Raw genomic sequence first — 57,671 nt, 5'->3', positions numbered from 1 at the left:
GATTGAGTGATTTCTTGGTAAGGGCTGCCAAAAACAAAATAAAGATAAATCTCAAAGATCTTGAAACTTAAAATTAATTTTTCTTGTTCTCGATTATATTAATTACGACGAAATTTCTCTTTAAGCAAATACTATCGTTTTTTAGAATTAGCATAGATAATATTTGAAAAAGTTACTTAAATTAGGAGATTAAGTTCTCTTAGTTTGTGAAAAATAGAATAAATAGGTAACTCGGTCATCTTTTTTAAAAATTCTATGTATTAAATAAATTGCTTCAAAATAGAAAGAACAAATAGTTCGTTTTTCTGATTTGCCTAATACGTGGAAAAATATGTTGTATAATGACAATAAAATTCGATATTTGAAAGAGAGATGAAAAAAGTTGGGCTTTATCAACAATTTGTCTTGGAAGATCAAGCTGACAAGCGGATTTTTAATACTTGCTTGTCTAGTGGGGTTGGTTGGTTTTATTGGAGTGAAAAACTTAACAACAATTAATTCCAATGGAAGCAAGATCTATTCTCATGAGCTTAAAGCCATGGAGAAACTTAATACCCTGCGAGCTAAATTTTTGGAAAATCGTTCGCTGGCCATACTTTTTTATTACACTGCTGACGATAAACCTAAGCAACAGACGATTAAACAATCCATCACCGAAAATTCTTCAGTCAATACACAGACTGAACAAGACTATGAGAAAATGTATGGCGCTAATCTCTCAAATGCCGAAACTCAATATTTTAATGATTTCAAACAGAATCAGGTAGATTATCGGGATAAACGAGTTAAAATGATGCAGCTGGTTGAGGAAGGAAAACTTCAGGATGCCAGTATATTAATGGATCAATTTTTTCAAGCCAATGATAAAAGTGTAGAAATTTTAGATAAGTTAATTACTTCTCATGAACACGATGCAGACCAGAGACAGACAGCCAATCAAATCAATTATGAACGGACTCTTGTTATTATGTTTATTCTTATTGGAATCAGCGTTGTCTTTGCTCTAGCCTTAGGGTTATTTTTATCAAGAAATCTCACTAAAAGGCTTGGAAATATTGTTCGTATTGCTGTGGCCCTGGGAAATGATGACTTAACTCAGCAGCTTACTATTTACGGTCACGATGAAATTGGTCAATTAGGTCTCGCCATCAATAAGGCGACAAGGAGTATGGAAGAACTGGTTAGATCAATCGGCGACAGCTGTCAAACTATGAATGCCCAGTCGCAGGAATTATCCGCGACAACTGAAGAATTGTACGCAACCATGCAAACGATTCAGCATTCTACCCAACAAATTGCTCAAGGTTCTGAAGAACTGAGCGCTAGTACGGAGGAAGTTGGAGCTTCGTCAGTGGAGATCGAAGAGTTCGGCAAACAACTTGCCCAAAAAGCCGATGAAGGGCAGCATAATGCCCTAGAGATCAGCGATCGTGCAAGTGATGTCAAGAATAAAGGGGTTAAGGCGGTAGAAGAAGCGGATTCTTTGTACAGTGATAAGGCTGTAAATGTCAAGAAGGCTTTGGAAGAAGCAAAAGTTGTGGAAGAAATTAAAGTAATGGCTGAAACCATCGGCAGTATCTCCGAACAAACTAACCTGTTATCACTTAATGCCAGCATTGAAGCAGCACGAGCAGGGGATGCGGGCAGAGGGTTCTCAGTGGTTGCTGATGAAGTCCGTAAATTAGCGGAACAATCACAGTCGGCTGTCGGAAATATATATAATGTAATTAGTGTCGTACAAAGGGCTTTCGATAATCTCATTACAAATACTCAGGAATTGCTCGGATTTATCGAAAATAGAGTTAAACCAGATTACGAAGCTTATGCCCAGACGGGAATACAGTATGAAGAAGATGCTCGTTTTATTAGTCAAATGTCCCAAGAAATAGCGTCAAGGACTCAATCTATTAGTTCAGTCACAGCTCAAATCAGCCAGGCCATCCAAAACGTTACGGCAACAGCTGAAGAGTCGGCTACAAGTTCTGAAGAGATTTCCAAGAGTATCCTCCAGACAACTTTGGCGATTGAACAAATCAGCCAATCGGCTCAGGCTCAGGTTGTTCTGTCTGGGACGTTAAGTGAATTGATCGGAAGGTTTAAGGTATAATGTTCATGTATTTAAAGTGCTAATTTAATAGTTCATAGATCCCGATCAGTATCAGCATTGCTCCCGAAAGGAATTGGGAGTAACCTTCGAGACGGTCTGAGGCCGTTTTCCATCCGGCCCAATAGCCTGAACTAATTGTCAGCAGACTGAACAGGCAGACTGAAATCGCTAACGGCAGAGGAGAAAGCCCGGTTAAGCCGGCCCCAATTCCGGTTGCTATACAATTAAAGGATAGGGTTAATCCAAGGGCTATGGCTTCCCTGGATGAGATAAACCCATTAGCATCAATGTCTGCCATGGAAGGGTTTTTTGTAATTTTGACAATGGTGCTGAGTGGTTTAATGGAAATAGAATAGGTCTTCATGGCAGGGACAGCGGCCGGTAAGGCTTGTTCTGCAGTTGGCTTATGGACTGTAACCCAAATTCCGATAAGGATGATTAAGATAGCCCCCAGCATATTTGCGACGGCAATAAAGTGACTCAAAAAGTGGCCGGTAAAGACGGCAATAAAAGTTATGAACCCTGATAATAGGGCAATAAAAAAGTTGGAGAGGAATGGAATTCGGATTTTTTGAACTCCGTAGCTTACACCTACTCCAAAATTATCAAGGTTTGCCGCGAGACCCACTAATAAGGCAGATAATATGTGCATCGGACTTTCCCCCTTCTCCTGAATCCATGGATAGAATATTCAAGGGGAAAAGCTGTGGTGTTATATAGCTTTGAATCACAAGAGGGAATGATTTGCCAATGGGGTTGTCTCAAATTATTAATAAGCCGAGATTTCTTATTTGAGGAAAATCTCGGCTTATTCGTTATAGTTTGATTTTGTTTTTGCTAATATCACATTATGGATATTATGATAGTTTGGAAATAACTATTTCCCTGGGTTCATTTCCAATTCATGACTTGTTAAGGACGACAGGGAAGCCTTTTCAGTTGCGGATTTTCTGTAGACAAGCCAATAAATCCCGGCTACAAATACACAGCCTCCGACAATGTTGCCCAGAGTCACCGGTACTAAGTTATTAATAACGAAGGTTCCCCAGTTTAATCCTGCGAGGGCCTGCGGGCTTAGATGAGAGGCCGCCGCCCAGCTGGGGTTTGACTTTGCTAAGATCCCGGCAGGGATGTAGTACATATTGGCCACACTATGCTCAAAGCCGGAAGTTACAAACAGCCATATTGGAAAGAAGATGGCAAATATTTTTCCCAGCATATCTTTAGCTCCATAAGCCATCCAGACTGCTAAACAAACCAGCCAGTTGCACATTAGTCCCAAATAAAAGGCAGACGAAAAGGAGAGGCCGACTTTATAAGAAGCTATTTTGATCGTAATTCCTCCCAGGAGACCGGCGCTGCTGCTAAATAGTCCGGATTGAACCATAAGGTAAGCAATAAATATGGAACCAATGAAATTGCCGAAATAGACAAAAAACCAGTTTTTAAGCATTTCAGCAATTTTAATTTTGCCGTCAAAAACACCAGCTGAGATTAAGGTATTACCAGTGAATAGTTCTCCTCCGGCTAGGATAACGAGCATAAGTCCAGTTCCGAAGAGAGCGCCGGCTAAAGCTTTGCCGAGGCCATAGGTCTCTGGTTTGGCAAATAGATTAAACGCTGCCATGTTTGAGCCTTCTGCAGCAAAGGCTATAAATACTCCTGCTAAAATGCCTAAGAGGATCTGCTTCGGTATAGGCAGTGCAACTTTTTTCATTCCTGTCTGGATTGTGGATTCGGTGATTTCCGCCGGTGTTAAAAATCCCTTTGTCTCCATAATTAGCCACTCCTTTACTTAATCTCGAATTAACTTCTCAGCGACTTAGGGGGAGTAAAGCGCTGATCTGTTATTTTTAGTTTAGAGCTAATTATCTGAATTGTCTTGTTTGTGAAAATTTAAAAAGTATTTTTTGTAATATTGAAAGTAAGGAAAATATTCTATTTTAATTATGTAAATAAAGAAAAAAGCCCAATCGGGCTTTATAGTGGGATAAATAGTTTAACTGGACGACCGACTCGGCCATATTTCTGTTCGGATTTTACGACGCCTTGTTGTTCAAGATATTCAAGATAACGTCGGACGGTAACTCTTGTCAACTTGACCTTTTCTGCCACTTCTTCGGCAGAAAGAGGCCGGTGAGTAGTTTGAATGAACTGTACAATATGCTCAAGGGTCGTCTGATTTAATCCTTTGGGTAACTCTTCTTCGCTGAGAGAATCAGACGCCGGCGGGGAGTTTGCCGTTGAGGACGGATCATAGAATTCATCATCTGTTTCCAAGGGAATTTCGGGGGGATTACTCTTAGATACAAAATTATTTTCGAAGGTATCTGTCGTCCGATTCAATTCGTCCGTTAATGATTGGATTTTCTCAACCATTTGATTAAAGGCGTCTTCTAATTCTTCGATTTCCTTTGCTCCGGAGACCTTAATTTTTTCGGTTAAATGTCCTGTTGCCACATCCCTAGTTCCCAGTGTAATATCGTGCAAAGGATTAATAACAAATTTTTGCAGGAAGAACCAGGCTATAAGGGATACCAAGAAAGTTAATGCCAATCCTAAGACCGCGAGAGTGATCAGCGATCCGGTAATGGTTTTTTGATCGTAGGCGTGGGAAATTCCTACGTAGAACATTCCTATAATACTACCGTTTTCAGCTCGCAGGGGCATGTATCCGGTTTCGTACCATTGTCCTATGACGTTGGCCTTGCCAATAAATGTTTGGCCATCCTGCAACACGGTTTGGGCTACGCTGGCCGAGACTTTGGTTCCGATGGCTCGCTCGTCGTTTGAACCACGCACTGTCGTAGCTACTCTCGTGTCACCCAAAAAAATAGTAACAGTATCTCCAGTGAGGGAAGATAAATGATCAACTAATTGATTATTTAGGTTAATTTTAACAGGCCCTTTATAAAGCTCGCCATTTTGAACAGCCCAAGTACCGGGGGAGGATTTATCAATTATTTCTTCACAAGTTGCTAAATCTGTTTGGGCCTTTATAAAAGCAGCCGCTTCAGCCTTATCTTTCATATACCAGCCGAGTACAACGATAAAGCATGCTGCTAATAAAACGAGGGAACCCAGCAGCAAGATTAGAATTTGTTGTTTTAGCGAACGCAAACAATCACCTCTTTGCTGATAACTAATAATTAAGAATAAATTCGCGATTAATATCGAAATACCTTTTTAGCCGGATCAAGAATATGAACATGATCATTCATAGTATTTCGGCAGAAAAAGTATGACTTAAAAAAATGAACTATCGTGATGTCACGATAGTTTCGAGGAGAGCCTGGGACAGGGCATCTTTAAACCTCAGCTTTAAACTTCAGCAATAATTTGACCCATCAGAGACAAATCATATCCTCCAATCCCCGAAACTTCGTTTTGAAACGCCGGTGATTTTAGGATGCTCATTAATGCTTGAAAATGAGGACGTTCCAGATCTTCCTGACGGATTACAAGATCATAGCGTTCTTTCTTTAAGGGGATAAAATCGAGCCCATTAACTTGCATGGCAACTTTCTCAATTCCTAAACCAACATCTGCTTCAGATCGGGCGATTTTACTGGCAATGGCCAGGTGAGTCATTTCCTCATCACCATACCCAAGAATATCTTGACGTCGAATTTTCAGAAGTCTTAACTGCTCATCCAATAATACTCTTGCTCCTGATCCTACTTCACGATTGACAAAACGAACTCCGGGTTTTGTCAGGTCACTCCAGGTTAGGATGTTTTTGGGATTCTCTTTAGCAACATAAAAGCCTTCAACCCGAAAAAGTAAGTTAATAATGTAAGTTGGATGGCCTGGCAGAATCCTGCGCACATAAGGAAGATTATAATCATCGCTGTCGCTGTCCCATAAATGGACGGCTACAGCATTGGCTAACCCGCGGTAAAGGGACATTAAACCATCAATACTTCCCACATAACGGCGAAGAAAGCGCACGTGGGGGAATTGCTTTTCTAAATAACGGGTTAAAATATCTAAGACGATATCTTGACCACAGATAACCAAGGCTTCTGCTGAAGATTGCTGTTGATTCACTTCGGTAAGCTGAGCAGGGGAATTAGAGGGCATTGTATTCGCAGAAGGGCTGGACATCCCTTTCAGTTTTTGTTTATAACTTTCAATGTCTGCACCTTCTACTCGGACTTTACGTCCAATATGGTAAGCCTTTAGCTCACCCCGTTTTATTATTTCATAAACGGTAAATTTAGAAATCTTAAGGATTTTAGCAACTTCTTCGGGAGTATAAGAAATATCATTTGGCATTATACACTGCACCTATCTCTCCTCAAAATGTTCTCTGTTAAGGATTGTAAATTTATTATAGCATATCGTAAATTCAAAAAAATCACCCTATCGAGCGCATAGGATGATAAAAGGTTAGGTTTAGAACATGTCTTAATCTAGATTACTCTGGGAATTTTGTTTTGGTGCCAAGCTTTAAGGGTTTATAGATATTTGCTGCTCAGTTGCCATAATTATTATGAGCCCAAGTTTCAAGCTATAAAGATTGATGGGGAAGATTGATTACAAAAGTGGTCCCTTTCCCGGGGGCGCTGGTTACCTTGATTCGGCCATGGTGGCATTTTATGATCCAGTCGGCAATGGCCAGTCCTAATCCGGTACCTTCTCTTTGCTGAGAGCGGGCAGGATCTACGCGATAAAAACGTTCAAAAATTTGCGTCAAATGTTCCTGTGCAATTCCTTCTCCATTATCGGATACTGTAATTTCTGCATGGGTACCCCAATTCTGCAGACTAAGAGTAATCTGTCCTCCGGGGCCAGTGTATTTAAGGGCATTATCCAAAAGAATAACAATCAGTTGCTTAATTCTGTTTTCATCGCCATAATAGTCTGCGGCAGTATTCAGCGAAGCTTCTAAAGAAATGCCGTTCGTTTCAGCCAGCGGTTTAAAGGATTGGAACACTTCATTCAGGGCTGTACTGAGGGAGAATAATTGCAGGTTTAAGGTTTGCTGCTGCGAATCTGCTCGTGCAAGGAAGAGCAGATCGTCAACGAGTTTGGACATGCGCCGTATTTCAATCAAGCTGTAGTTTAGCCATTTTGCCTGGCTGGCCACGGTTTCCTCGGGATTTCCCTTGACAATATCTAAGTTAACCTGAACGACGCTTAGAGGGGTTCTCAGCTCGTGAGAGGCATCTGCAACAAATTCCTGCTGACGCTGCCAGGAACTTTTTATGGGAGCCATCGCCCGGTCAGCCATAAATCGGCTGCCGTAGTATGCCAGCCCCAAACAAATAAGTCCGCCTATAGAAAGAGTCAGCAGCAGTTCTTGAAGAATATCTTTATCCCGCTCCAGATCAACAAAGGTAATTACATAGCCTGGACCTTGTTTGAGGGGCATTTTCAGATAGGTGTATGTTTCATCATTGACCTCTGCTTCGCCTTGGGAATTAGGCTTGTGAAACGCCCTGTCAACTAAGGGGGCTAATTGTTCTAGGGTCATGGGCAGGCCAGAAGAACTAGCTGTGATCTTACCGGAATTATCGGTTTTTATATAAAAGTATTTAGCGAGGTGCTTGTCGTGCTCCCGAGGATTGACGATGGTGCCTGAACCGGCTTCGCCGGCAATAATCTGCATTAATTGTTGGGATTGGTTAAAGACTTGAACCCGCATGACAAAAAACGTGCCAATGATAAAGATAAGCAAAAGAAAAGCCATGACGCCAACATTGATAAGTGTTAATTTAAGCCTCAATTCACGAAACATCAGGTCCCTCCTTCAAACAGTAGCCGATTCCTCGTACTGTATCGATTTTTAAGTCTGGTGAATTTAACTTCTTGCGCAGGTAATGGACGTAAATTTCCACGTTATTGGCTTCAACATCCGAATCAAGCCCCCACACGCGGTCAAGTATCTGCTCTTTTGTAATGACTTGTCCGAGGTTACGCATAAAAAGCTCTAAAAGCAAGGATTCTTTCAACGTTAGCTTGATTGTCTGGTTATCTTTCATTAATTCACAATGAAGCGGACGAAAGGTAAAACCGCCCAAAACCAGTGCCTCACCTTGAATTTGACCTGGTCTTCTCCCTAAGGCTCTTATTCGCGCCAAAAGTTCGTCTGTTGAAAAAGGTTTGATAAGGTAATCATCAGCTCCTGCGTCCAGCCCCTCAATTCTAGCTTGAATAGAATCTTTAGCCGTCAATAACAGAACAGGAGTATTGATGCCTTGGTGACGCAGACATTTTAAGACGGCAACCCCTTCTTTGCGGGGCAGCATTCTGTCAAGGATAATTAAATCGTAAACTCCCGTTTCAGCCATAGTTTGCCCGGTTTCCCCGTCATAGGCGGTGTCTACTCCATACTTGTTCTTTTTAAGAATGTAGGTCAAGGCCTCTGAGAGCCTTGGCTCGTCTTCAACTAATAGTAATCTCAATATTTACACCACCTTGTTTTAGTATAAAGGAATTACCTTTAAATTTCCTTAGTTTTTCTGGGTTAGCTCGTATATTATACAACTCGTTTTGGACAAAGTATAAGATAGGTTAGAATTCAACACCGTATAGTTAAGGAGGAAACCATGCAACTAAAGAAATGGCTGATTACTGCTGCGATTGTGACCGTAATGCTCTCTCTAACGGGCTGCGGCAAGAATCAGAAACTCTCAACCTCAACCCCTCTGCCGACAAGCGCACAACCTACGGAAGTCCATCCGGTGGAAGCCTCTGATACAGCCGGCGATATAGGAAGTCAACAAGCTGTAGAATCTAAAATCAATGTTTGGTTGACTAAAAACTACCCTGGCGATTGGAAGGTTGTCGGAACTACTTTAAGTAAGGGGAATTACATTGAAAACGGTCACTATAAAATAGTGGACGGTATAGAAACTCTATTTCCAGGAACCATGGGCGTCTCAATTTTTGTTGGGGAAGTGAGAATTTCCTCCAGCGTTAAAAAAGGTACGGAACGGGTCTTGAAAGGTTTTCCGACACCTGAAGAAATTGGGGAGGTTCTTAAAAGCGGTAAGGCAACAAGTTCCTTAAGCAGTGATTATCTCAAAGTCTATATTCCTTTCCAAACCGGAGGTAAAACGTTAGCCGTGTTGACGGTATCTGTCCCACATCAATAGGGGTTTTGTATAAATTGTATACATTTTTAAAACCTCTCTGCTCTTTTTGCAGCGGAGAGGTTTTAATGGTTAAGGATCTTAACGCAGGAATGTTAAAAGTTTTTGAGAGAATGTTGCCATATCATCGAAATAACAAGTATGGCCGAGATGATCAAAGGTTAATGATTGACTGTTAGGTATCTTGTCTTTTAGAAGTAAGGCGAAGTCATATGGCGCAATTTGATCTTCTTTTCCCCAAACAATGAGGGTCTTGGCCGCTATTTCGTTTAATTGTTTTTCATATTGGTCCACGTTAATACTGTCAACTAAAGTTAATGATAAAAGCAGCTCTGGGTACTTAATAGCAACTTTTAAAGCAATTTCACCGCTGAAGGAGGGCCCAATCAGGTGAAAGGCCGGCAGGGTAAGCTGCTTTGAAAACGCAAAAATAAAATCCTCAAAGCTCATTTCCGTCGGAAGCCTTTCTGACATTCCATAACCCGGAAGATCCAAGGCGAGGACCTTACAATTTTCTTTTTCAAGCTGAGCAAGAAGACCAGATTCCTTCCAGTCCTTGGCGGAAAAACGCTTGCCATGGAGCAAGATAACCCAACCGCTGGGATTTTCAGCACCGCAAATTAGATAATGAATCATGCTACCTTGGAAATTGACAAACTTGTCGACAGGAATAGTCATGAGAATAACCTCTTTTCTAATTATAATGATCAAATTTGGGATTAAAAACATTTCTCCAATTTAACAAATTCTCCTTTAAGGAAATAAAAAGAGTCTTATAGTAATACTCTTAATATTTATTTTTTAGATGCTAATCATACTTCAAACCGCCGGTTAGGCGGGTATTTTTTTACCCTAGATTAAGATATAGTTTAGGTCTTCGCAAAATTGCAATAAGAATCATAGAATACAGTATAAATTCAGCTCCTTATAAGTCAGGATTTCTTTATTAGGTGAAAAAAATAAAACCTGAAAAGAGGGGTCCCAATGATCTGGGAATTGACTTTTATGTTAATAGCTGCTGCCATTGTATTATTTATTGATTATATGATAAGAAACGATTAATAGATTTAAGCGTACCTTTTGGCTCAAAATTAGATAAGACAGACTAAGTTCAGGCTATTAGCCAAAACTTCTTGCGCGCGAGTTTAAAAATTACGTTTGTTTAGAATGTTTAGACTTAGAATACATGTCTATTTGGTATGGAAGTGTTTTAGTATCAATTATATACAAGTTCTAAACTTCTCTATGCTCACATGCCGGTCTAGAGAGGTTTTTGATTTATATAGTCATGCTTACATTTGAGCAGTATGTCATGATGCGATAATTGCTATTTTAGCTAAATAGGTCAGAAAGGAATAGTTTACTTTTGAAACTTAAATTGAGTATTTAAGCCGTATTTAGTTTTATTTGCATACATATTGTAGGAGATTACTTAACCTAATGGCTCATAACCAAAAATCAATGACTAAGAAACAATTATATCAGGGCAGCACTTTGCTGAATTTAGTAGATTATTAGGTCAAGAAAGGTTCTTTTAACGTTTAATTGTAAACTGGCATGGTTTTTGTAATGGAAATGACTGAACAGATTTTTTGCTAGTAAAGAGGGGGGGACAACTGACCGAGCTTAATCTAAAACAATTTAGGAGGTAGTGGAATTGACGTTCGAAACACTTCTTGTGGAAATCGAAGAAGGAATTGCAACCATCACCTTAAATCGTCCGGACGTGCTGAATGCTTTAAACAGTCAGGTTTTCAATGAGTTGGCCGAGGCAGCAGAAAATTTGTCTGTTGATGATTCAGTTCGAGCAGTCATCATTACCGGCGGTGATAAAATATTTGCTGCCGGGGCCGATATTAAGGAGATGGTCTTGTTAGGCGCTGTTGATGTTGCAACAGGTCTCAGACCATCAAAGATAGCCTTTGAGCGGCTGGAGAACATGCCTAAGCCAGTCATCGCAGCTATTAATGGTTATGCCCTTGGCGGTGGATGTGAATTGACCTTGGCAGCTGATGTTCGTATTGCCGCCGATAATGCTCAATTTGGTCTGCCTGAGATTAAATTGGGGATTTTACCTGGCGGAGGAGGGACTCAGCGTCTCCCGCGCTTAATTGGAGCCGGCAAGGCGAAGGAATTAATCTTCAGCGGAGATCTAATTAATGCTGAGGAGGCTTTAAGGGTTGGCCTTGTGAATAAAGTGGTTCCTCCAGATCAAGTATTGGCAGAGGCCCGAAAAATGGCTGAAAAGTTTGTTTCCAGAGGAGCCGTGGCCTTAAGTCTGGCGAAAACATGCATTAATGAAGGACAGCGTATGGACTTGGAGATAGGCTTAGAGTATGAACATAAATGTTTTAGTTTATTGTTTGCTACTGAAGACCAAAAAGAAGGTATGAAAGCCTTTGTGGAAAAACGAAAACCAAATTTCCAAGGTAAGTAACTAGTTTATCCCATCGTAAGACTCCCATTTCTACAAGTGGGAGAGGTTCCTATACCTTACTTCGAGGGTTCACATCATTCTAGACGATGATTCATTCGTATCAAATTGTAACTGACGCATTTCATAATGAAGGTTATGGCAGCTGTTCATATTATTGATAGGGAGATGATCCGATTGAAATTAGAAGACATTAAAACAATCTGTGTCGTCGGAGCCGGCAACATGGGGCATCAGATTGCCTTGTGCTGCGCTTTAGCCGGTTATAACGTTGCCTGCACGGATATAAGTCAAGATATGTTGGACAAAGCGGAGGCCTTCGCCAAATCTTATTTGCCGGAACGGGTGAGTAAAGGGAAATTAACGCAGGAGCAGGCAGATAGTGCTTTAGCGAAGCTGAGATTTACTGCGAGTTTAGAAGAAGCTGCCGGAAATGCTGACTTTGTTATTGAGGCAGCTGTGGAAAAAATGGATATCAAGCGGAAACTCTTTGCTGATTTGGATCGAATTGCTCCGCAGCAGGCGATTCTTGCCACTAATAGTTCCTATATTGTCAGTTCGAAGATTGCCGATGCCACGGAGAGACCCGATAAAGTATGCAACATGCATTTCTTCAACCCTGCCTTAGTTATGAAACTCGTGGAAGTTGTTCAAGGACCTCATACTTCTGCCGAAACTGCGCAAATCACTATGGACTTAAGTGCTAAACTGGGCAAAATTGGTGTTTGGCTTAAGAAAGAAATTTACGGTTTTCTGGTTAATCGGATATTATCGGCTTTAGCTCAAGAGGCGATATTCATTGCCGACATGGGAATTGCCACACCCCAAGAGATTGACCTTGCAGTGATGAATGCCTTGGGTCATCCCCTGGGACCTTTCCGTTTAATGGATCTAACCGGAATTGATTTGAGCTATTATATCAGTATGGAGCGTTTTCAAGCAACCGGTGATCCGGCCGATCGCCCTTCACCTATCATTGTAGAAAAGTATATTAAGAAAGAATGGGGCCGCAAAACGGGTAAAGGGTTTTACAAGTATTCCTGAAAAAGTAAGCGCTGGCCCTCTTGCACTCAGCTAGGTCTTAAAGAACTAATGATAATGGTATAGGGAGCTTGTCCAAAAGCTCCCTTTTCGTGTGCAAAGGCTTAAATGTTTTGATTATTTGAAATTATCACTTTACTATGTTCCTTTTCATTCTATATAATAGTGCTAAAAGATGGATAGCAAGTGGGGGATAATATGAGTACGGGAATCTATGCTGTTAAAAGCAGTAATTTTCCGCAATGGAATCGAGAACTTTTATTCCGAATTATGGATAACATTCATGATGTAGTACTTGTTATTGACACGGATACGACCATAGTCTACGCTAACGAAGCTTATGCAAGGATACTAGGGGTACCTGTAGAAAAAGTGTTAGGACGCAGGTTGGATCAGATCGAACCTAAGGCTGAAGCGATAACGTTAATGCGCAGCGGAAAGTCCTGTCATATGGGGAGGGACTATTTGGATTCGCTCGGAATTGATGTTATAGGAAGTTCCTTCCTTTTAAACGATGGCCATAGAATCATGGGCTGTGTTTCAATCTTTAAAAACATTTCTGAAGTTATAGAATTGAGCCGCGAGTTGGAGCAGACAAGAGGCGTAGCCGATTATTTAAAAGAGCAGTTACAACAATGGGAGCAACTTCCTCTTTCCTTTAAAGAATATGTAGGACAAAACAGCACGTTAAAAGAAACCTTAGTCTTAGCAGCCAAGGTTGCCAAAACAGATAGTACCGTACTAATTCGAGGAGAAAGTGGTGTCGGTAAAGAGGTTTTAGCCAAGGCAGTACATAACAGCAGCCGAAGAAAAGATAAGCCGTTAATTAAAGTAAACTGTGCTGCGATACCGGACAATTTGATTGAAAGTGAACTTTTTGGATATGAAGACGGCGCTTTTACAGGCGCTAAAAAGGGAGGAAAGCTCGGTAAGTTCGAGCTGGCTCACGGCGGTACCATATTTTTAGACGAAATCGGTGATATGAGTATTACCATGCAGGCAAAATTATTGCGTGTCCTGCAAGAAAAAGAGATCGAGCGAGTGGGCGGCACTAAAACGATTAAAGTTGATATCCGGGTGATTGCAGCGACAAATCGGGACTTGGAAAGCATGATTCAAGAAGGTACTTTCCGGCGGGATTTGTATTACCGTTTAAATATTGTTCCTCTTAATCTTGTTCCGCTAAGAGAACGAAAAGATGACATCGTAGCTTTAGCTAAAACCTTTCTGAATCGTTTTGCTCGTGAATTAGGTCATGAACTAACGCTTTCTTCTCAAGTGCTGAGATTTTTTCAAGAATATGACTGGCCGGGCAATATTCGAGAAATACAAAATGTACTCGAACACGCAAGTATTGTTTGCAGTGGTACAATTATAGAAATGTATCATTTGCCGAAACAAATTCTCCACCTTAATGATGACCAGTTAAGCGCCAGGAATAAGTCTCAAACAGTAAAGGAGATTGTGGCGGCCTTGGAAAAAGAACTAATTCTTTCGGCCTTAGCAGACAATAATAATAATCGGACAAAAGCAATGAAAGAATTAGGATTTTCTCGGCGAGTATTTTACGATAAATTACATCGTTATGGGATTAACTGAGCGGGATGACTATTAAAAAATGTATTGTACGTTTTACGCACTATAGTTTTGGAAAGGAACTATTTTTTGTTTCAAATTCATACACGTTTTGCTGAGTCTTCTAAGATTATGCGCTCTTTAGAAGGCCTTTTTATTTGGCATGGTTATTGCTTATAAGACTATTAAGAATATTTGATTTTTTTAGAAAAGGAAGTGTAAAGCCAAGCCTTGATCAAAAAAGATGATCAATATCAGAAGTCATTGATGGTACTACTATTTTATGGAAAGGGTGAGTTTCTTGGCGAGTAATTTTATTTACAGCAATAAGGATCATAAATTTATTATCAAAGAGTGGCTGGACGGAAAAAAGATTCTAGGCTTAAAGCGCTATCGAGATTATCTCTCCATTGAGGATGTCGATGGAATCCTCGATCAATCCCTGAAAGTGTGTAAAGACGTGGTAGCTCCCACAAATGATGATGGCGATACGATTGGGGCAAGATTTAACGATGGGAAAGTGACGGTTCCGCCATCGTTTCACAAGGCCTTCAGATTCCTCCATGACAACGGATGGGGCGCCAGCAACAATGATGTGGATGGTGAGGGAGCCCTTCCGGAAATCCTTAATCAATCTGTTCGTGAATATATTATCGGCGCTAATCCGTCCATGTCCCCCTATATTGGCTTAAGCGGCGGTATTGCGGCTGTGATCAAGGCCTTCGGATCTAAGGAACAAATCGTCCTTTATACCCCAAAAATGTTTGCAGGTGTCTGGGAAGGTACAATGTGCTTAACTGAACCCGGAGGCGGTTCTGATGTGGGGGATATGACATCTAAAGCTTATCCCACTGACGAACCTCTGGTTTATAAAATTAAGGGCACTAAATGTTTTATTACCGGAGGAGACCATGATCTAACAGAAAACATAATTCATCTGGTACTGGCCCGTGTTGATGGAGCTGCTCCCGGTACCAAAGGCTTGTCCCTATTTATCGTTCCCAAAATTTGGGTCAATGAAGACGGAAGTTTAGGTGACCCCAATGACGTCGCTACCGTGGGGATCGAACATAAAATGGGTCTTAAAGGTTCGGCAACAGCAGTACTCAGTTTTGGCGAAGAAGGCCATTGCCGAGGCATTCTGCTGGGCAGTGCTCCTGATGAAAAAGGGGTTGGCCAAGGTATGGCGCAAATGTTCATGATGATCAATGGATCTCGGATGGATACCGGGCATAGTGCTCTGGCTGTGGCGACAGTAGCCTATAACAATGCCGTTAATTATGCCAGAGAGCGCATTCAGGGGCGTCCCATTACCAATCCCAAAGGCGATCGTGTCCCTATCATTCAACATGAAGATATTCGGCGTATGTTATTAACTCAGAAGGCGACCTTGGAAGCTATGCGGGCCATGATCTTTAAGGGCTATTATTATCTGGATTTAATCCAACATGGGGATGATCCTGAGGATATCCGTAAAGCTAAACGTTCGATTGAAGTTATTACGCCTTTGATTAAGGCATACTGCTCAGATCAAGGGTGGCTGATGATTACCGAAGCCATTCAAGTCTTAGGCGGCTATGGCTATACCGAAGAATATCCTATTGCGCGTCAAGCCAGGGATGTAAAGATTTATTCGATTTGGGAAGGTACTAATTTCATACAATCCATGGATCTTGTAGGCCGTAAGTGGAGACTGGACAATGGCAATATTTTTAAAGAGTGGATGATGGAATTGGCGGCATTTGTACAGACCAACCAAAATCATAGTACCTTTGCCCACGAATTTGCAGTTTTAGGAAAAGCGTTAATGGCTTATCAAGATCTTGTGGGCACCATGCTGGGTTATTTCAAGGAAGATATCAGGCTGGTTCCACTCTATAGCACGAGAATTTTGCGAATTACGGCTGAACTATATGGAGGATGCTTGTTAATGCAGCAAGCACTAGTAGCTCAAGAAAAGCTTGCTCAAGGAACTGGTGATCAGGCCTTCTATAATGGAAAAATACAGTCGGCGAAATTTTACGTTCTTAACATCGTGCCCGACGTGGCAGCGACAGTACGAATTATTAAGGAAGCTGATACTTCGGCTATGGATATCCCAGAAGCAGCCTTTTAAAGTTAGCTAACGGAAATGAGAGGAGGATATAAATGCAGATTTATAAAGTTGCGGTAATCGGGTCAGGCGTGATGGGAAGCACTATCGCTGCCCATTTAGCCAATGCCGGGATACCAAGTCTGTTGTTGGATATTGTCCCGTCAAAGCTTTCGGCCAAGGAAGAAGCGGCTGGTTTAACCCTTAAGGACAAAAAGGTCAGAAATAGTATTGCAGAACAAAATAAAGCCAAACTGCTGAAGATGAATCCTGCCCCGCTCCTGGTTCCGGAGTTTGCAGAACGAATTGAGGCAGGCAATATAAGCGATGATTTAGGACGCTTAAGTGAGGTTGATTGGGTTATCGAGGTTGTCGTAGAACGGCTCGATGTTAAGAAGGATCTCTTCAAGAAGATAGCTGCTGTTGTTCGTCCGGGGACGATTGTCACGTCAAACACCTCAGGAATTTCACTTAAAGACATGGTGGAAGGACTTCAGGAAAGCTTTACACGATATTTCTGCGGCACCCATTTCTTTAACCCACCGAGATATATGAAACTTTTAGAGATTATTCCTGGGCCCAATACCGAACCCCCTGTGATTGCCTATCTGAAAGAGTTTGGCGAGCGTATTTTGGGTAAAGGTGTGGTTATGTGTAAAGACACACCTAATTTCATAGCTAATCGCATTGGAACCATCGGCTCACCTGTATTGCTGAAAGAGATGCTTCGTTTAGGACTAACTGTTGAAGAAGTGGATGCTTTAACAGGCCCCGTTATGGGAAGACCAAAGAGCGCTTCCTTCCGTTTGATCGATCTCGTTGGTCTGGATGTCTTTATTCATTCCAATAATAATGTTGCCAATGGTGTTCCCGAGGAGAAGAATGACTTCGTTTTACCTGAGTTTATCTTCACGATGCAGAAAAACGGCTGGTTAGGCGATAAAACAAAGCAAGGCTTTTATAAAAAATCCAGAGGCCCTCAAGGTAAAGAAGTTTTAGATATCAGAGCCATGACCTATGGCACGCCCAAAAAAGTGTCGTTTCCTTGTCTGGAAAAAGCAAAAGCGGCAAGAAACCTGTCCGAGAAGCTGCGTACATTAGTCAGCGGGGATGATGCCGGTTCCGAGTTTGCCTGGAATGTTTTAAAACCAACGCTTCTCTATGCCGCTAATTTAGTTAAAGACATTGCCGAGGATATCACCGGTATCGACGAAGGCATGCGCTGGGGCTATAACTGGGAAATGGGTCCATTTGAACTTTGGGATGCTCTCGGTGTTAAAGCTACGGCGGACCGCGTTGTTGCTGAAGGAGGCAAATTGCCTGTAATTGTGGAAGAACTGCTCTCGAAGGGATATGAGAGCTTCTATGGCAAAACGGAAGCCGGAGAGACCACCTATTATGACAACGGCGTCTATCGTCAAAAAGCGGTCAGCAGTTATTCCTTCTCCCTGAAGCAAGCCTACAAGACAGGCAAAGTTATTATGGGCAATGCTGGTGCAAGCTTAATAGATTTGAACGATGGGGTCGCTTGCCTGGAATTTCATTCTCCGAACAATTCTATCACTACAGATGTTGTGGAGATGATCTATAAGTCATTAGAAGAGGTTGAGAAAAATTACGCAGGGATGGTTATTGGCAACCAGGGAAGGAATTTCTGCGTGGGCGCTAATCTCGTGGATATTCTACGCGAAGCAGAGAAAGGCAACTGGTCGGATCTGGACCAGGGCATTCGTCAATTACAGAATGCGACAATGGCGTTGAAATTTGCGAAAAAGCCTGTCGTAGCGGCTCCCTTCGGTATGACACTTGGCGGCGGAGCGGAGATATGTCTGCACTCTCATGCTATTCAGGCTTCTTCTGAAACCTATATAGGGCTTGTCGAAGTCGGAGTCGGTTTGATTCCTGCCGGAGGCGGAACCAAAGAGATGGCTGTACGGGCGATGGAAGGAGTTTTGCCGGGGGTTCAGGTTATTCCAGACTATTTCTTTGCCAAACGTTTTGAAGTGATAGCCATGGCTCAGGTCTCTACCAGTGCTGAAAAGGCTCGTCAACTCGGTTTTTTGCGTGATCACGATCGTTACAGCATGAACCCGGAACATATCCTTATGGATGCTAAAGCACGGGTCATTGACCTAGCACTTAACTTCAGACCTAATTTGCCGACGAAGGTGAGAATTGCGGGGTCCGGTGTTCGCGGCACTCTGGAACTGGCAATGTATGGAATGCTTGAAGGGCGTTATATCTCCGAATATGACCGGCATCTAGGCAATAAATTGGCTTATGCAATCACCGGAGGAGATCGTCCGGCAGGTATGCTCGTTGATGAGCAATATCTTTTAGATCTGGAACGTGAAGCCTTTTTAAGTTTGCTTGGGGAAGCGAAGACTTTAGATCGCATCCGCCATATGCTCACTAAAGGCAAGCCATTACGGAATTAGGGGGGAAAACAATGCAAGAAGCGTACATCATACAAGCGAAACGCACTGCGGTTGGAAAATCGGCCAGGGGTGCCTTAGCACAGGTTCGACCGGATGATTTAGGAGCTTATGTTATACAAGATGTTCTCCAGACTATTCCTGACCTTAATAGGGAGGAGATCGATGATCTTGTCCTGGGCTGCTCTTTTCCGGAAGGTGAGCAGGGGATGAATATGGCCAGAATTATGATCCGGCGTGCAGGTCTTCCCATTGAGGTTCCGGGCGTGACCATCAACCGTTTTTGTTCATCAGGGTTACAGGCGATTTCCATGGCGGCAGACAGGATTCGTTTGGGTGAAGCGGATGTAATGCTTGCAGGCGGAGCAGAGAGTATGTCTTTGGTTCCCATGGGCGGAAGTAAACCGGCTCCAAATCCTTATATGCTTGCTAATGCCCCGGAAGTATATCTCTCAATGGGGATGACTGCAGAAAATGTAGCCCAAAAGTATGAAGTCACCCGGGACCAGCAGGATGCTTTCGCGGCACAAAGCCATCAAAAAGCTTGGGCTGCTCAAAGCAGCGGACGCTTTGATGATGAGATTGTTCCGATTCCTCTGCCGACTTGGGGAAAACCGGGTGAGAAATGGTTCACTAAAGATGAGGGTATTCGTCCGGAGACCACAGTAGAAACTTTGGCTAAGCTCCGGCCCGCTTTTAAGAACGGGGGTTCAGTCACAGCAGGGAACTCTTCCCAGACGAGTGACGGGGCAGCAATGACACTTTTGATGTCCGAACAGAAAGTGAAAACTCTTGGTTTAAAACCTTTAGCCGTTTGGCGCGGGTTTGCGGTTGCCGGGGTAGAACCTGAACTGATGGGAATCGGCCCGATCAAGGCTATCCCTAAGGTACTTAAGCAAGTGGGCTTAAAACTGGAGGATATCGATATCTTTGAGTTAAATGAAGCCTTTGCTTCTCAATCGCTGGCGGTCATTAAGACGCTGGACATTGATCCGGAAAAAGTAAATCCCAATGGCGGTGCCATAGCTTTAGGGCATCCTCTGGGCTGCACCGGGGCCAAGCTAACTGCGACCTTACTTCATGAGATGATTAAACGGAAGAAAAAGTATGGAATGGTCACAATGTGCATCGGCGGCGGTATGGGCGCAGCAGGGATCTACGAATTACTGTAAAGCAAATTCCTCTTTTACAGCGCCTGCCTCCTGGTTCTGGCGGGCGCTGCCAGTGAAGTTCAATGAATGAGGAGGAAGAAGATGTCCGCAGCAGTTAAAGAATATCAAAGTAAGCTCGTTTCCCCAGAAAAAGCGGTAAGTGTTGTTAAGAGCGGTGATTGGATCGGTTACTCCTATGCAGCTAATACACTGCCTGTTCTTGATCGGGCTTTAGCTGCACGCGCCCCTGAACTTCAAGATATTCAGCTATTGGGCGGAGTTACGATGCGTCCCCATGCTTTTGTGAAAGCTGATCCCAAAGGGGAGCATTTTAATTGGAATTGTACACATTTTAGCGCTATCGACCGGAAGTATTATGACATGGGGAGAGCCTATTATATTCCGCTCAAGTATTCTGAAGTTCCGCGCTATGTTCTTGAGAATGTGCGCATGGACATTGCCATGATTCAAGTCAGCCCTATGGATAAACACGGATTTTTTAACTTAGGGCCGACGATTTCCCATTACTGGGCAAATGCGCGCAAAGCCAAAATTATTATTGTGGAAGTTAATGAAGACATGCCAATCGCTCATGGAGGGTATGGCCATTATCTTCATGTTTCTGATGTGGATTATATTGTTGAAGGCGGTCATACCGGCATGCCTCAGGTCCCCTCCGAAGATCCCGGTGAAATTGACCATCAAATAGCAAAATACGTTCTGGAGAATATTAGAGACGGTGATTGTCTGCAGCTGGGAATCGGTACCATGCCTAATGCCTTAGGGCAGCTGATTGCTAAGTCTGATTTGAAGGATTTAGGAGTCCATACAGAAATGTTGGTTGATAGTTTTGTGGATTTGGTGGAAGCCGGCCGAATTTCCGGACGAAAAAAACAAGTTGATCCCGGTCGGATTGTTTATACCTTTGCTGCCGGAACGCAAAAACTTTACGATTTTATTGATGACAATCCCCAGGTCGCAGGTTATCCGGTGGACTATGTCAATGAGCGGGATATTGCCAGCCGCAATGATAATTTGGTTTCAATTAATAATGCTTTGGAAATCGATCTTTCTGGTCAAGTATGTTCGGAAACTATCGGTCCGCGCATGATCAGCGGAGCCGGTGGCCAATTAGACTTTGTTGATGCGGCTTATCATTCAAAAGGCGGCAGAAGTTTTATATGTATGGCCTCAACCTACACCGATGCCAAAGGGAAAATGCATTCTCGGATTAATCCTCTTTTGACAACAGGAGCGGTGGTAACAGATACACGTCCTGTGGTTCAATATATTGTCACAGAGTATGGCATTGTTAACCTCAAAGGGCAAACGACCTGGCAACGGGCTGAACGTTTGATCAGCCTTGCCCATCCGGATTTCCGTGAAGATTTAATCCGTGAAGCACAAGCATTAAATATCTGGAGAAGAAGCAATAAAGAGATTTAAAGCAGGAATATCAGCAGAATATGAATAGAAGCCTGGATCAATCACTTCTAATTGAATTATCAGTACTTGTTGTAATCATTAGAATCTCTTAAACAGTTAGGCAATCAGTAATTCAAATAGTAAATATTTTAATTATAATTTCCTTAAAGGGGCGTAGTGAACATAGGTTTTGCTACGCCTTTCTTTATCAAATCGTAATACTCCCTCTTCTACAAGTAGGTGTGGTTCCCATACCTTGCTTTGGTGGGGATAGAGTCTCCAACCGAAGCCCCTATGTTCGATCTTGACAGGTTCTTAACGGTTTCCAACGTTATGAGAATTACGGCTGATATCAATCAGTTTAAGTACTCCCCAGGCCAGAACTGCATAGACAATCATAGCAATAATGGTTGACGATTCCAGCACTGACTGGGTTTCCAGACCCTTTGTGACAGCTGAAGGAAAGATTCCGGAAAAAGGTGCTAAGAACACTTGAGTTACTGCATAGATGAGAGAAACAAAAGGGCTAAGGGGATTAGCACCGAGAAGTTTAAAGATAAGGCGAAAGGTGAATAAGACTTCGAGAACCCCTAAAACATAATAGACAATTTGCTTGGCTTTAAGATGTTCCGGTCCGGTTTTTTTAGAAGTACTTTCTTCCATTTTTATGCCTCCTTATGTTACTACATTTATCTTCTAGCATGTACATATTTAGGTATTTTGATGAGCAAACTTTGTATAGCAATTAAAAAGGAGGATAGATAATGACTGAGACAATCTTAGAGAGATCTGAAGGACGGGTAAGTTATCACGATTCCGTTGAGGAAATGCTGCCCCGAATTCGAGAAGACGGGATGTCCAACGTTTTCGACCGTTGGGCTAAACAGGAGAAAATCCGCTGTAATTTCTGTTTGCAGGGGCTTAGCTGTCAGCAGTGTTCCAATGGACCTTGCCGGATCAGTGAGAAGAGCGGTCAGGACAAAGGCGTATGCGGAATCGGTCCAGATGCCATGGCTATGAGAAAATTACTGCTGCAAAATATCATGGGTGCAGGGACCTACAGTCACCATGCTTATGAGGCCTTTCGCACTCTTCGGGCCACCGGGGAAGGTAAAACTCCTTTTAAAATAACCGACGTCAATAAGCTAAAGTGGATGTGTCAGACTCTTGGCATTAATGTCAATCAAGACGTTAATCAGCTGGCTATTCAATTGGCTGACCTGCTTAACCATCAGATGAATATTGGCACGGAAGAACCAAATCTTATGGTTGAAGCCTTTGCACCGAAGAAAAGGAAACAGGTTTGGAGAGATCTACATATCTATCCGGCGGGAACTGTTCATGAGGAACAGAACTGCGTGGCGAGTTGTCTAACGAATGTTGACGGAGATTATGCGTCTTTGGCGCTAAAAGCTTTGAGACTGGGGTTATCTACTATCTATAATTCCCAGATCGGGCTGGAAATGGTTCAAGATATTCTCTTTGGCACGCCCCAGCCTCATGAAGTCAATGTTGATCTGGGAATTATGGACCCTGAGTATGTCAATATCGTCTTTAATGGTCATCAGCCCTGGGCAGGAGCAGCAACCATCCAAAAGGCCAAGCTGCCGGAGATTCAAGCCAAGGCCAAAGCGGCCGGAGCTAAAGGCCTGAGAGTTGTAGGTTCTATCGAAACAGGCCAGGAGCTGCTCCAAAGGTTCCCGGTCGATGACGTTTTTGTAGGTTTGATGGGGAATTGGCTGGCAATAGAGCCTCTTCTGGCGACGGGTACTGTTGATGTCATGGCTATGGAAGAAAACTGCTCTCCGCCGGCCATTGACATGTATGCGGAAAAATATCAGGTTACTCTTGTCAGTGTCAGTACGATCATCGGGGTACCGGGGCTTGAGCATAAAATTCCGTATCATCCCAATGAAGTAGAGAGTATGGCAGATCAATTGATTAATTTGGGGATCGAAAACTTTAAAAAACGTCATGGGAAGATTATCGCCAAGGTTCCCAAGATCACCCAAAAGGCTATCGCAGGATTTTCGACGGAAGCCGTTTTGGGAGCGTTAGGCAATAAGCTTGACCCGCTTGTCGATGTGATAGCTGCCGGGAAGATCAAAGGGGTTGTTGCTTTAGCCAACTGTTCAACGCTGCGCAATGGTCCTCAGGACTGGAATACGGTGAATTTAACCAAGGAATTGATCAAACGGGATATCCTGGTTGTCGCCGGCGGCTGCGGTAATCATGCCTTGGAAGTAGCGGGTCTCTGCAATCTTGATGCTCTCTCGATAGCCGGTAAAGGGTTAAGCGAAGTATGCAGCTCCTTAAAGATCCCGCCTGTCCTGAGCTTCGGAACCTGTACGGATACAGGCAGAATTTCCATGCTGGTGACAGCTTTGGCGGATCATCTTGATGTGGATGTGCCGCAATTACCGATTGCCGTAACTGCCCCTGAGTGGATGGAACAAAAGGCTACCATTGACGGGGTTTTTGCCGTAGCCTATGGCACCTATACCCATCTGTCCCCGACTCCTTTTGTGACTGGGGCCCCTCAACTAGTGAAGCTCTTGACTCAAGATGTGGAAGGGTTAACGGGAGGAAAGATCGCTCTTGGTGATGATCCTGTGGAAGTTGCCGATAACATTGAAGCCCATATTATAAGCAAGCGAAAAGGGTTAGGCTTGAGTTAGTTCCCCAACAATTGAATTAATGATATTCTAAGTGCTTGCTGGAATGAAGGGGCCGTGGAAAACTTAACCATAAAAGCCCAAAATGAGTGTAAATAGCTAAGGCGTTCTCACGTCACTATCATAGTGTATAGTGGAGTGAAAACGCCTTTCTTTAATGTAAGGCAAGCAAAAGTGGGAATATAATGAAGACCATTAGGATCTATTCTTAGGTCTTAATCCTTCGGATATTCGTTTTTCTGTTTCCTGAGCCAAATGTTTTAGGGTATGTAAACTATTCTCTGAAGTTGGGGTTTCATGGTGCTCTGCCATATTTTTAGGCTCTTGAGATTTTGCTCCGAGCTTGTGGCGGACTAAAAAATAAACGCCTGCTGTAACAGCGATCAAGCTAAGCCCTAAAAAGAAGGAAGCCCTTTGGTCAGGAATTGCAAAAGCTGAGAAGAAAACACCTACAAAAATCGCTGTTACAATAAAATTGCTTGTTGGGTAACCGAGGACATGGGTTTTATAGTCTTGCCGTTTTTCTAGCAGTTTTGGACGTAAACGCCAATGTGCAAGACTAATGGTTAAGACATTAACGAGTGAGAGCAGGCCGCTGGCACCAGTTACCAGCAAGTAGATTTTGTTAGGAATAATATAGGAGAGGAAGGCAATGGCAACAAGAAAGGCGTTTGTGAACAGCAGAGCACGTCTTGGAACTGCCTTTGGTGTGACCTTGTTAAAAAAATTCGGCGCTTCTTTTTGCTGGGCCAGAGCATTTAACATCCGCGATGTTCCATACATGCTGGCACTCATTGCCGATAAAGTGGCGGTTAAAATGACGAAGTTCATAAGAGATTGGACGATAGGAATTTTGTAAGGCAGCAAAGCGCTGACATAGGGGCTCGTACTGGCATTATAGGTTGTCCAGGGGTGGAGCAAAAGCAGGAACAGGACAGAAATAACATAGAAGGAAGCTACTATCCCTGAGGTAGAGAGAACTACCTTAGGGACCGTTTTTTCAGGATCGGAAGATTCTGAGATAGCTAACCCGACCACTGAAGTTCCCGAATAGGCATAAAATACAAGTAAAAGAGAACCTGCGAAGCCAGACAAACCCTGGGCAAAAAAGGGAGTGTTGCTGATGTTATGCCAACCCGGAGCAGTACCGAAAAGAGGGAAAAAGGCAAGGGCAATTCCCAAGAGAATAAAGCCGATAAGAGCAATGACTTTAATGATGGCCAGGCCTGATTCTAATTTGCCAAACCCGCGTGGATCAGCAAGATTGACCACCGTCAGAACAACTGAATAAATGAGCATGAAGGCCCAAAGGGGAATTCCGGGTAACCAAAGAGCACTAAAGATGGCTGCGGCAGTGGCCTCACTGGACATGACCAGGATTCCGGAGATCCAGTAGAGCCAGCCGATAACAAACCCGACTCCCGGTCCAAAGGCCTTGGCAGCATAGGTTTGAAATGAACCTTTTTCTGGGTCAAGCAAAGAAAGCTCGGCTAAAAAGGATAAGTTAAAATACATTAAGATTCCCATGAGGGCATAAGCAAGGATAATGGATGGACCGGAGAGTTTGATCGTTAAGCCGACTCCCAGAAACATTCCTGCGCCGATAATACTCCCCATAGCCAACATGGTTAAGGAAAATGCTGACATTTTAGAAGATTTATCCTGTTCCGAAGTCAAATTTGTTGCTTCCTTTCCATTGTTAGATTTTTTGGCTTGAATAAACGGCTATCCCCCAGCTTCACTGCAATTGTTATTTTAGTCATGCCAAATACAAGATGGGAAATATACGCCCCAATTGCATCTCGGGGTTTAACGGGAAAGATCATTGTAGCTCCGAGGCTGGAGGCAACTCCTTAGAGAGATGTCCATTCGGCCGCTCCAAAACCTGATATCAATCCTAGACAAAACCGATCAGTAATCTTTTTCATCATTCTCACCTCATTATTTCTTGAAATAGCTTTCCCAGCTTTCGGAGAACTATGATGTGAACAATGAAAAGCACACCTCAACTACTGGATATCCAATAGTGGGGTGTGCTGTAAGATTGACTGACTGTTTCTTCTTAACGACCACCAAGATCATAGGGGGTTTCTTGGTAGACGTAATAATTCAACCAGTTCTGGAATAGTAAATTTGTATGTGAGCGCCATTTGTGAACAGGGAGTTTTGTGGGATCATCGTCAGGAAAGTAGTTCTTGGGAAGTGCTATCGGCAGACCTTTGACAAAATCACGGTCATATTCTTCTTTAAGGGTTAAGGTATCATACTCAGAATGACCGGTGACAAAGACTTGACGTCTATCTTTGGAAACAACAATATAAACGCCTGCTTCGCTGGACTTAGATAAAATCTCCAGTTCGGAATGTTCAGCAAGGTCACTGCATTTGGTTTCTGTGTGACGGGAGTGAGGAACATAGAATTCGTCATCAAATCCCCGCAGGAGCTGCATACCGTTAAGGGTGTTCCTATTGACATCGTGTTTAAAGATACCGAACATTTTCTCCGGCAAAGGGTATTTGGGGATACCATAATGGTGATACAATCCGGCCTGCGCTCCCCAGCATATATGAAACGTGGAAGTGACGTGAGTTGTTGTCCAATCCATAATTTCCTGCAGGTCTTTCCAGTAGGTAACTTCTTCGAAGTCCAAGTGTTCTACAGGCGCCCCTGTGATAATCATGCCATCATAGTTATGGTTTTTAATAGCAGTGAAACTTTTATAAAAAGAATCCAGGTGTTCTTGAGAGGTGTTTTTGGAATGATGGCTCTCAATTCGCAAGAGGATAATTTCAACTTGCAAGGGAGAATTTCCGAGCAGTCTTAAGAGCTGAGTTTCTGTGGTTTCTTTGCGGGGCATAAGATTGAGAATCACAATTTTTAAGGGGCGAATATCTTGGTGAAAGGCACGCTCGTTTCCCATAACGAAAATATTTTCTCGATTAAGTATTTCCATAGCCGGTAAATGTTCCGGTATTTTAATGGGCATTACTAAACCTCCGTTTCAACTATTAAGACAATGATTTTGCAGTGTATTGCTTGTAATTTAGCAACTGATGATTGTTGTGGCCTAAGATTCTCTCTTGTAATATTCGGAGGTTCTCTTACTTGTTCAGCTTTAGCTGAACAAGTTCACTGTAAGTTCTCAGGAATTAATTCTGACTAGCCTTGAGTGCCTGGTCCAAATCATAGAGGAGGTCGTCAATCGTTTCCAAACCAATGGAGAGGCGGATCATATCCGGCGAGATACCTGCAGCACGTTGGGATGCTTCATCAAGTTGTTGATGAGTCGTACTTGCAGGGTGGATGACAAGGGATTTAGCATCTCCGACGTTAGCTAAATGGGAGAATAGCTGCAAATGATTGATGAAGGTTTCCCCTTCCTGAAGCCCGCCTTTAACTCCGAAGGTGAAGATTGAACCCGCACCTTTGGGCAAATATTTTTGGGCAAGAGCATAATAGGGGCTGTTTGTCAGGCTGGGATAATTCACCCAAGAGACAAATTGATGGTTGTCCAGAAATTCCGCTATTCTTTGGGCGTTTTCAATATGTCGTTCCATACGGAGGGGAAGAGTTTCTAAGCCTTGCAAAAATAAGAAGGAGTTGAAAGGGGATAAGGCCGCTCCAGTGTCACGCAATAGAGACACGCGAGCCTTAGTAATATAGGCGGCTTTGCCGCAGGCTTCCGTATAGACAATTCCATGGTAGCTGGGGTCAGGTTCGCTTAATCCGGAAAATTTACCGTTACTCCAGTTGAAGTTGCCGGAATCAACTACGATTCCTCCGATGGAAGTCCCGTGCCCGCCGATAAACTTAGTAGCCGAATGAACAACAATATCTGCACCGTGTTCAATAGGCCGGCATAAATAAGGAGAGGCAAAGGTATTGTCGACAATGAGAGGAAGATTGTTTTCATGAGCGATACGGGCTAATTCAGACAAATCGGCAACATTAATTTGGGGATTGCCAATCGTTTCAGTATATAAAGCTTTGGTTCGATCTGTGATCTTAGAGCGGAATTCTTCCGGATTATCACCGTTGACAAAATGAGTTGTAATCCCTAATTTAGCCAAGGTATAGGCAAACAAAGTGTAAGTTCCGCCGTAAAGCGAGCCTGAAGCGACAATCTCATCTCCGGCTTGAGCAATGGTTAGGATAGCGTACATAATGGCCGCTTGTCCTGAGGCTGTAGCCAGGGCACCTACGCCCCCTTCGAGGAGGGCAAGGCGCTGCTCGAAAACATCTTGGGTGGGATTCATAATTCGGGAATAGATGTTGCCGGGTTCTTTAAGGGAAAAGAGGTTAGCAGCATGTTCTGTGTCATTGAAAACAAAGGAAGAGGTTTGGTAGATCGGTACGGCACGCGAATTGGTAGCAGAGTCGGGGCTTTGTCCTCCATGTAAAGAAAGTGTTTCAAATCCAAATTGGTGTTTTTCAGTCATTGTAATTTCTCTCCTTTTCTCAGCAGTCGGCCACTTTTAGTGAACTGACTGTCTGTAAAATGTAATTGTGAGGATTTTGTTTACCGCGAGTTTAAATTCAGTTATTAGGAGAGGTTAAGTCAGCTGATAATAAAAAAACGATCGCTTCAGAGAAGCGATCGTTAGGTATTTAACACGCTGCTCTCATCTCTCAGAACCTAAGGTTCTGCTGGAATTGGCACCTCATAGCTTAGACTATCGGTTGCCGGGCATCATAGGGCCAGTCCCTCCGCCGCTCTTGATAAGAGAATCAATATTTACTTGGTTTCAAGATAATATAGCTAATATAAAACAAACTATAGTCCCTGTCAAGTCAAAAATAGTTTAGATATTTTCCATGGCCACGGACAGCATGAGCTTAATCCGATTAAGCTGATTGACCTCACTGGCTCCGGGATCGTAGTCGATGGGTGCAATGTTGGCCGCCGGATAAGAGCGGCGGAGTTCACGAACCATACCTTTGCCTGTAATATGGTTTGGTAAGCAGGCAAAGGGCTGCAAACAAACGATATTATTGACTCCGCTGCGAATCAGTTCAACCATTTCTCCGGTCAGAAACCAGCCTTCTCCCGATTGATTGGCAAGGGAAAGATGGTTTGAAGCATACTTGGCAATTTCTTCAATAGGTTTGGGAGCTGTAAACCGTTTACTGGCATTGAGGGCTTTTTTCATTTCTCGTCGATAGACTTCAATCCGACCGATAGAGAAGTTGCCGGATACCATTCCCCAAAAGCTACCGGACAGCTGTTTGTATTTGATACGATTATCAAAAGCTCCGTATAGAAGAAAGTCTGCAAGGTCAGGTACAACTGCCTCAGCGCCTTCAGACTCCAGCAGTTCGACAATGTTGTTATTAGCGGTGGGGTGAAATTTGACAAGAATTTCACCAACGACGCCAACTTTAGGTTTGACCCAATCTTCATGAATGGGGAGAGTGTCAAAGTCCTTGACAATTTGCCGAATGTTCTTCTCGTATTCTTTGGTATTACCTGTCTTCAATGATTCTTGACAACGCTTCACCCATGATTCGTATAAGCGATTGGCTGAGCCTGGTTCTTGTTCGTAAGGGCGCACTCGATAAAGAACACGCATCAGGAGATCTCCATAGATCAATCCCTGCATTACTCTTTTAAAAATCGGAAGTGTAATTTTAAAGCCTGGGTTTTGCTCTAAGCTTGATGAATTTCCCGTATTCAAAGCAACAACTGGTACATGTCCCATATGGGCGTCTGCCAAGGCCTTGCGGATAAAGGCAATATAGTTGGTCGCCCGGCATCCTCCGCCGGTTTGGGAAATTATTACCGAGGTGTTGCCTAAATCATACTTGCCGGAATTTAAGGCTTTCATGATTTGTCCAACGACAATAATAGCCGGATAGCAAGCGTCATTATGCACGTATTTTAAGCCTTCATCAATGGCGGATTTATCTACAGAAGGTAAAATTTCTATAGTATAGCCTGCCACTTCAAAGCCGGTTTGAAAAAACTGAAAGTGAATGGGAGACATTTGGGGGACTAAGAGAGTATGAGTTTTTTTCATTTCCCTAGTAAAAATGACGCGCGGATGTCTTGTGATCAACTTTTCTGGGGTTACCTGACGTTTGTCACGTTCCTTGATGGCGGCGATTAAAGAACGTACACGAATTCGGGCAGCCCCTAAATTATTAATTTCGTCAATTTTGATGACGGTATAAATCTTGCCGTACGCTTCGAGAATTTCTTTAACTTGGTCTGTAGTGACTGCATCTAAACCGCAGCCGAAGGAGTTTAACTGGATCAGCTCCAGAGAGCTCTGTTGGGCAACATAGTTTGCTGCGGCGTAAAGTCTTGTATGGTATACCCACTGGTCGACAATCCGCAAAGGCCGTTCAACCTGGTTAAGATGACTGATGCAGTCTTCAGATAAGACCGCAAACCCGTAGGATTGAATCATCTCCGGAATTCCGTGATTAATTTCAGGATCAAGATGATAGGGCCTTCCCCCTAAAACGATCCCCTTCATTTGATGGTCTTTTATATATTGTAGGGCTTCTTCTCCCTTTTGGCGGGAGTCGTTTTTATAATTCTCTAATTCCGCATAGGCTTTTTCCATCGCTTTAAGAATTTCCTGGCTTGGAATTCCTTCCGGCGCTAACTCTTCAATTAAACGTTTACCCATTCTGCGTGGATTATCAATAGGCAAAAATGGATGATAAAACGTTATCTCCGAGCTTCTCAGGATGTCCATGTTGGCATTAATGGTTTCCGGATAAGAAGTAACGATAGGACAATTATAATGATTATTTGATGAAGGGTCTTCTTGACGGTTGTAGGGTATACAAGGATAAAAAATTTTAGTTATCCCTTTTTTCACTAAATCGGCAAGATGACCATGGGCAAGTTTTGCCGGATAACAAGCCGATTCGGAAGGTATCGTATCCATACCTTGTTCGTAAAGCGGTTTCGAGGATCGCCCGGAAAGAATGACTCGATACTTTAATTCAGTAAAAAAAGTAAACCAGAAGGGGTAATCTTCATAAATATTTAAGACTCTGGGAATGCCAATGGTGCCTCGAACAGCCTTCTCAGGCACTAAGGGGACATAGTTAAAAACTCGCTTGTATTTATAAGTGAAGAGGTTCGGGATTTCAGATTTTGTAATAGTTTTGCCTTCACCACGTTCACAGCGATTCCCGGAGAAAAATTCATTGCCGTTGGAAAAACGTCGAATTGTAACTAAGCAGTTATTTCCACACAGGCCGCATCGCTTCATGGAGGTCTCTGAAGAGAGTTCTTGAAGTTCGTCGAGGGGCAGGAGAGTTGTCAGATAGCTGGTCTCGAAGCGATCTTTGGCAATCAGTGCAGCGCCAAAAGCACCCATAATTCCGGCAATATCAGGCCGTACGACCTCACGATTTACGAGTTGTTCAAGGGCTCTCAGGACCGTATCATTATAGAATGTTCCTCCCTGGACAACGATTTTTTGTCCCAGTTCATCAGCGTTTCGCAAGCGGATGACTTTGAAAAGGGCGTTTTTAATTACAGAAATCGAGATACCGGCTGAAATATCGCTAACCTCGGCGCCTTCCTTCTGAACTTGCTTAACCTTGGAGTTCATGAAGACAGTACACCGTGTGCCAAGGTCGACCGGATGCTTAGAATCTTGGCCGATCTGAGCAAATTCTTGGACACTCATATTCAGAGATTGGGCAAAGGTCTCCACAAACGAGCCGCATCCCGATGAACAAGCTTCATTTAAAGTGATGGATTCAATAACTCCATTACGGATGACTAGGCTTTTCATATCTTGTCCACCGATATCCAAAACGAAATCAACGCCGGGAAGGAAAAAATTCGCAGCTGCATAATGGGCTACTGTTTCAATTTCTCCGATGTCGACTTTTAGAGCTGCTTTAATGAGATGTTCCCCATAGCCGGTAACAGCCGAATTAAGAATTTTAATATTCTGATTCAGTTTTTGATAAAGGGTTTTTAAAGCATTAGCGGTTGATTCGAGAGGATTTCCTTGATTACTGTCATAGAAGGAATAAAGCAAGCCTCCCTGTTCATCAATCAAAGCTAGTTTAGTAGTTGTTGAGCCGGCATCGATACCCAGGTAAGCATTTCCTTGATAAGTCTCTATATCCACTCGTTTGACTTTATTCTCCGCGTGTCTTTTCTTGAAAGCCTCATACTCTTCAGCATCTTTGAAGAGGGGATTTAACTCCGCATTTTCGTCATTGTTTATTTTATAGATCATTGGCGCTCGTTCATATAAACACTCTTCAGTAAAAGGCTGTTGATTTCGTGATGAAAGTGCAGCACCGATGGCCACGAAGTATTGAGAGTCATCGGGGAAAATAATACTTTGGTCATCTAAATGCAAGGTTTCAATGAAACGCTTTCTAAGTTCTGAAAGGAAAAATAAAGGACCGCCTAAAAAAGCCACGTTACCCGTAATCGGACGTCCTTGAGCCAAACCGCTAATGGTTTGATTAACAACAGCTTGGAAAACAGAAACGGCAATATCCTCTTTAGCAGCCCCCTCATTAAGCAAGGGTTGAATATCAGTTTTAGCAAATACTCCACAGCGTGAAGCAATGGGATAAATAGTTTTATAATTTTTAGCTAACTCATTTAAACCCAGAGCATCTGTTTGCAGCAATGAGGCCATCTGATCGATAAAAGCTCCGGTTCCTCCGGCACAGGTTCCGTTCATTCGTTGTTCAAGAGAATCACCAAAATAAGTGACCTTAGCATCTTCACCACCTAGTTCTATGGCAGCATCAGTCTTGGGAATAACCAGTTTTATGGCGTTGGAGCATGCCATGACTTCCTGGATAAAGGGAACATCTAATGTTTGAGAAATGTTATATCCTCCCGAACCGGTAACCATTAAGGTTAGGGCATGTCCTTGGAGAATTGCTTTGGCATCCTCAAGCATCATAACAACGGTATTGCGAATATTGGAAAAATGCCTTAAATAGTTTTTGTAGACTATCGTTCGATTGTTATCAAGCACGACAAGTTTTACTGTTGTAGAACCCACGTCTAATCCGATATTTAAAACTCTACTCATTTTCATCCTCCACTTGACGTATTATGCCAAATTATTTCCAAAGGTGGTTATCTTGGGAGGTGGTTACAATGGTTGAGCGCTTCTTCTAAGATGATTTTAACGTGCTCATCATGGATACAATAGCGCACGAGTTTGCCCTCTTTATGAGATCGAGCAAGTCCCAAGTTTTTAAGCAAGCGTAAATGGTGAGAGGCTCCTGAGACCGTTAAATCTGTAATCTGGGCAAGATCGCAAACGCAAAGATTTGGCTCTTGGAGTAAGGCATAAATAATTTTTACCCGCGTTTCATCGGCAAGTGCCTTAAAAATAGGTGTTACGCCTTCCATTTGCGCAAGCGAGTGAGACAATTCCTTTGACCGGTGAGGGGGAATGTGACAATCCAGACTGCAGAAGTTTTGGTGGGTGATACGGTTCAAAAGGTATTCCCCCTTATTTAGTTTACTTCATAAACATTATAATGATTGCTTGAATGTTTGTAAATATTTTTGTTAATTGATATTGTAAAACAAACAATTTTTAGAAGTATATGGATATCTCCTTATTAGCTTTATTATGCAGATTTCAAGATTATAGGACTCCCTGATACTACTTTTTATGTAAGCTAGGGCAGTCTTGATACAGACTGTTCACAAATCGTCAAAGGATTTGTTGGGGATGGAATTGATGAATTAATGTTTATTGTAGATATAAAAGAAAAATTGGCAGAGATCTTTGAAAAATTTAAACTATTGAAAGGTGTAGGTCAATTGATGTCGAATAATGTATATAATTTAGCTACAACTGTCGGATAAAATCGGAAACCCATAAACCTCAAAAAGGCCTTTCCGTTGTGGAGGTATCGTATGGATACGTTTATAGAAAGTGAATTTCAATATCAGGTCATGACGTCTGCTTTAGCCGAAAAAGTGTCGTTGTTTGAGACTATCTTTGCTGCCGTTAGAGAGGGAGTTTTACTTCAAGACGAAAGTGGGATTATTCTCAATGTAAACCCAGCCGCCGAAGAATTATTGGCTGCAAGCTTAAGTGAATTAAAATCTGATGACTATATAATAAATCCCACAGAATGGGCTTATGAAGATGGGCAGTTTCTAATAACGAAGGGTTTGATACAATGAGCAGTGCGGTAATAGTTTTTAAGCCTATTGACCAAGGAGAAGATTTTATTTGCACAGCTCTCAACCGGGCAGCGGAAAAAATAGAAAATATCTCCAGACAACAAGGGATTGGCGCATGCCTTGACGAAGTCCTCCCGATGGCCAAAGAATTAGGTGTCTGGGATCTTGTTCTTCAAGTGTATCGTACCGGAGAGAAGAGGCATTTTCCAGCTGTTTATTACAAAAACCAACGATGTTCTGGGTGGAGTGAAGGGGTTATTTATAGACTAGCGACAGGTGACATTGTCTTGCTCTATGATGATGTGACCCAGCGTATACTTAATGAAAAGGCACTTTGGCAGGAAAAGGAGCGCGCCCAAGTAACTTTGGCTTCCATCGGAGATGGTGTGATTACCACAGATGTGGGGGGGAAAATCACCTACCTCAATCCCGTCGCAGAAACGATGACTGGCTGGGCCTATAAGGATGCTGTTGGTTTATGCATTGAGCAGGTATTTGATATTTATCATGGAAGTACGGAGCTGCCCATAGTCCAGCCTCTATATCAATGCCTGCGGGAACGCAAAGCGGTCACGTTGTCAAATCCCGCTATTTTAAAACATCGACTTGGTCACCAGACCTTTCATATTAAAATTTCAGTAACTCCCATGGGTGATCGGGAGGAAACAATGATTGGAGCGGTCTTAGTCTTTCACGATGTCACTGAGAAAAGGGCCCTGCTCTATCGCTTATCTTATCAGACAAATCATGATGCCTTAACGGATCTGCCCAATCGTTTATTGTTTAAAGATCGCTTGGACTTGGCTATATTACAGGCCTGTCGTCGTCAAGAACAAGTTGCCGTCTTTTTTCTGGATATGGATGACTTTAAACTTGTTAACGACACCTTCGGGCACGCGCAAGGTGATGCCTTGCTTTGTCAGATCGCCGAGCGTCTTAAAAATGCCTTGCGGCCTGATGATACAGTTGCCAGACAAGGCGGGGACGAATTTATCATTTTATTATCTGAGCTCTCTTCAGAACAACAAGCTGCTCAGATTGCTCGGAAATTGCTGAAGGTTCTAAATGCTCCATTTCAGATTGGTGATCAAGAGACTTATATTACAGCGAGTTTAGGTATTGCTCTTTATCCTGTCGATGGTGAAGATCCGGAAGTATTGATCCAACATGCCGATATGGCAATGTATCAAGTTAAAGCTGAAGGCCGCAATCACTATCATTTTTATACAGAGGCTCTTAACCAACGTTTGTCGGAACGATTAAAACTGCAAAACGAAATGCGTCGTGCTTTGCAAAAAGGGGAATTCATTCTGGAATATCAGCCTCAATTTAATCTAAAGGATGGGCAGATCTGTGGTTTTGAAGCGTTGGTCCGTTGGCAGCATCCTCATAGAGGTCTCCTGCCTCCAAGCAAATTTATTGCAATCGCCGAAGAAAGCGGCCTTATCTTGCCGTTAGGAGAATGGGTTTTACAGTCTGCCTGCATACAAAATAAATATTGGCAGGATTTAGGCTATCCTCCGGTGAGCATGGCGGTTAATCTTTCTGCGCGTCAATTTCGTCAGAAGGACCTTGTTGAGAAAGTTTCCCAGATCATTGAGGCTGCTGGCTTGGAGGCCCAATGGTTAGAATTGGAGATTACTGAAACTTTGAGTATGGAAAACGTGGCCTTAAGTTCGGAAATTCTTCGGAAAATGAAAGCTATGGGTATTCGACTTTCCATCGACGATTTTGGGACAGGATTTTCATCCTTGAGTTATTTAAGCCGTTTTTCACTGGATGCTTTAAAAATTGACCGCTCTTTTATTTCTTCTTTGATGGAACATCTGGACAGGCAAGCCATAGTTCTGACAATTATACAATTAGCTAAGAATTTAGGACTCAAGGTCATCGCTGAAGGAGTAGAACGTCTTGATCAGTTAGATTTGCTTCGGAGGAAAGACTGTGACGAGGTTCAAGGATATTTGCTGGCTAAACCTGTTTCGGCGGAAGAGGCTGAACGCTTCTTTAACCTTGATATAACGGAATTAACTCAGTTCCCAGACAGTGCCGATTAGCATAGATCCGGCGCTTTTTTAAGAAATTATTTTTTGAGGACTAGAGTGAAACTAAGACGGGCCGTACGTTATAAAAGTGTTATTCCGGGGATAACCGCAGGGGTATACACTCTTTGCGAGAGCTCGTTGTCAATCATAAAAAGCCCGGCCCCGTCTTCTTTGATAAGTTTCAATTTCTTTAAAACACGCCCCATGTTTTCCTCTTCTTCGGTTTGTTCTGTAATATACCATTGAAGAAAGATTTCAGTGGTATGATCTTTATTTTCTCGAGCAATGTCCATTAGGGAATAGATTGATTGGGTTACAAACTGTTCATGGTTTAAAGCGACCTCAAATACTTCTTGGGGGCTGGAAAAATCGTTTTGAGGTTTTGCAATTTCAATTAGTGTGATCTTCCCGCCAATCTTATTGAGATAATTGAAGAAGCCCAAAGCATGATCACGTTCTTCTTGAACTTGAACACGAAAGTAAGTAGCAAAACCGTCGAGATTCTGGGATGAAAAATATGCTTGCATGGCAAGATATAAGTAACCAGAAAAAAGTTCTTTGTTAAGTTGGCCATTTATGGCCTGAATCATGTTTTCCTTTTGCATGATGATAACCGTCCTTTCTGTTTTAGATGATTTCTTCTTTTAGAATTCTTCTACATATAAGTAAAAAATCCTGCAATTAAATTTAGAAGTGTTATAATTCTTCTTAAAGAAGAATGGATTAATGAAGACGTTAAGAATTCTAGATCTTGTGAGGGGGGAGCTGCTATTATGTTTAATAAAATATTAGTGCCCACGGATGCATCTGAGTATTCTCGGCGTGCCTTTAAAATGGCTCTAGACCTTGCTAGAACCTTCCACTCTGAAATTGAGCTGCTTTTCGTAACCTATGTTCCTGAAGCCTATTGGGGATACAGTATCGCAGCCAATTTAATTATTCCGCCGGAACAACTTGAAGAGGGAGGAGAGTTAGTTTTAGATACTACCCTTGAAGGAATGGATGTTGATGGCGTAAAAATTACCAGGAAAAAAATTGAGGGGCATCCTGCTGCCAGGATAGCTTCTGAAACAGAACGTGACGAAATCGATTTGGTTGTTATGGGCAGTCATGGTTATGGCCCTCTAGCGGGTTCAATGCTGGGAAGTGTCAGTCAAGGTGTCTTGCAGCGAGTTAAGTGTCCGGTTCTTATTGTTAAATAGACGGATACCATAACAAAAAGGGTGGATTATCGTATGCAATTCATCCCCTCCCTAATCGTTGCGACGATTTGAGGAAGGGGATGAATTGCTGACGTGGTTAAAAAGGAAATCCGAGGCGGCGAATGACTGCAAATCCAGCCTTTTTGGCGAGGGGTATAACTAGTCTGCGCACAAAGGGAGAACCTAGACGCTGAGCGAGGGGTATGCCAACATTTTTGGCCAAAGGAGGTCCGAAGTTTCGGAGAAGAGGTAATCCGATCTGACGAGCCAGAGGCGGGCCATATTGTTTCATAAGAGAAGGGCCATATTGTTTCAGGAGAATTCCTGCTTGTTGCTGCCAAAGATCTGGTGTTTTAGAGATGGAAGATGAAGGCTGTTCTTCGACTTGGTGAGAGTTTTGCTGTAACGATGGGAAAGGTTTGACATTCTCTTGTTTTGCGGACACTTCAGGTTTAATGAGAGATGAGCCAGCGGGTTTGGGAGCAGTTCCCTGGAAGGGAATTTGTCCCGGCCGTTGTTGTTTGCTTGAAGTAAAGTTTTGTGTCTGATTAGGTGAGGGGAATGTCGTTTGTTGTGTCGGGGAAAATCCCCTTTGCCCGATAAATGAAGTCATGGGCAAAACCCCCTTTAAAATCTGCGGATATTTTTTTCGCAATACATAATATGAACTATATGGAAAAATAGTTAATGTTTAGGATATAACTGAGGAAATGTTTATTTAATGAATAGTAAAGAGCAAGGAGTCAGGATTTTTTGTCCGGCTCACTTGCTCTTCTTTGATGTGATATGTTTGATATACAGATTTAAATAGGTTATTCGGCCAGAGCAATCGCTTCAATTTCCAAGATTGCGTCCTTGGGCAGTCGGGCAACTTGCACAGCGGATCGCGCAGGAGGATTCTCCGGGAAATAGGCAGCATATATAGCGTTCATAGCGGCAAAGTCGTTCATATCTCTGAGGAAAACAACGGTTTTTACAACCTTACCCAGTGAAGAACCTGAGGATTCCAAGATAGCCTTAACATTATCTAAAGATTGTTTGGTTGCTCCTTCAATATCCGCTACTAATTCCCCTGTTTGAGGATTGAGAGGGAGCTGACCGGAAGTGAAAATAAGATTGCCGGCTTTGATTCCTTGGGAATAAGGGCCAATAGCCGCAGGTGCATTTGGTGTATTAAGAGTTTGTTTGCTCATAACATTACCTCCTTTAAAATAAATACTTGGCAAAGGAAAACACTAACTTTAAGTATACTTGATTTTTTGGGAATTAACCAACTAAGAAATTGGCACCAGATGATGGCAGTACAACCTTCTGCCCTAAATGCAGGGAAGCTGTAATCCAACGCGAACCAATAGTTGTCAGCCTCCTGCGTAACGGATGTTGTCCGAAATGCAATTTTAAACTGTTTGGTGAATTTTAACTTCAATATTAATAATAGCGGAGAATCAGGTATCCGGCTGAAATAAAGATTGTGATCAGCATCATAGGGAAACCAACTTTTAAGAATTGGATATAACGAATTTTAAGGCCATTCTTTTCGGCAATTCCAGCCACGATTAGGTTAGCTGAAGCTCCTACTAAGGTGCCGTTTCCTCCGAGGCAAGCACCCAAGGCTAAAGCCCACCACAGGGGTTGGGTCTGAGCCGGCGTGAGATGACTAAGCAGGGCCAATTTTTGGATTAAAGGGATCATGGTTGCTACGTAGGGGATATTATCAAGAAATGAAGAGAGGATTGCGGATATAAAGAGGATCAAAAGGGCGGTTAAGAGAGGTTGCCCTCCTGTCAAACTGATACTCCACTGTGCCAGACGATCAAGGACTCCAGTTTCGACAAGCCCTCCGACAAGTACAAATAATCCGGCAAAGAAAAAGAGCGTTGGCCATTCCACAGCTAAGAAGATATCTTCAGGTTCTTCACGGGTCCAGAGCATTAGGAGCATAGCTCCGCTTAAGGCAATGGTTGCGGTCTCTAAATGCAGAAGGGAATGAAGAGAAAAGGCTGAAATAACAAGGGCTAAAACTACTAAACATTTTTTGAGGAGGGCAAAATCTTTAATCTCATCCCACTCGTTTTGCAGCATTAATTTGCTTTTTAAGGATTCTTCGGTGATTAACTTTTGGCGATAAACAAAGTAAAAAAGGGACAAAGTTGCCACAATAATAATGAGTATCACTGGCGCAAGATTAAGGATAAAATCCATAAAACTGAGGCCCGTTTGCCCGGCTATCATAATGTTTGGCGGATCTCCGATCAGAGTGGCGGTACCTCCGATATTACTCATAAGAATTTGACAAAAGAGAAAGGGAATCGGATCAACCTTCAACTCATCAGCAATGGATAAGGTTACGGGTACTGTTAACAAGACTGTTGTGACGTTATCTAAAAAAGCTGATAATATACCAGTGAGGAGTGACAAGGAAATCAGGAGCAGGATCGGATTTCCTTTTACTTTTTTGCTGACCCAGATAGCTAAAAAGGAAAATATACCTGACCTGCGGGTAAGATCTACGATGAGCATCATACCAATTAACAATCCCAGAGTATTCCAATCAACGTGTTCTACTGCTTTTTCTTGATTGACAATCCCCAAGATAATCATTAGGGCAGCTCCGGAAACGGCGATAACTGATCGCGGAAATTTCTCCATAATAATAAATAAATAGCTGAGTAAAAAAATGCCTGTAGCAATCCAAATAAGCATTAACACACCTCCAGTAACTATTTTAAATATTTGCTTAAGATTACAAGTGAACTCATTCGGCTAAAGCTGAACATCGATACTTCGATGAGGGTTCTTCTTCCACCAAAGATAGCAAAGGGTACTTCTCCATGTGTAAAGGGGGGAGCCTTTCGCTTAGATAAATATAAAAGGGGAGAGCAGTCCTAAGTACTGCTCTCCCCAGAGAAGTTCTATCTTGTAGTCTGGCCATCATAGCTTAATGCTGCCTAAGCCCTAAGCAGCAGTTTCAAGCCTTAGATCCATGACTTTAGCGTCCTTCACTTTCATGAAGTTTACCCCAACCGAAATAGAATTTTTCAATTTTAACGCAAAATTTCCACTTGTAATAGTATATCAAGGTTTGAAAGTTGCCGTCAAGATGAAAAATATTATTATTTGCGTTCGGTTTAACTTTCAGGATAAAACAGCCAGGACAAACAAATACTAATTCAGATAACTTAGATAAGCCATATCGTAAAAGTAAGGAGGTTATTTGGGTGTTTAAACATGTCAAGGATATGGAATACACAGTTCATGTTGATCGACCTGATCCCCGGTTCGCAGTGCTGTTGTTGGAACAGTTTGGGGGCGGCAATGGCGAACTTAAAGCTGCTATGCAGTATTTTTCTCAAAGCTTAGGTTGTAATGATCCGAAAATAAGGGATTTGCTGCAGGACATTGCTGCCGAAGAATTAAGTCATTTGGAGATGGTGGGGGAAGCCCTAGGTATGCTTATTGGACAAGTTGACAATATTCCCAAAGACTTTGCAGCGAATCATATGGCTTTACTCGGGGGAGGCCCTCTGCTCGTGAATTCTGCCGGTGTTCCTTGGACTTCAACCTATGTCAACTCCATGGGAGACCTGTATACTGATCTTTCATCAAATGCCGGAGCAGAACTGCGGGCAAAATTGATTTACGAGCGCCTTCTGCAGCAAACGGATGACGCCGGCGTTAAAGACATGATCCGATTCCTTTTAAGTCGGGAAGAGTCTCATAACTTCTCATTTATGAAAGCAATCGAAACGCTGCAGGGCTCAGGAGTAAACAGAGACTTCAGAGATTCGGATTTCTCGAAAAAATATATGAATATGTCCACCGGCCAAGGAGATAGCCGCGGTCCATGGAATCAAGGAAACGAGTTTTCTTATGAAGAAAATCCTAACGAGAAATATGGTGGGCCGGCTCAATATGGAAAAGATCCTCAGCCAAACGGACAACGAGAAGTGGCACCCGGTTATATGGATCAGACCCGTAACAATCCTCAGTATGCCCAACCACAACCACCGAAACAACATTAATTATGCAAAACAAAAACAAAGGACGCTCTCCTGTCCTTTGTTTTTTAAATACAGAGACAGTGCTTTGGATATTCTAAAATGATATTTATGTTTGAAATTGGTTGACAATAACCTGTAAACCGATTAATATATTTCGTGTACGAAATATACGCTGCCGAAATATACGCTGCCGAAATATACGCTGCCGAAATAAGTAAACAAAGGAAGTACGGATGATGGAAAATCCTAATCAAAGTTATCAAATCGCCAAGCTGTTTCAAGAAATTATGATTCTTTTTAGACACAATAAGGGAAATGTCTTTGAAGAGAGTGGCATTACTGTGCCTCAAATGATGGTTATGGGAATATTGGGTAAGGAAAAGACCCTTAAGATTACTGAATTGAGTGGAAAACTCAGCTTATCCAACAGTACCGTGTCGGGGATTATTGACCGTTTGGAAAACATGGGTCTTGTTGAAAGGAAACGAAGTGAGGAAGATAGAAGGGTCGTGTATGTCAGTGTCTCACCAAAATTTTCAGAGATACATCAACGCTTACATCAACAAATTGTCAAAAAGATCTCCGGAGCTTTAAATAAAGCAACATCAGAGGACCAAGAAAAAATTATCCAGGGGTTAGAACTTTTAAAGAAACTGCTTTATGATTATCAGCAATGTCCAATAGATAATTGATAGATTATTAAGAGGTAGGAGACGTTCATGATTAAATTGTATAAATCGTTAAGACATTTTTTACCCCATATCTGTGGTGTGATTTTGTTCCTTTTTGTACAGGTACTTTCAGATTTATACTTACCAACGCTGATGGCGGACATAGTGGATCATGGGATTGTAAATAAAGACATCGGTTATATTTTGCAAGTCGGTGGACATATGCTTTTAATTGCAGCCGGAGGGACTCTATGTGCTGTTGCCGCCAATTTTCTTTCCTCGAAAACTGCTGTAGGATTTGGCAGGCTCTTGAGAAATAAAATCTTTACGAAAGTACAGAGCTTTTCTTTACAGGAATTTGACAAACTTGGTACGGCAACATTAATTACCCGGACGACGAATGATGTGAATCAAGTTCAACAAGTCTCTGTTTTGATTTTAAGCATGATGATTTTTGCTCCCCTGACTTGCCTTGGGGGGATTTTTATGGCAATCCATGAAGATCCGGGTTTAACTTGGGTTCTCTTAGTTTCGGTTCCGGTACTTTTTGCTATTATCGGGATTGTCCTGACCAGAGGCATACCTCTCTTTAAGCTGATGCAAATAAAACTCGACAAGCTCAATCTTGTTCTGCGAGAAAATTTAACGGGAATACGTGTTATCAGAGCTTTCAATCGTATCGAAAAAGAAAAAAAGAGATTTGATGATGCCAATCTAGACCTTATGAACAATGCTGTAAAGGTTAATAAGATCATGGCTGTACTAATGCCTATGATGATGTTAATTATGAATTTCACTACGATTGCCATCATTTGGTTCGGGGGAATGCGTATTAATAATGGTGAGATGCAAGTTGGTTCCCTGATGGCCTTTATTCAGTACTCGACACAAATCCTATTTTCCTTCTTGATGATGACGATGCTCTTTGTAACGGTTCCGCGTGCTCAAGCCTCTGCGGCGAGGATCAACGAAGTTTTAGAAATTGAGGTGGAAGTTAAAGATCCAATCAAGACAAAGGCAGCGCCTTTAAAGAAAGGATATGTTGAGTTTCAGGACGTTTCTTTTCGATATCCCGGAGCGGAACAGCCGGCCCTAAAGGAGATTAATTTTAGTGCTGGTCCTGGGGAGATTACGGCAATTATTGGAGGAACGGGCTCTGGAAAATCAACCTTAGTAAATTTAATTATGCGTTTTTATGATGTTGGGAGCGGACGGATTTTGGTGGATGGAGTGGATGTCCGAGAAATGAGCCAAGAAGGTTTAAGAGCTAAGATTGGGTTTGTTCCCCAAAAATCCGTGCTTTTTTCCGGAACCATTGCCGATAATATCCTATATGGCAAAGAGTATGCTTCCCGGGAAGAGGTAAAACATGCTGCTCAAGTTGCTCAGGCTGCGGATTTCGTGGCAGGGATGGAAGAGGGGTTTGATCATATCATTGCTCAAGGCGGCACCAATGTTTCAGGAGGACAGAAGCAGCGTCTGTCCATTGCCCGCGCTTTAATCAAAAGGCCCGAGATTTATATCTTTGACGACAGTTTCTCGGCCTTAGACTTCAAGACCGATGCCAAATTGAGAGCAGCTTTGAAACAGGAAGTCTTGGAGGCTACAGTATTCATTATTGCTCAGCGAGTTGCAACCGTCATGGATGCGGATAGGATTATTGTCCTTGATGATGGCCAAATTGCCGGCATAGGAACCCATCAAGAATTGTTAACGACTTGTGAGGTCTATCATGAAATTGTAGCTTCACAGCTTTCAGAGGGAGAATTAGCATGAGCAGACAACGAGAGATGACAAGACCAACGGGTCCAATGGGCGGCAGACCGGGTGGACCTGGCGGATCTATTGGAAGACCTATTGAAAAAGCCAGGAATTTCAAAGGAACATTGCATAGACTTTTGGGTTATTTAAAGCCCCAGAGACTAAAACTCAGTTTTGTGGTTGTGTTTGCCATTTTAAGTACTGTATTTAGTATTGTGGGACCGAAGATTATGGGCCAGGCCACGACGATAATGTTTGATGGAATTATGAATGGCGGGAAGATTAATTTTGATGCTATTTGGAGGATTGTCCTGACTCTGATAGTTCTCTATCTTCTCAGCTCTTTGTTTAGCTATGCTCAACAATATATTATGGCTGGGGTGGCGCAAAAAATTGTTTACAATTTGCGTAAGGACGTCGACGAAAAACTTACGCTGCTGCCGCTCAGATTCTTTGATGCTAGGACTCATGGCGAAATATTAAGCCGTGTGACGAATGACGTTGATAATATTGCCAACACCTTGCAGCAAAGTCTTACTCAACTTATTACTTCTGTTGTGACAATTATTGGGGTCATCGTTATGATGTTGACGATCAGTCCTCTGCTCACCTTAATTGTTCTCTTGACTCTGCCTCTTTATATTTTAGTCACTTCGATGATTGCCAAACATTCACAAAGGTTTTTTGCTGCTCAACAAAAGTCATTAGGAGAACTGAACGGCCATGTGGAGGAAATGTTCACCGGTCATGTTATCATCAAAGCCTTTGGTCATGAGCGTAAGTCTATTGAAACCTTTAAGGAAATTAATGATAGACTATATGATGCGGGGTGGAAAGCTCAATTCATCTCTGGAATCATTATGCCCCTTATGCGATTTGTCAGCAACTTAGGATATGTCATTGTCAGTGTTGTTGGGGGAATTTTCGTTACCCATGGCCGAATTAATATTGGAGACGTTCAAGCCTTTATTCAATACTCTCGTCAGTTTACCATGCCAATTGTGCAGACTGCGAACATTGCCAATATTATTCAATCAACCGTTGCCTCGGCGGAGCGTGTTTTTGAATTATTAGATGAAGTTGAAGAAATTCCTGATTCTGAGGATGCTAAAGTAATACCATTTCCTCAAGGAAATGTGAGTTTTGAGAATGTCGATTTTAGCTATAAGGAACAAGAACCGTTGATCACTAAAATGAATATTGATGTCCGGGAAGGGAATACCATAGCAATTGTCGGACCGACCGGTGCAGGTAAGACTACTTTAGTGAATTTACTCATGCGCTTTTACGATGTGGATAAGGGCAAGATTACTGTTGATGGTGTGGATATTCGGGATATTAAACGTGGGGAACTTCGCAATATCTTTGGTATGGTGCTGCAGGATACATGGTTATTTAATGGAACTATTTTGGAGAACATTGCCTATGGACGTGAGGGGGCAAGCGAGGAAGACGTTATTATGGCGGCAAAAGCAGCCCATGCTGATCATTTTATAAAAACTCTGCCTGATGGGTATATGACCATCTTGAATGAAGAAGCCTCAAATATTTCTCAAGGGCAAAAGCAACTACTTACAATTGCCCGAGCGATTTTGGCGGACCCGGCTATCTTGATTTTAGACGAAGCTACGAGCAGTGTTGACTCAAGAACCGAGGTCTATATCCAAAAGGCTATGACAGAACTGATGAAGGGAAGAACGAGTTTTGTTATTGCTCATCGGTTATCGACGATTCGCGATGCTGATGTAATTCTTGTTATGAATAATGGGAGAATTATTGAAATGGGTAATCATGGAGAACTTTTGGAACAGAAAGGCTTTTATGCAGATTTGTATAATAGCCAGTTCAGCGGAGCGGACTTGGATCATGAGGTGGTTTAAAATTTAAGAAAGAAATCAGTAAGAAAGTACTGCTGCAAAACGGCTTCCGGAAAATAATAGGCAGAAAAACAAGCCCAAGAGGACGCTTTTAACGTCTTTTGGGCTTGTTTCTTACCTTGGTTTTAAATACCTGAGCAAATTGCTATCACAGATTCGTTTTGGAACTACCCCCTGTTGGACACTCTTCTTTAGTCGTTATGTTCACTATGGAAGCGATAATGGTTATGAGGATGGCTATGATGGACATGGTCGTGGTCATGGTCGTGGTCATGGTCGTGGTCATGGTCGTGGTCATGGTCGTGGTCATGGTCGTGGTCATGGTCGTGGTCGTGGTCGTGGTCGTGGACATGGTCATGGTCGTGGTCGTGGACATGGTCGTGGTCGTGGTCGTGGACATGGTCGTGGTCGTGGCTATGGACATGTCCATGTCCATGGCTGTGTTGATGATCGTGCTCATCCTCGGAATCGTGGTAGTGTGGGCGTCCAAGGGCATGGGCAATCTTATGGTCTTTATCCGGAAGGGAATCGAACCAGCCGTTATTGGCATCTTCAACATTGTCTCTAAATTGAATGTAAGGTTTAATGTCAAGTAAAGGAGTTCCGTTAAAGGCGTCAATTCCCGAAATAATGATCTCGTTGCCCTGGATTTCTTTAATCTTGACAATACTTAAACCAATGGGATTAGGCCTTTTGGGGGATCTGCTGGCAAAGAGCCCAATTTCAAGTTCCGGTGCCCAAGGAGAATGGGTTAATAATTCCAGCGGAGAGTTTACTTGATCGAGATGATAAAGGATATAGACATAGTTGAAACTATCTAAGGATTTCAGAGCCCCAGAATACTCCGGATTTAAAGTGATCCAGAAATCACCCGGCGCGTCAGGGAGAGATTGATGGGGGGCATTAAAGGAGAAATAAGGAGTATGAATGGTTCCAATGGGTTGATAATTAATGTCCATAACGATCTCCTCTCATTTTAACTATTCGTTATTATTCCTAAGGTTATTGGTTTTTAGGATTTTAAAAAAGGCCAAAGAGGATCCTATCGATCGACCTCCGTGGCCTTTCTTTATATCTAATTTCTATGTTTAATATCTGAAGATGATTAGTTGTACGTACGTTCTATCTCAAATAAACATTGACAATGTACGAGTTTACTTAACTTAACACTTAATAATGCTATTCGACATGGGCGAAGATTTTCCTTCTTCTGGATCTTACTGAAACAAAAATTTATGAATGTCTACATGTTTTGACCTCTTATCGGGAATTTTATGAGAGGTAGAAAGATTTTAGCAGAGGTGATTTGATATGCCAATGATCAATTTTGACGGCCCGATTTTAACCATGGATCAGAAGAGGAGTTTAATACATGGTATGAGTCAAGCGGCTTCTCAAGCCTTGGGGATTCCAATGGCAGCCTTTACGGTGACTCTCGACGAACATGAATACAGCAACATGGGTGTAGGAGGAGAAGTCCTCACGGAGTCGGGTTATTGGGACAAATACAAAGAAATTAAAGACTAAATCAATGTAAAATGAAAGCGGCTGTTGGAGGCCGCTTCTTTCCTTGATAGGGTTAGTTTTATTCTTAATTCACTTATGATAAGATGATTTTTAATAACATTAGGCCATGAAATGTGTTCCAGAGAGACGAGGACGGGAAACTTAAACGTGAAAGAAGGTGTCCAATGCCTACTAAGAGAGACGTAGAACACACATTGGAAAACCGGGATTGGGAGAAACTTATTAGCCTGGCGAAAGAGAATAGGAATATCCTTCGGCAGCTTATGGCAAGAATCTATGTTAAAGACGGGCTCATATTTTGGCGGGCAGTTGAAGCCTTAGGAGTGGTAACTCATGCACTTGAGCAGGATGAGAAAAATGTTGCTGTGGAGATTCTGCGACGGTATTTTTGGATGCTCAATGATGAGTCAGGAGGAACAGCTTGGAACTCTTCCGAAGCCATTGGCAGTATTATTACTCATTGTCCGGTAACCTGCGGAAAGTTTAATTGGATGTTGTCGGGGTTATTGGAGGATGACAGTTTACGAGATGGTGTTTTGTGGGGCTTAGGGCAAATGGCTCAGAATGCTCCGCACTTGGTAGAACCTTTGGATGAACGGATAAAACCTTTTTTGCAGTCTGAAGAGCCTTCGACACGGGGATTAGCTGCCTTTATTTATATGTTAATGAAGCCTTTTCAAGAACTTATACCCCTTTACCGCGAATCAGGGCCGAAATGGAAAGTATCGGAAGAAATGGATTTGCAGCTAAAACATGACCAAAGTTTGTTAGAATTTTATCAAAACGGAGAGATCAGAACGTACCACATTTCTGATCTTTGGCGAGCCTCGGTGATTTCATTTTGGACGAAAAAAGTTTCAATTAGGGATCTTGAGACTGAATTGACCATCGCCTCTTCAGCGGAAGGAGTCTGCTGGCTGAGTCTCGGTTCGTCTGAGACCGAAGAAAAAGAGCTTCAAAATTGGATTTCGCGCTGGTTTCCGGGATCGTTTCTGATTCGGAGGCGTGAGCCAAACAGCAGGGCAATTCAAGAGTTGAAGGAGTATTTTGAGGGGACTCGCCGTCTATTCTCCATTCCTATTCATTCCAAAGGAACTCCTTTCCAACAGAAAGTGTGGGAGGAACTTCGGCGTATACCTTATGGTGAGACAAGAAGTTACGGTGAACTGGCTGTAAATGTGGGAAATCCGCAGGGGCAAAGAGCCGTCGGAATGGCCAATCATTGTAACCCAATCGGAATTATCGTTCCTTGTCATCGGGTCATCGGCAAAAATGGGTCTTTGACAGGATATGCTGGAGGCGTGGATATTAAGCAAAGACTTTTAGAATTGGAAGGTGCTTGGCGCTTCTAAAAATAGAACAGGAGGATTATTCTTTGGCAACATTGTTTACCGGGGCAGCACACATCGGGATAAAAGCCTTGGATATTGAGAAAGCCCTTCGATTTTATAGAGAAGTGCTCGGCTTCAGATTAATACAGCGGATTAGGCCTGGAGAGGCTGAATTGGTTTTCTTGGAATTAGGCAATACTGTTATTGAACTAGTTGAAGTAGTTGATAACCGTACGTTTGAAGATGGAGTTGTCAATCATTTAGCGCTACGGGTAGAAGACATTTTTCAAGCGATTAAACATTTACAAGAACATCATGTTGAGATGCCTTCTGTGGAACCAATGTCCTTGGACGAAGGACGGTATAATTTCTTTTTCCGTGGTCCGAGCGGAGAAAAACTTGAACTTTATCAAGATTGAAGAATGGGATTATAATGTCTGAAAAAAGATATGTAACATTAAATGAACATTTGCGTGAAAGATTTGGTGAAAAAGTCTTTAAAGTTTCCTTAGATGCCGGTTTCACCTGTCCTAATCGGGATGGAACTCTGGGACGAAACGGCTGTATTTATTGCAGTGAACGGGGGTCTGGTGACTTTGCCGGCCGGCAGGAGTTATCAATTCATGATCAGTTCTCTGAAGTAAAGGAACGAATGAAGAAAAAATGGCCGAAGGCTAAGTACTTGGCGTACTTCCAGGCATTTACGAATACCTATGCCCCTATTGAACGGCTGCGGGAGTTGTATGAAGGTTCCCTCAAGGAGGAAGGGGTTGTGGGGCTATCCATCTCAACAAGACCGGACTGCCTTTCTGATGAGGTTATTAATTACTTGGATGAATTAAATCAGCGAACGTATTTATGGGTCGAATTGGGATTGCAATCTATCCATGATCGTACATTGGAGTTCATTGGGCGAGGGCATGATTATGAGCAATTCCTCCGTGGTCTTGAACGATTGCATTCGAGAGGGATTCGAGTATGTGCCCACATTATTCTGGGCCTACCGGGTGAATCAAAAGAAGAAATGATGGAAACGGCCTTGGCGGCTGCTGACCTGCCTCTGCAAGGGCTGAAGATTCATTTGCTTCATGTTTTAAAGGGAACACCTTTAGCCGCTTTTTATGAGGCTCATCCTTTTGACTTGATGACGAAAGAAGATTACGTTTCACTGGTAGTTGATATTTTAGAAATTTTGCCTCCACAGATGATAATTCATCGTTTAACCGGAGATGGCCCTCCTGATGATTTAATTGGGCCGCTTTGGAGCCGCAAAAAATGGGAGGTGCTCAATGCTATTGATGCAAAGCTCATGGAGCGGGATACCTGGCAAGGAAAGAAGGCAAACGAAGGTAATCCTTGAATAATAGAGTACAGACACGATTGCAAAAAAAAGAGGCAACCCGTCAGGGTTACCTTACAGAAGAAAGAGAAGGAGAAAGAGAAAATTTCAAGGACAACTAAGGTTTTAAGGTTGTCTTCAGAAATTTTACAGGAGGAATTTTATACGGAGAAGTTTCTCTTGATTTGATGGTTTGTTTTAGAGATGGGTTATAGCTGGGAGCCAGGTCCAAGTAACGCTGCACATCTGAATTGGTTTTAAGGATTCTCTGCAAAATTTCTTCATTGTTAAGGCGTTCATTCATGGTACATACGCTCCTCTCGCAAAATTCTATTAAATTAAATAAAGGGGAAAATTAAAAGTTCCATTAACACTAAGATTATCTTTAAGGGGTATCGTAATGGATGAGTTTGCCTTCCCAAGTTTTCAGAACGGCATGGTTTTCTTTAAGAGATACTAAATATTGGGGCAGGATAGGGGTTTTGCCTCCGCCCTTAGGAGCATTTATGATATAGGTTGGCACTGCGAGGCCTGACGTATACCCTCTTAAGTGCCTCATAACTGCGAGTCCATCTTGAATTCTTGGTACAAAATGACGTGTTCCCTTGACATTTTTGGCATGAAAAATATAGTAAGGCCGGATTCGTATTTTAAGAAGTTCCTGATTAAGCTTCTTCATAATTTCCGGCTGATGATTAATCCCTTTGAGTAATACAGCCTGATTTCCCAAAACCACACCGGCAGCTATGAGTTTGTCTGCTGCTTTTTTAGCTTCCGCAGTGACTTCCTGGGGATGATTGAACTGAGTATTGATGTAGATCGGCGGATATTTTGCTAAGATTGAACATAAATCATCATTGATGCGCATGGGAAGGGTTACGGGGACTCGAGTACCGAGGCGTTTGATCTCAACATGGGGAATCGAATGAAGTTCACCGAGTAGCCAGTCCAGAGTTTGATTACTCAAAAGCAGGGCATCTCCTCCTGTGATTAAAACGTCCCTTATTTCAGGGTTGGCCCGAATATATCCCAAAGCAGCCTTCAGATCTGCGATTTTAGCGTGGGAATCGGTTTCTCCGATGTTGCGGCGGCGTTGGCAGTGGCGGCAATACATGGCACACATGTTTGTGACATTAATGATTAAACGATCGGGGTATCTCCGAGTAATGCACGGGGCGGGATTGGTAAGAGCTTCTCCCATAGGGTCTTCCTCTCCAAAATCATCACTGAGTTCTGCAAAAGTAGGCAGCCCCTGTAAGCGAATGGGGTCTTGAGCATCGGCAATATCCATTAGGCTAAGATAATAAGGGGATATGGCCCAACGGAAACTTCTTCCTATATGTTTGATTTCTGCACATTGTTCATCGGACAACTGAGGGAATAAGGCGCTTAAAATGTCTGTATTTTGGATACGATGTTTTATTTGCCAGTGCCAATTCTCCCAGTCTTGATCTGATGCCTTAAAATAATTTAAGATGTGATTACGACGTTGTTGAATCAGCACAGCACTTGAAAAACCTGTAGGGATCGAGTGGCATTTTTCAAGATAAGGGGCAATCTTCTGTTTAAGCTCAGTTGCTCGCCGTAGCGAAAATTGACGATTCGTATCCGGCGGATTGTTCAATTGTACGGCCATCAAGATTCCCTCCCTGCAGTATAGAAAGACGATATCGAAGTGTGCTTCGAACTAACAACCTAATACTATCACCAGAGTTGTTAGTTGTCAAGAGCATGATGCCTCCTGAAGTTGGCTATGTTATAATAGATTATATAGTTTAAGGGGTGGAAAGAAGTTGGAACAAGCTCGTTATCAAGAGATAGCCATGGACATTGCTCATGCTATCATGATGGGAGAGTATCACGAAGGAGAAAAAATCCATGGCCGCTCAACATTAGCGGGCCGTTATAACGTTTCTCCGGAAACAGTCCGCAGAGCAATTGCTATTCTGCAAAATGTGGGTGTTGTTATTGTTAACCAAGGGGTAGGAATCACCGTTACCTCGAAAGCAATGGCAGAGAAATTCGTAAGATCGTTTAATCAAAAAGGAGAAATCCAGATCTTTCTCGAAGATCTCAAGAAACTGATGGATCAGAGACGGGAAAATGATCTGAAAATAGAAAGCCATCTCAATAAGCTGCAAGGATACGTAGACCGCATTATGTCGCGCTGGTTAGACGTAGGTGAGATTGAAGTGGGCAAAAAATCTCCAGCTGTCGGGAAAACTTTACGTGAATTAAGGATTCGAGAACGTACAGGGACAACGATAATTGCTGTTGTGCGAGATGGGTTGGAACAGTTTTCCCCCGAAGCGAGCTTTGTCCTGCGCGCCGAGGATGTTTTACTGGCTGCAGGATCAGCAGAAGGACAAATGAGATTACAAGAGTTAATTATGTGATATGGGGTAGAGTCATGTATCCTGGTGTAGATATTATCGAAATTGAACGAGTGGCGAAGGCTTTGGAACGTCAACCCGGATTAACAGAAAGACTTTTTACGAGACAAGAACGAGAAAGTCTAATAGGCAAGGGGATACAAAGCTATGCGGCACGTTTCGCTGCTAAAGAGGCTGTCCTAAAAACATTAGGAACAGGTCTAAGAGGTCTCTCATGGCATGATGTCGAAATTATGACAGAACCAAGCGGCGAGCCTCTTGTCCTTCTTAGTTACAAAGCAATGACTTTGCTTAAGGAAAGAGGGGGTTCGCAAATTAGGGTGAGTTTGTCCCATAACCGAACCCAAGCTATAGCCTTTGCGATCTTGAGTTAGGGTAAAGGGACAAAGGAAAAGCGAGGTGAAAGAAGTGCGCGTGGTCAACACTGAACAAATGCGGCAGATTGAAGAACGGGCTATTCAACAATATGGCATACCAAGTATGCTCTTAATGGAGAACGCAGCTTGGGCTGTTGTGGAGGAAATCCGTCGTTGTCTTGTTCAGAATGAAGGAGATTTGTCTGGCTTAAAAGCGGTAATTTTAGTAGGTAAGGGGAATAACGGTGGAGATGGCTTGGCCGTTGCCCGTCATTTAGTGTTGCAAGGGATGGATGTGACGGTCTTATTATTTGCCGGGACAGAGCAGCTCAAAGGAGATGCTGCTCTTAATTTGCGCCTTTTCCAAGGTACGACAGGTAAACTCTTTGTTATCGAAGGAGAAAAGCAGCGGCTTGTGGCACGTTTTGCTTTGGCTCAAGCTGATGTTATTGTCGATGCTCTTTATGGCATAGGCCTGCGCGGAGCTTTACCGAGTTTGATCGAAGAATATGTTAATGAGGTGAACAATGTTTCGGCCTGTGTAGTGTCCGTCGATATTCCCAGTGGGGTTGAAGCCAATACGGGCAAGGTTTATCGGACAGCTATTCGCGCCCAAATAACAGTTACGTTTGGGCTGCCGAAGTGGGGCCTTTTTTTAGGAGAAGGCCCGAATTATTGCGGACGAGTTGCCGTTGATCCGATTTCTATTCCGGAAGCGTTTCTGGAGGATGAGAGTATTTCTACATATGTTTTAACCGATGATACAATAAGAGAGATGCTTCCCATTCGCCACTTTAAAGGACACAAAGGAACTCATGGTAAAGGTATACTTGTCGCAGGGTCCAAAGGAATGAGCGGTGCAGCTGTTCTGGCCGGGCGGGGTGCTTTGCGCAGCGGCATAGGCTTACTGCAAATCGTTACCCCTCAAGGAATTGCGGAAGATGTAGATGCCAGTATCACAGAGGCGACTGTTTGGCCTGCCCAGGGACAGGATAGTCTTAACGAAGAATCTTGGGAGGCAATAGCAAGGCAGGCAGAAAAGGCTCAGGCCTTGGCTATCGGCCCGGGACTTGCCCAAAATCCTGGATTTGTGCTTGTTCTTGAGGAAATATTAAGAACGATAAGCTGTCCAGTTGTCCTGGATGCCGATGCTTTAAATTTATTGGCAGGAGAACTTAGCCTGATTGAAGTCAGAAATGGACGCGGACCGCTGATACTTACCCCACATCCCGGCGAAATGGCAAGGCTATGTCAATGCACTGTTGCCGATGTCGAGAGCAACCGCTTGGATTTAGCGTTGACAAAAGCTGCTGAGTGGGAAGCCGTTGTGGTACTAAAGGGTTCAGTGACTATTGTTGCTTCACCGGATGGGCGCGCCTTTTTTAACCCAACCGGAAATCCCGGACTTGGGACAGGGGGTACCGGTGATGTTCTTACTGGAAGTATTCTGGCCTGGTTGGCCCAAGGTGTATCACCTCTGGAGGCCGCTTGCTTAGGTGTTTATTTACATGGGAAAGCTGCAGATGATCTGGCCGAAGAGTATGGTTGGTCTGGCTTTTTGGCCTCTGAAGTTGCAGACCAGTTGCCTAAAGTACGGCGCTCTCTAGAATTGAAGCTGGGCTAAAAAGGATAGAGGAGGAGATCAATTATGCGACAGGTTTGGGCTGAAGTGAATTTGCAGGCATTAAAAGAAAATTATTACAAACTTCAGACGTATACACAAAGTGAAATGATGCCCATAGTTAAAGCAGATGCATATGGGCATGGTGCAATTCCGGTGGCGAAGACCCTGATGAGTTGTGGGGCCAAGCGTTTTGGTGTGGCAATTTTGGAAGAGGCCTTAGAATTAAAAGCGGCATTTCCTGAGCTCGATGTTATGGTCATTGGGGCACCGGAAAGTGATCAGTGGGAGGCCTTTGTTAAAGAGGATGTAATACCGGCAATTTTTCATTTGTCCCAGGCACGTGCTCTTTCCGAAGCGGCTGTAAAATTTAATCGCAGGGCAAGATTACATTTAAAAATCGATACGGGAATGGGCCGAATCGGATTTCGAGATACCGATGTTTCTGAAATCATGAAGGTTGCTGCCTTACCCAATTTATTTATTGAAGGTATTTTCACTCACTTCGCAACGTCCGATCAAAAAGATCTGACCTTCGCGAGACAGCAGCTCAAACGATTCCAGCTTCTCTATGATAAGCTTGAAAAGGCGGGATTGAAAATTCCCATTAGACATACTGCTAACAGTGCAGCCATTCTGCAATTTCCGGAGGCTCATTTTGAACTTGTTCGCCCTGGTATAAGTTTATACGGGCTGGTTCCGTCTTCCCAAGTGGGAGGTAATGTCGGCTTAGAACCGGTAATGTCTTGGAAGGCCAAAGTAACTCATGTGAAAAAAATCAAAACCGGGGAAACTGTAAGCTATGGACGCACTTTTCAGGCGGCCTATCCAACAACAGTCGCAACCATTCCCTTGGGATATGCGGATGGACTGAGAAGGGCACTTTCGAATTATGGGGAAATGCTGATTCAAGGGCGCCGCTCAACAATTATCGGCAGGGTTTGCATGGACCAAACCATGCTTGAAGTTACCAAGATTCAGGGCGTAAAAGTTGGTGATGTGGTTACGATTTTGGGGAAAGACGGTTATGAACAAATAACGGCCACGGAGATGGCAGAATGGCTGGGAACAATAAGTTATGAAGTCGTTTGTGGGATTTCCAAGCGAGTCCCGAGAATTTATCTCGATCTCACAGGGAATGATTAGTTAGAGCTTTCACGTAATGATGATGAGGAGAAATTATATGACTAGCAGTAATAAACATAGTACTCATAATAGCTTATTACATTGGAGTAGTTTCAGGTTGAAATTAGTCTATGAAGGATTGGGTATTGGAATCATTACCGGGTTTATCATAGTGCTATACCGATTCCTTCTTGAACGGGCAGGAGTTTTATTAACTCAAATTTATAATGCGATCATTGCCAAACCAGTGCTCCTTCCTGTTTGGGTGGGAGTTCTGATTTTGATTGGCTATATTGTTGGTTTGTTAGTCAAGAATGAACCTATGATAAGCGGGAGTGGTATCCCTCAAGTTGAAGGGGTTTTGTTAAGAAAGCTCTCCATGACCTGGTGGAAAGTTATCATTGGGAAATTCATAGGCGGAGTTTTAGCGATCGGAGCCGGACTTTCTATGGGTCGAGAAGGTCCATCCGTTCAATTAGGGGCGGCTGTCGGACAAGGTTTCAGCAAAGTACTGAAGCGAATTAAAATAGAAGAGAAATATCTAATCACCAGCGGAGCCAGCGCAGGACTTGCAGCGGCCTTCAGTGCGCCTTTGGCAGGTGTTATGTTTGCCTTGGAAGAGGTTCACAAAAACTTCTCCCCCTTAATATTGCTGCCGGCTTTATCTGCGGCCTTATCTGCAGATTTTGTCACGAGCGAATTTTTTGGTTTAAAACCGGTTCTGAATTTTACCAACTTGCACGATTTTCCTTTGCATTATTATTTTTTTATAATAATTTTGGGAATTATTATTGGTGTTTTAGGTGTTGCCTTCAATGTAACTCTGCTCAAGACCCAGGATCTCTATGCCGGGCAACGCTGGCTGCCTAAGACATTTTGGGTCATTATCCCTTTGCTGGTATCCATAGTTTTAGGCTTTTTCCTGCCGCAGGTTTTGGGCGGAGGCCACGAGTTGATTACCGCCCTTGTTGCGCAGGGTAATTTTACGCTGAAACTTTTAGTCGTTCTGATAGTCGCCAAGTTTTTCTTCACAATGATTTGTTATGGATCGGGGGCACCGGGCGGGATTTTTCTTCCGCTTCTTGCGATTGGGGCAATTATAGGAAATATCTATGGGCTGGCTGTTGTCGACCTCTTTCATCTTAATAGCACGTATGTCAATAATTTTATCATTCTTGCTATGGCGGGGTATTTTACTGCTATCGTTAGAGCCCCTATCACAGGGACAATTTTGATTACTGAGATGACGGGATCGTTTACTCATTTGCTTTCCCTATCTGTGGTATGCATAACAGCTTATATCGTAGCAGACTTTTTGGGTTCTAAACCCATTTATGAATCCTTACTTGAAAAGTTCCTGCACAAAGAAGGGCATCACAAAATAATCGGCAATGAAAAAACCAAATCAATCTTAGAATTTGCCGTCTGTATGGGATCTATGTTGGATGGCAAACAAATTAAAGAGATTAAATGGCCGGCTCATTGTTTGCTTGTAGCCGTTAAACGGGGAGAAGAGGAGATTATACCCAAAGGGGACACCGTGATTTACCCAGGTGATTATTTAGTTATTCTGACAAATGATGACAAAGTCTCTAAAATTAATGATGCTTTAAATCCGCTGGTCGGAAGTTGTGAATTGTAATTTAATTAGTGAATGAAAGTTTAAGAAAGTGCAGAAGGCTTACCTCGAAAGTGAGCCTTTTGCCTTTTTCGGAGCAACCTCCTAAACGAAGGTATGCTCTGGGACAAATAGGTATAAAAGGAATTATAATGGCATAATTCCACATAGAAAAACAAAGTTTCAATAAAAATACATAATACATAAAAAATTATGGGTTATTCTAATGACTTGAATATGCTAAAATATAAATTACACTCAGGAAAGGATTGTTATATAGTACTAACAACTTTTCTTAAAACTGTAATGATGCTATTGAACATTTTATGTTAAAATTATTAATTAAATTGAAGTCCATAAAGGGTGGGTATTATGCAAAACTATCGTTTACCAAATAAGCAGGGACTTTATGATCCCGCGTTAGAACATGATGCATGCGGTATGGGATTCGTTGTTAATATCAAAGGGGAGAGGTCTCATACCATCGTTGAAGAGGCTTTAACAGTTCTGGAAAACTTAAGCCACAGAGGGGCAAGCGGTGCCGATGAAAATACCGGCGACGGCGCAGGGATCTTAATCCAGATTCCTCATGATTTCTTCAAAAGAGAATGTGAGGTTC

47 protein-coding genes, 1 pseudogene and 2 riboswitches (1 of these 50 only partly in view) are annotated in these 57,671 nt (G+C 42.7%); of the genes and pseudogenes, 28 read left to right on the top strand and 20 right to left on the bottom strand.

Annotated elements, in window-relative coordinates:
- Window positions 1-382 precede the first annotated feature (382 nt).
- Complete coding sequence (locus B5Y67_RS19210; protein ID WP_088228030.1) at window positions 383-2,107, top strand: methyl-accepting chemotaxis protein; 1,725 nt, start codon at window positions 383-385, stop codon at window positions 2,105-2,107.
- Window positions 2,108-2,126: 19 nt separating this feature from the next.
- Here B5Y67_RS19210 and ytaF read toward each other — a convergent pair whose 3' ends face one another.
- From ytaF to B5Y67_RS19180, 6 genes are all read right to left on the bottom strand, one after another.
- Window positions 2,127-2,759 (bottom strand): sporulation membrane protein YtaF, encoded by a 633-nt coding sequence (gene ytaF / locus B5Y67_RS19205; RefSeq protein WP_088228029.1) that lies wholly within the window; start codon window positions 2,757-2,759, stop codon window positions 2,127-2,129.
- 225 nt (window positions 2,760-2,984) lie between these two features.
- Window positions 2,985-3,884, bottom strand: coding sequence for a formate/nitrite transporter family protein (locus tag B5Y67_RS19200; protein WP_088228028.1), 900 nt, complete (start codon window positions 3,882-3,884; stop codon window positions 2,985-2,987).
- A gap of 203 nt (window positions 3,885-4,087) precedes the next feature.
- Window positions 4,088-5,227 carry a cache domain-containing protein gene (locus B5Y67_RS19195; protein WP_088228027.1) on the bottom strand — a complete coding sequence of 380 codons (1,140 nt, stop codon included), beginning with the start codon at window positions 5,225-5,227 and terminating at the stop codon, window positions 4,088-4,090.
- Window positions 5,228-5,428: 201 nt separating this feature from the next.
- Window positions 5,429-6,385, bottom strand: a complete 957-nt coding sequence (locus tag B5Y67_RS19190) for a helix-turn-helix transcriptional regulator (RefSeq protein ID WP_088228026.1) — start codon at window positions 6,383-6,385, stop codon at window positions 5,429-5,431.
- A 235-nt stretch (window positions 6,386-6,620) separates the two neighbouring features.
- Window positions 6,621-7,850 (bottom strand): ATP-binding protein, encoded by a 1,230-nt coding sequence (locus B5Y67_RS19185; RefSeq protein ID WP_088228025.1) that lies wholly within the window; start codon window positions 7,848-7,850, stop codon window positions 6,621-6,623.
- The gene (locus B5Y67_RS19180) at window positions 7,840-8,517 is read right to left on the bottom strand and encodes a response regulator transcription factor (RefSeq protein WP_088228024.1); all 678 of its coding nucleotides are present in this window, start codon (window positions 8,515-8,517) and stop codon (window positions 7,840-7,842) included. Before B5Y67_RS19180 ends, B5Y67_RS19185 begins: the two co-directional genes overlap by 11 nt.
- A 144-nt stretch (window positions 8,518-8,661) precedes the next feature.
- On the opposite strand from B5Y67_RS19180, the gene B5Y67_RS19175 reads away from it, so the two are divergent.
- On the top strand, window positions 8,662-9,210 hold the full coding sequence (locus B5Y67_RS19175) for a hypothetical protein (protein ID WP_088228023.1): 549 nt from the start codon (window positions 8,662-8,664) through the stop codon (window positions 9,208-9,210).
- Window positions 9,211-9,288: 78 nt separating this feature from the next.
- On the opposite strand, the gene B5Y67_RS19170 is transcribed toward B5Y67_RS19175, so the two are convergent.
- Window positions 9,289-9,885 carry an alpha/beta hydrolase gene (locus tag B5Y67_RS19170; RefSeq protein ID WP_088228022.1) on the bottom strand — a complete coding sequence of 199 codons (597 nt, stop codon included), beginning with the start codon at window positions 9,883-9,885 and terminating at the stop codon, window positions 9,289-9,291.
- 979 nt (window positions 9,886-10,864) lie between these two features.
- On the opposite strand from B5Y67_RS19170, the gene B5Y67_RS19165 reads away from it, so the two are divergent.
- The 7 genes from B5Y67_RS19165 to B5Y67_RS19135 all read left to right on the top strand — a co-directional run bounded on the left by B5Y67_RS19165 (window position 10,865) and on the right by B5Y67_RS19135 (window position 21,381).
- A complete protein-coding gene (locus tag B5Y67_RS19165; protein ID WP_088228021.1) occupies window positions 10,865-11,644 on the top strand; it encodes an enoyl-CoA hydratase-related protein in 780 nt (259 codons plus the stop codon).
- Window positions 11,645-11,818: 174 nt separating this feature from the next.
- Window positions 11,819-12,685 carry a 3-hydroxyacyl-CoA dehydrogenase family protein gene (locus B5Y67_RS19160; RefSeq protein WP_088228020.1) on the top strand — a complete coding sequence of 289 codons (867 nt, stop codon included), beginning with the start codon at window positions 11,819-11,821 and terminating at the stop codon, window positions 12,683-12,685.
- Window positions 12,686-12,880: 195 nt separating this feature from the next.
- Window positions 12,881-14,281 carry a sigma 54-interacting transcriptional regulator gene (locus B5Y67_RS19155; protein ID WP_088228019.1) on the top strand — a complete coding sequence of 467 codons (1,401 nt, stop codon included), beginning with the start codon at window positions 12,881-12,883 and terminating at the stop codon, window positions 14,279-14,281.
- A 277-nt stretch (window positions 14,282-14,558) separates the two neighbouring features.
- Window positions 14,559-16,373, top strand: coding sequence for an acyl-CoA dehydrogenase (locus B5Y67_RS19150; protein WP_088228018.1), 1,815 nt, complete (start codon window positions 14,559-14,561; stop codon window positions 16,371-16,373).
- Between the two features lie 32 nt (window positions 16,374-16,405).
- Window positions 16,406-18,787, top strand: a complete 2,382-nt coding sequence (locus B5Y67_RS19145) for a 3-hydroxyacyl-CoA dehydrogenase/enoyl-CoA hydratase family protein (RefSeq protein WP_088228017.1) — start codon at window positions 16,406-16,408, stop codon at window positions 18,785-18,787.
- An 11-nt stretch (window positions 18,788-18,798) separates the two neighbouring features.
- Window positions 18,799-19,956 carry an acetyl-CoA C-acyltransferase gene (locus B5Y67_RS19140; protein ID WP_088228016.1) on the top strand — a complete coding sequence of 386 codons (1,158 nt, stop codon included), beginning with the start codon at window positions 18,799-18,801 and terminating at the stop codon, window positions 19,954-19,956.
- A gap of 81 nt (window positions 19,957-20,037) precedes the next feature.
- Entirely contained in the window at window positions 20,038-21,381 is a 1,344-nt protein-coding gene (locus B5Y67_RS19135; RefSeq protein ID WP_088228015.1) for an acetyl-CoA hydrolase/transferase C-terminal domain-containing protein, read from the top strand.
- 294 nt (window positions 21,382-21,675) lie between these two features.
- Here B5Y67_RS19135 and B5Y67_RS19130 read toward each other — a convergent pair whose 3' ends face one another.
- Window positions 21,676-22,023, bottom strand: a complete 348-nt coding sequence (locus tag B5Y67_RS19130) for a YggT family protein (protein WP_088228014.1) — start codon at window positions 22,021-22,023, stop codon at window positions 21,676-21,678.
- 101 nt (window positions 22,024-22,124) lie between these two features.
- Here B5Y67_RS19130 and cooS point away from each other — a divergent pair, with 101 nt between their 5' ends.
- Window positions 22,125-24,038, top strand: a complete 1,914-nt coding sequence (gene cooS / locus B5Y67_RS19125) for an anaerobic carbon-monoxide dehydrogenase catalytic subunit (RefSeq protein ID WP_088228013.1) — start codon at window positions 22,125-22,127, stop codon at window positions 24,036-24,038.
- Window positions 24,039-24,230: 192 nt separating this feature from the next.
- Here the strand turns inward: cooS and B5Y67_RS19120 are convergent, their stop codons facing one another.
- The 5 genes from B5Y67_RS19120 to B5Y67_RS19095 form a co-directional block, all read right to left on the bottom strand.
- Window positions 24,231-25,712 carry an amino acid permease gene (locus tag B5Y67_RS19120; RefSeq protein WP_088228012.1) on the bottom strand — a complete coding sequence of 494 codons (1,482 nt, stop codon included), beginning with the start codon at window positions 25,710-25,712 and terminating at the stop codon, window positions 24,231-24,233.
- Between the two features lie 385 nt (window positions 25,713-26,097).
- The gene (gene metA, locus B5Y67_RS19110) at window positions 26,098-27,021 is read right to left on the bottom strand and encodes a homoserine O-succinyltransferase (RefSeq protein WP_088228011.1); all 924 of its coding nucleotides are present in this window, start codon (window positions 27,019-27,021) and stop codon (window positions 26,098-26,100) included.
- A gap of 163 nt (window positions 27,022-27,184) precedes the next feature.
- Window positions 27,185-28,474, bottom strand: a complete 1,290-nt coding sequence (locus B5Y67_RS19105) for a homocysteine synthase (RefSeq protein WP_088228010.1) — start codon at window positions 28,472-28,474, stop codon at window positions 27,185-27,187.
- A 180-nt stretch (window positions 28,475-28,654) separates the two neighbouring features.
- Window positions 28,655-28,761, bottom strand: a riboswitch (SAM riboswitch).
- Between the two features lie 76 nt (window positions 28,762-28,837).
- On the bottom strand, window positions 28,838-33,070 hold the full coding sequence (locus B5Y67_RS19100) for a 2-hydroxyacyl-CoA dehydratase (protein ID WP_088228009.1): 4,233 nt from the start codon (window positions 33,068-33,070) through the stop codon (window positions 28,838-28,840).
- Between the two features lie 47 nt (window positions 33,071-33,117).
- Window positions 33,118-33,486 carry a metalloregulator ArsR/SmtB family transcription factor gene (locus B5Y67_RS19095; RefSeq protein ID WP_242976044.1) on the bottom strand — a complete coding sequence of 123 codons (369 nt, stop codon included), beginning with the start codon at window positions 33,484-33,486 and terminating at the stop codon, window positions 33,118-33,120.
- Between the two features lie 426 nt (window positions 33,487-33,912).
- Between B5Y67_RS19095 and B5Y67_RS19090 the strand changes: the two genes are divergently transcribed.
- Together B5Y67_RS19090 and B5Y67_RS19085 are read left to right on the top strand one after the other, a co-directional pair.
- Entirely contained in the window at window positions 33,913-34,185 is a 273-nt protein-coding gene (locus B5Y67_RS19090; RefSeq protein ID WP_088228008.1) for a PAS domain-containing protein, read from the top strand.
- Complete coding sequence (locus B5Y67_RS19085) at window positions 34,182-36,242, top strand: EAL domain-containing protein (RefSeq protein ID WP_088228007.1); 2,061 nt, start codon at window positions 34,182-34,184, stop codon at window positions 36,240-36,242. The genes B5Y67_RS19090 and B5Y67_RS19085 overlap by 4 nt, the downstream gene beginning before the upstream one ends.
- 68 nt (window positions 36,243-36,310) lie before the next feature.
- Here the strand turns inward: B5Y67_RS19085 and B5Y67_RS19080 are convergent, their stop codons facing one another.
- Window positions 36,311-36,835: a ferritin gene (locus B5Y67_RS19080; protein ID WP_088228006.1), complete on the bottom strand. Its 525-nt coding sequence runs from the start codon at window positions 36,833-36,835 to the stop codon at window positions 36,311-36,313.
- Window positions 36,836-37,003: 168 nt separating this feature from the next.
- Here B5Y67_RS19080 and B5Y67_RS19075 point away from each other — a divergent pair, with 168 nt between their 5' ends.
- A complete protein-coding gene (locus B5Y67_RS19075; RefSeq protein ID WP_088228005.1) occupies window positions 37,004-37,432 on the top strand; it encodes a universal stress protein in 429 nt (142 codons plus the stop codon).
- Between the two features lie 97 nt (window positions 37,433-37,529).
- Here B5Y67_RS19075 and B5Y67_RS19070 read toward each other — a convergent pair whose 3' ends face one another.
- From B5Y67_RS19070 to B5Y67_RS19060, 3 genes are all read right to left on the bottom strand, one after another.
- Window positions 37,530-38,045, bottom strand: coding sequence for a hypothetical protein (locus B5Y67_RS19070; RefSeq protein WP_088228004.1), 516 nt, complete (start codon window positions 38,043-38,045; stop codon window positions 37,530-37,532).
- A gap of 199 nt (window positions 38,046-38,244) precedes the next feature.
- Window positions 38,245-38,625: a RidA family protein gene (locus tag B5Y67_RS19065; protein WP_088228003.1), complete on the bottom strand. Its 381-nt coding sequence runs from the start codon at window positions 38,623-38,625 to the stop codon at window positions 38,245-38,247.
- Window positions 38,626-38,860: 235 nt separating this feature from the next.
- A complete protein-coding gene (locus B5Y67_RS19060; protein ID WP_088228002.1) occupies window positions 38,861-40,135 on the bottom strand; it encodes an ArsB/NhaD family transporter in 1,275 nt (424 codons plus the stop codon).
- 212 nt (window positions 40,136-40,347) lie between these two features.
- Window positions 40,348-40,461: riboswitch (cyclic di-GMP riboswitch) on the bottom strand.
- A 189-nt stretch (window positions 40,462-40,650) separates the two neighbouring features.
- Between B5Y67_RS19060 and B5Y67_RS19055 the strand changes: the two genes are divergently transcribed.
- The 5 genes from B5Y67_RS19055 to B5Y67_RS26390 all read left to right on the top strand — a co-directional run bounded on the left by B5Y67_RS19055 (window position 40,651) and on the right by B5Y67_RS26390 (window position 46,338).
- On the top strand, window positions 40,651-41,454 hold the full coding sequence (locus B5Y67_RS19055; RefSeq protein WP_088228001.1) for a manganese catalase family protein: 804 nt from the start codon (window positions 40,651-40,653) through the stop codon (window positions 41,452-41,454).
- A 212-nt stretch (window positions 41,455-41,666) separates the two neighbouring features.
- Entirely contained in the window at window positions 41,667-42,125 is a 459-nt protein-coding gene (locus B5Y67_RS19050) for a MarR family transcriptional regulator (protein WP_348982310.1), read from the top strand.
- Between the two features lie 27 nt (window positions 42,126-42,152).
- Window positions 42,153-43,880, top strand: a complete 1,728-nt coding sequence (locus B5Y67_RS19045; protein WP_088227999.1) for an ABC transporter ATP-binding protein — start codon at window positions 42,153-42,155, stop codon at window positions 43,878-43,880.
- On the top strand, window positions 43,877-45,745 hold the full coding sequence (locus B5Y67_RS19040; RefSeq protein WP_088227998.1) for an ABC transporter ATP-binding protein: 1,869 nt from the start codon (window positions 43,877-43,879) through the stop codon (window positions 45,743-45,745). Before B5Y67_RS19045 ends, B5Y67_RS19040 begins: the two co-directional genes overlap by 4 nt.
- Window positions 45,746-45,981: 236 nt before the next feature.
- On the top strand, window positions 45,982-46,338 hold the full coding sequence (locus B5Y67_RS26390; protein WP_348982315.1) for a hypothetical protein: 357 nt from the start codon (window positions 45,982-45,984) through the stop codon (window positions 46,336-46,338).
- A gap of 9 nt (window positions 46,339-46,347) precedes the next feature.
- Here the strand turns inward: B5Y67_RS26390 and B5Y67_RS26385 are convergent.
- Window positions 46,348-46,701 (bottom strand): annotated as a pseudogene (locus B5Y67_RS26385) (TrmO family methyltransferase); the annotation flags it as partial.
- A 352-nt stretch (window positions 46,702-47,053) separates the two neighbouring features.
- On the opposite strand from B5Y67_RS26385, the gene B5Y67_RS19030 reads away from it, so the two are divergent.
- From B5Y67_RS19030 to B5Y67_RS19015, 4 genes are all read left to right on the top strand, one after another.
- Window positions 47,054-47,269, top strand: a complete 216-nt coding sequence (locus B5Y67_RS19030) for a tautomerase family protein (protein WP_088227996.1) — start codon at window positions 47,054-47,056, stop codon at window positions 47,267-47,269.
- Window positions 47,270-47,433: 164 nt separating this feature from the next.
- Entirely contained in the window at window positions 47,434-48,621 is a 1,188-nt protein-coding gene (locus B5Y67_RS26015) for a DVU0298 family protein (RefSeq protein WP_088227995.1), read from the top strand.
- A 23-nt stretch (window positions 48,622-48,644) separates the two neighbouring features.
- On the top strand, window positions 48,645-49,019 hold the full coding sequence (locus B5Y67_RS19020; RefSeq protein ID WP_242976043.1) for a VOC family protein: 375 nt from the start codon (window positions 48,645-48,647) through the stop codon (window positions 49,017-49,019).
- Window positions 49,020-49,033: 14 nt separating this feature from the next.
- Window positions 49,034-49,960 carry a TIGR01212 family radical SAM protein gene (locus B5Y67_RS19015; protein ID WP_088227994.1) on the top strand — a complete coding sequence of 309 codons (927 nt, stop codon included), beginning with the start codon at window positions 49,034-49,036 and terminating at the stop codon, window positions 49,958-49,960.
- Between the two features lie 97 nt (window positions 49,961-50,057).
- Here B5Y67_RS19015 and B5Y67_RS19010 read toward each other — a convergent pair whose 3' ends face one another.
- Window positions 50,058-50,243 (bottom strand): hypothetical protein, encoded by a 186-nt coding sequence (locus B5Y67_RS19010; RefSeq protein ID WP_088227993.1) that lies wholly within the window; start codon window positions 50,241-50,243, stop codon window positions 50,058-50,060.
- 81 nt (window positions 50,244-50,324) lie between these two features.
- Window positions 50,325-51,575, bottom strand: coding sequence for a glutamate 2,3-aminomutase (gene eam / locus B5Y67_RS19005; RefSeq protein ID WP_088227992.1), 1,251 nt, complete (start codon window positions 51,573-51,575; stop codon window positions 50,325-50,327).
- A gap of 157 nt (window positions 51,576-51,732) precedes the next feature.
- Here eam and B5Y67_RS19000 point away from each other — a divergent pair, with 157 nt between their 5' ends.
- The 6 genes from B5Y67_RS19000 to gltB form a co-directional block, all read left to right on the top strand.
- Entirely contained in the window at window positions 51,733-52,335 is a 603-nt protein-coding gene (locus B5Y67_RS19000; protein ID WP_088227991.1) for a TrkA C-terminal domain-containing protein, read from the top strand.
- Window positions 52,336-52,349: 14 nt separating this feature from the next.
- Complete coding sequence (locus tag B5Y67_RS18995) at window positions 52,350-52,706, top strand: holo-ACP synthase (RefSeq protein WP_088228410.1); 357 nt, start codon at window positions 52,350-52,352, stop codon at window positions 52,704-52,706.
- Between the two features lie 34 nt (window positions 52,707-52,740).
- A complete protein-coding gene (locus B5Y67_RS18990; RefSeq protein WP_088228409.1) occupies window positions 52,741-54,312 on the top strand; it encodes an NAD(P)H-hydrate dehydratase in 1,572 nt (523 codons plus the stop codon).
- 24 nt (window positions 54,313-54,336) lie between these two features.
- A complete protein-coding gene (gene alr, locus B5Y67_RS18985; RefSeq protein ID WP_088227990.1) occupies window positions 54,337-55,455 on the top strand; it encodes an alanine racemase in 1,119 nt (372 codons plus the stop codon).
- A 37-nt stretch (window positions 55,456-55,492) separates the two neighbouring features.
- On the top strand, window positions 55,493-57,076 hold the full coding sequence (locus B5Y67_RS18980; RefSeq protein ID WP_088227989.1) for a ClC family H(+)/Cl(-) exchange transporter: 1,584 nt from the start codon (window positions 55,493-55,495) through the stop codon (window positions 57,074-57,076).
- Window positions 57,077-57,424: 348 nt separating this feature from the next.
- A protein-coding gene (gene gltB / locus B5Y67_RS18975; protein ID WP_088227988.1) for a glutamate synthase large subunit crosses the window boundary here: on the top strand, window positions 57,425-57,671 show its 5' end (the start). 4,316 nt of this gene lie beyond the right edge of the window; 247 of the gene's 4,563 nt are visible here — the first part of the coding sequence; it begins with the start codon at window positions 57,425-57,427; its stop codon lies off the right edge, out of view.

Source organism: Desulfosporosinus sp. FKB, from assembly GCF_002196705.1.
In the GTDB taxonomy this organism is placed as follows: Bacteria; Bacillota; Desulfitobacteriia; order Desulfitobacteriales; family Desulfitobacteriaceae; genus Desulfosporosinus.
Note: the sequence above shows the minus strand (reverse complement) of the source record. Positions and strands in the feature narration are given on the sequence as shown.

Bases quoted from the DNA above. Each gene is read 5' to 3' on its own strand.
- ytaF (WP_088228029.1), bottom strand. From the start codon at position 2,759: ATGCACATATTATCTGCCTTATTAGTGGGTCTCGCGGCAAACCTTGAT.
- B5Y67_RS19200 (WP_088228028.1), bottom strand. From the start codon at position 3,884: ATGGAGACAAAGGGATTTTTAACACCGGCGGAAATCACCGAATCCACA.
- B5Y67_RS19190 (WP_088228026.1), bottom strand. From the start codon at position 6,385: ATGCCAAATGATATTTCTTATACTCCCGAAGAAGTTGCTAAAATCCTT.
- B5Y67_RS19185 (WP_088228025.1), bottom strand. From the start codon at position 7,850: ATGTTTCGTGAATTGAGGCTTAAATTAACACTTATCAATGTTGGCGTC.
- B5Y67_RS19175 (WP_088228023.1), top strand. From the start codon at position 8,662: ATGCAACTAAAGAAATGGCTGATTACTGCTGCGATTGTGACCGTAATG.
- B5Y67_RS19170 (WP_088228022.1), bottom strand. From the start codon at position 9,885: ATGACTATTCCTGTCGACAAGTTTGTCAATTTCCAAGGTAGCATGATT.
- B5Y67_RS19155 (WP_088228019.1), top strand. From the start codon at position 12,881: ATGAGTACGGGAATCTATGCTGTTAAAAGCAGTAATTTTCCGCAATGG.
- B5Y67_RS19145 (WP_088228017.1), top strand. From the start codon at position 16,406: ATGCAGATTTATAAAGTTGCGGTAATCGGGTCAGGCGTGATGGGAAGC.
- B5Y67_RS19140 (WP_088228016.1), top strand. From the start codon at position 18,799: ATGCAAGAAGCGTACATCATACAAGCGAAACGCACTGCGGTTGGAAAA.
- B5Y67_RS19135 (WP_088228015.1), top strand. From the start codon at position 20,038: ATGTCCGCAGCAGTTAAAGAATATCAAAGTAAGCTCGTTTCCCCAGAA.
- B5Y67_RS19130 (WP_088228014.1), bottom strand. From the start codon at position 22,023: ATGGAAGAAAGTACTTCTAAAAAAACCGGACCGGAACATCTTAAAGCC.
- cooS (WP_088228013.1), top strand. From the start codon at position 22,125: ATGACTGAGACAATCTTAGAGAGATCTGAAGGACGGGTAAGTTATCAC.
- metA (WP_088228011.1), bottom strand. From the start codon at position 27,021: ATGCCCATTAAAATACCGGAACATTTACCGGCTATGGAAATACTTAAT.
- B5Y67_RS19105 (WP_088228010.1), bottom strand. From the start codon at position 28,474: ATGACTGAAAAACACCAATTTGGATTTGAAACACTTTCTTTACATGGA.
- B5Y67_RS19100 (WP_088228009.1), bottom strand. From the start codon at position 33,070: ATGAGTAGAGTTTTAAATATCGGATTAGACGTGGGTTCTACAACAGTA.
- B5Y67_RS19090 (WP_088228008.1), top strand. From the start codon at position 33,913: ATGGATACGTTTATAGAAAGTGAATTTCAATATCAGGTCATGACGTCT.
- B5Y67_RS19085 (WP_088228007.1), top strand. From the start codon at position 34,182: ATGAGCAGTGCGGTAATAGTTTTTAAGCCTATTGACCAAGGAGAAGAT.
- B5Y67_RS19080 (WP_088228006.1), bottom strand. From the start codon at position 36,835: ATGCAAAAGGAAAACATGATTCAGGCCATAAATGGCCAACTTAACAAA.
- B5Y67_RS19075 (WP_088228005.1), top strand. From the start codon at position 37,004: ATGTTTAATAAAATATTAGTGCCCACGGATGCATCTGAGTATTCTCGG.
- B5Y67_RS19070 (WP_088228004.1), bottom strand. From the start codon at position 38,045: ATGACTTCATTTATCGGGCAAAGGGGATTTTCCCCGACACAACAAACG.
- B5Y67_RS19065 (WP_088228003.1), bottom strand. From the start codon at position 38,625: ATGAGCAAACAAACTCTTAATACACCAAATGCACCTGCGGCTATTGGC.
- B5Y67_RS19060 (WP_088228002.1), bottom strand. From the start codon at position 40,135: ATGCTTATTTGGATTGCTACAGGCATTTTTTTACTCAGCTATTTATTT.
- B5Y67_RS19050 (WP_348982310.1), top strand. From the start codon at position 41,667: ATGATGGAAAATCCTAATCAAAGTTATCAAATCGCCAAGCTGTTTCAA.
- B5Y67_RS19045 (WP_088227999.1), top strand. From the start codon at position 42,153: ATGATTAAATTGTATAAATCGTTAAGACATTTTTTACCCCATATCTGT.
- B5Y67_RS19040 (WP_088227998.1), top strand. From the start codon at position 43,877: ATGAGCAGACAACGAGAGATGACAAGACCAACGGGTCCAATGGGCGGC.
- B5Y67_RS26390 (WP_348982315.1), top strand. From the start codon at position 45,982: ATGATGGACATGGTCGTGGTCATGGTCGTGGTCATGGTCGTGGTCATG.
- B5Y67_RS19030 (WP_088227996.1), top strand. From the start codon at position 47,054: ATGCCAATGATCAATTTTGACGGCCCGATTTTAACCATGGATCAGAAG.
- B5Y67_RS26015 (WP_088227995.1), top strand. From the start codon at position 47,434: ATGCCTACTAAGAGAGACGTAGAACACACATTGGAAAACCGGGATTGG.
- B5Y67_RS19015 (WP_088227994.1), top strand. From the start codon at position 49,034: ATGTCTGAAAAAAGATATGTAACATTAAATGAACATTTGCGTGAAAGA.
- B5Y67_RS19010 (WP_088227993.1), bottom strand. From the start codon at position 50,243: ATGAATGAACGCCTTAACAATGAAGAAATTTTGCAGAGAATCCTTAAA.
- eam (WP_088227992.1), bottom strand. From the start codon at position 51,575: ATGGCCGTACAATTGAACAATCCGCCGGATACGAATCGTCAATTTTCG.
- B5Y67_RS18995 (WP_088228410.1), top strand. From the start codon at position 52,350: ATGTATCCTGGTGTAGATATTATCGAAATTGAACGAGTGGCGAAGGCT.
- alr (WP_088227990.1), top strand. From the start codon at position 54,337: ATGCGACAGGTTTGGGCTGAAGTGAATTTGCAGGCATTAAAAGAAAAT.
- B5Y67_RS18980 (WP_088227989.1), top strand. From the start codon at position 55,493: ATGACTAGCAGTAATAAACATAGTACTCATAATAGCTTATTACATTGG.